Source organism: Sphingomonas sp. PP-CE-3A-406, from assembly GCF_003688625.1.
GTDB lineage: Bacteria > Pseudomonadota > Alphaproteobacteria > Sphingomonadales > Sphingomonadaceae > Sphingomonas.
In genome coordinates, this window is record NZ_RCWY01000001.1 from 1,381,194 (window position 1) to 1,435,630 (window position 54,437).

The 54,437-nt window shown below is 66.1% G+C and carries 61 protein-coding genes and 1 pseudogene (2 of these 62 cut by a window edge); 24 read left to right on the top strand and 38 right to left on the bottom strand.

Features of this window, described 5'->3' with window-relative positions:
- Both miaB and C8J44_RS06075 read left to right on the top strand, forming a co-directional pair.
- Positions 1-568: the final stretch of a tRNA (N6-isopentenyl adenosine(37)-C2)-methylthiotransferase MiaB gene (gene miaB, locus C8J44_RS06070; RefSeq protein ID WP_121903668.1), read on the top strand. Its footprint begins 749 nt before the window's first position; only the last 568 of its 1,317 coding nucleotides appear in the window; the start codon falls outside the window, past its left edge; the stop codon is at positions 566-568.
- Between the two features lie 403 nt (positions 569-971).
- The gene (locus C8J44_RS06075; RefSeq protein ID WP_121886138.1) at positions 972-1,982 is read left to right on the top strand and encodes a PhoH family protein; all 1,011 of its coding nucleotides are present in this window, start codon (positions 972-974) and stop codon (positions 1,980-1,982) included.
- Positions 1,983-2,131: 149 nt separating this feature from the next.
- On the opposite strand, the gene wrbA is transcribed toward C8J44_RS06075, so the two are convergent.
- Both wrbA and C8J44_RS06085 read right to left on the bottom strand, forming a co-directional pair.
- Positions 2,132-2,734 (bottom strand): NAD(P)H:quinone oxidoreductase, encoded by a 603-nt coding sequence (wrbA, locus tag C8J44_RS06080; RefSeq protein WP_121903669.1) that lies wholly within the window; start codon positions 2,732-2,734, stop codon positions 2,132-2,134.
- A gap of 117 nt (positions 2,735-2,851) precedes the next feature.
- On the bottom strand, positions 2,852-3,571 hold the full coding sequence (locus tag C8J44_RS06085; protein WP_121903670.1) for a pirin family protein: 720 nt from the start codon (positions 3,569-3,571) through the stop codon (positions 2,852-2,854).
- A 238-nt stretch (positions 3,572-3,809) separates the two neighbouring features.
- Between C8J44_RS06085 and C8J44_RS06090 the strand changes: the two genes are divergently transcribed.
- The 4 genes from C8J44_RS06090 to C8J44_RS06105 all read left to right on the top strand — a co-directional run bounded on the left by C8J44_RS06090 (position 3,810) and on the right by C8J44_RS06105 (position 7,626).
- A complete protein-coding gene (locus C8J44_RS06090; RefSeq protein WP_121903671.1) occupies positions 3,810-4,700 on the top strand; it encodes a LysR family transcriptional regulator in 891 nt (296 codons plus the stop codon).
- A 72-nt stretch (positions 4,701-4,772) separates the two neighbouring features.
- Positions 4,773-5,291: an rRNA maturation RNase YbeY gene (ybeY, locus tag C8J44_RS06095; protein ID WP_121903882.1), complete on the top strand. Its 519-nt coding sequence runs from the start codon at positions 4,773-4,775 to the stop codon at positions 5,289-5,291.
- Positions 5,292-5,318: 27 nt separating this feature from the next.
- Positions 5,319-6,218: a hemolysin family protein gene (locus C8J44_RS06100; protein ID WP_120299875.1), complete on the top strand. Its 900-nt coding sequence runs from the start codon at positions 5,319-5,321 to the stop codon at positions 6,216-6,218.
- Between the two features lie 79 nt (positions 6,219-6,297).
- A complete protein-coding gene (locus C8J44_RS06105; protein ID WP_121903672.1) occupies positions 6,298-7,626 on the top strand; it encodes a sorbosone dehydrogenase family protein in 1,329 nt (442 codons plus the stop codon).
- Positions 7,627-7,843: 217 nt separating this feature from the next.
- Here C8J44_RS06105 and C8J44_RS06110 read toward each other — a convergent pair whose 3' ends face one another.
- Together C8J44_RS06110 and C8J44_RS06115 are read right to left on the bottom strand one after the other, a co-directional pair.
- A complete protein-coding gene (locus C8J44_RS06110) occupies positions 7,844-8,041 on the bottom strand; it encodes a DUF2007 domain-containing protein (RefSeq protein ID WP_121903673.1) in 198 nt (65 codons plus the stop codon).
- Positions 8,038-8,598: a pyridoxamine 5'-phosphate oxidase family protein gene (locus C8J44_RS06115; RefSeq protein WP_121903674.1), complete on the bottom strand. Its 561-nt coding sequence runs from the start codon at positions 8,596-8,598 to the stop codon at positions 8,038-8,040. The genes C8J44_RS06110 and C8J44_RS06115 overlap by 4 nt, the downstream gene beginning before the upstream one ends.
- Before the next feature lie 49 nt (positions 8,599-8,647).
- Between C8J44_RS06115 and C8J44_RS06120 the strand changes: the two genes are divergently transcribed.
- Together C8J44_RS06120 and C8J44_RS06125 are read left to right on the top strand one after the other, a co-directional pair.
- A complete protein-coding gene (locus C8J44_RS06120; protein ID WP_121903675.1) occupies positions 8,648-8,893 on the top strand; it encodes a type II toxin-antitoxin system CcdA family antitoxin in 246 nt (81 codons plus the stop codon).
- Positions 8,893-9,189: a CcdB family protein gene (locus C8J44_RS06125; RefSeq protein ID WP_183128707.1), complete on the top strand. Its 297-nt coding sequence runs from the start codon at positions 8,893-8,895 to the stop codon at positions 9,187-9,189. Before C8J44_RS06120 ends, C8J44_RS06125 begins: the two co-directional genes overlap by 1 nt.
- A gap of 6 nt (positions 9,190-9,195) precedes the next feature.
- Here C8J44_RS06125 and tldD read toward each other — a convergent pair whose 3' ends face one another.
- Positions 9,196-10,623 carry a metalloprotease TldD gene (tldD, locus tag C8J44_RS06130; RefSeq protein WP_121903677.1) on the bottom strand — a complete coding sequence of 476 codons (1,428 nt, stop codon included), beginning with the start codon at positions 10,621-10,623 and terminating at the stop codon, positions 9,196-9,198.
- 18 nt (positions 10,624-10,641) lie between these two features.
- Positions 10,642-10,875, bottom strand: coding sequence for a zinc-finger domain-containing protein (locus C8J44_RS06135; RefSeq protein ID WP_121903678.1), 234 nt, complete (start codon positions 10,873-10,875; stop codon positions 10,642-10,644).
- A 281-nt stretch (positions 10,876-11,156) separates the two neighbouring features.
- Here C8J44_RS06135 and C8J44_RS06140 point away from each other — a divergent pair, with 281 nt between their 5' ends.
- Positions 11,157-12,095: an ABC transporter ATP-binding protein gene (locus C8J44_RS06140; RefSeq protein WP_121903679.1), complete on the top strand. Its 939-nt coding sequence runs from the start codon at positions 11,157-11,159 to the stop codon at positions 12,093-12,095.
- A 1-nt stretch (position 12,096) separates the two neighbouring features.
- On the opposite strand, the gene C8J44_RS06145 is transcribed toward C8J44_RS06140, so the two are convergent.
- From C8J44_RS06145 to C8J44_RS06185, 9 genes are all read right to left on the bottom strand, one after another.
- On the bottom strand, positions 12,097-13,287 hold the full coding sequence (locus C8J44_RS06145; protein WP_121903883.1) for a UxaA family hydrolase: 1,191 nt from the start codon (positions 13,285-13,287) through the stop codon (positions 12,097-12,099).
- A gap of 68 nt (positions 13,288-13,355) precedes the next feature.
- Positions 13,356-13,655, bottom strand: a complete 300-nt coding sequence (locus C8J44_RS06150) for a UxaA family hydrolase (RefSeq protein WP_121903680.1) — start codon at positions 13,653-13,655, stop codon at positions 13,356-13,358.
- Entirely contained in the window at positions 13,652-14,686 is a 1,035-nt protein-coding gene (locus C8J44_RS06155; protein ID WP_121903681.1) for an aldo/keto reductase, read from the bottom strand. The genes C8J44_RS06150 and C8J44_RS06155 overlap by 4 nt, the downstream gene beginning before the upstream one ends.
- Entirely contained in the window at positions 14,683-15,561 is an 879-nt protein-coding gene (locus C8J44_RS06160; RefSeq protein ID WP_121903682.1) for an amidohydrolase, read from the bottom strand. Before C8J44_RS06160 ends, C8J44_RS06155 begins: the two co-directional genes overlap by 4 nt.
- Before the next feature lies 1 nt (position 15,562).
- Positions 15,563-16,417 (bottom strand): fumarylacetoacetate hydrolase family protein, encoded by an 855-nt coding sequence (locus C8J44_RS06165; RefSeq protein WP_121903683.1) that lies wholly within the window; start codon positions 16,415-16,417, stop codon positions 15,563-15,565.
- Complete coding sequence (gene lldD, locus C8J44_RS06170; protein ID WP_121903884.1) at positions 16,414-17,562, bottom strand: FMN-dependent L-lactate dehydrogenase LldD; 1,149 nt, start codon at positions 17,560-17,562, stop codon at positions 16,414-16,416. The genes C8J44_RS06165 and lldD overlap by 4 nt, the downstream gene beginning before the upstream one ends.
- A 7-nt stretch (positions 17,563-17,569) precedes the next feature.
- Complete coding sequence (locus C8J44_RS06175; protein WP_121903684.1) at positions 17,570-18,301, bottom strand: SDR family oxidoreductase; 732 nt, start codon at positions 18,299-18,301, stop codon at positions 17,570-17,572.
- A 13-nt stretch (positions 18,302-18,314) separates the two neighbouring features.
- Entirely contained in the window at positions 18,315-19,616 is a 1,302-nt protein-coding gene (gene fucP / locus C8J44_RS06180) for an L-fucose:H+ symporter permease (protein ID WP_121903885.1), read from the bottom strand.
- A 204-nt stretch (positions 19,617-19,820) separates the two neighbouring features.
- Positions 19,821-20,165, bottom strand: a complete 345-nt coding sequence (locus tag C8J44_RS06185) for an L-rhamnose mutarotase (RefSeq protein WP_121903685.1) — start codon at positions 20,163-20,165, stop codon at positions 19,821-19,823.
- Positions 20,166-20,329: 164 nt separating this feature from the next.
- Between C8J44_RS06185 and C8J44_RS06190 the strand changes: the two genes are divergently transcribed.
- Both C8J44_RS06190 and C8J44_RS06195 read left to right on the top strand, forming a co-directional pair.
- Positions 20,330-21,343: a zinc-binding alcohol dehydrogenase family protein gene (locus C8J44_RS06190; RefSeq protein WP_121903686.1), complete on the top strand. Its 1,014-nt coding sequence runs from the start codon at positions 20,330-20,332 to the stop codon at positions 21,341-21,343.
- 104 nt (positions 21,344-21,447) lie between these two features.
- Positions 21,448-22,254 (top strand): IclR family transcriptional regulator, encoded by an 807-nt coding sequence (locus tag C8J44_RS06195; protein WP_121903687.1) that lies wholly within the window; start codon positions 21,448-21,450, stop codon positions 22,252-22,254.
- Between the two features lie 46 nt (positions 22,255-22,300).
- Here the strand turns inward: C8J44_RS06195 and C8J44_RS06200 are convergent, their stop codons facing one another.
- The 6 genes from C8J44_RS06200 to C8J44_RS06225 form a co-directional block, all read right to left on the bottom strand.
- A complete protein-coding gene (locus C8J44_RS06200) occupies positions 22,301-23,692 on the bottom strand; it encodes an alpha-L-fucosidase (protein ID WP_220683083.1) in 1,392 nt (463 codons plus the stop codon).
- A 197-nt stretch (positions 23,693-23,889) separates the two neighbouring features.
- Positions 23,890-24,969: a PepSY domain-containing protein gene (locus C8J44_RS06205; RefSeq protein WP_121903688.1), complete on the bottom strand. Its 1,080-nt coding sequence runs from the start codon at positions 24,967-24,969 to the stop codon at positions 23,890-23,892.
- Between the two features lies 1 nt (position 24,970).
- Complete coding sequence (locus C8J44_RS06210; RefSeq protein WP_121903689.1) at positions 24,971-27,127, bottom strand: TonB-dependent receptor; 2,157 nt, start codon at positions 27,125-27,127, stop codon at positions 24,971-24,973.
- A gap of 290 nt (positions 27,128-27,417) precedes the next feature.
- Positions 27,418-28,077 carry a UPF0149 family protein gene (locus C8J44_RS06215; RefSeq protein WP_121903690.1) on the bottom strand — a complete coding sequence of 220 codons (660 nt, stop codon included), beginning with the start codon at positions 28,075-28,077 and terminating at the stop codon, positions 27,418-27,420.
- A complete protein-coding gene (locus C8J44_RS06220; RefSeq protein ID WP_121903691.1) occupies positions 28,074-28,271 on the bottom strand; it encodes a hypothetical protein in 198 nt (65 codons plus the stop codon). Before C8J44_RS06220 ends, C8J44_RS06215 begins: the two co-directional genes overlap by 4 nt.
- A 184-nt stretch (positions 28,272-28,455) precedes the next feature.
- Positions 28,456-28,821, bottom strand: a complete 366-nt coding sequence (locus C8J44_RS06225; protein ID WP_183128709.1) for a MerC domain-containing protein — start codon at positions 28,819-28,821, stop codon at positions 28,456-28,458.
- A gap of 86 nt (positions 28,822-28,907) precedes the next feature.
- On the opposite strand from C8J44_RS06225, the gene C8J44_RS06230 reads away from it, so the two are divergent.
- The 4 genes from C8J44_RS06230 (at position 28,908) to C8J44_RS06245 (ending at position 33,209) form a co-directional block, all read left to right on the top strand.
- Positions 28,908-30,125 carry a GTP-binding protein gene (locus C8J44_RS06230; RefSeq protein WP_183128710.1) on the top strand — a complete coding sequence of 406 codons (1,218 nt, stop codon included), beginning with the start codon at positions 28,908-28,910 and terminating at the stop codon, positions 30,123-30,125.
- Positions 30,125-30,763, top strand: a complete 639-nt coding sequence (locus C8J44_RS06235) for a DUF1826 domain-containing protein (protein ID WP_121903693.1) — start codon at positions 30,125-30,127, stop codon at positions 30,761-30,763. The genes C8J44_RS06230 and C8J44_RS06235 overlap by 1 nt, the downstream gene beginning before the upstream one ends.
- A 75-nt stretch (positions 30,764-30,838) precedes the next feature.
- Positions 30,839-31,627 carry a phosphatase PAP2 family protein gene (locus C8J44_RS06240; RefSeq protein ID WP_121903694.1) on the top strand — a complete coding sequence of 263 codons (789 nt, stop codon included), beginning with the start codon at positions 30,839-30,841 and terminating at the stop codon, positions 31,625-31,627.
- Between the two features lie 10 nt (positions 31,628-31,637).
- Positions 31,638-33,209, top strand: a complete 1,572-nt coding sequence (locus tag C8J44_RS06245) for an alkaline phosphatase (protein WP_121903695.1) — start codon at positions 31,638-31,640, stop codon at positions 33,207-33,209.
- Between the two features lie 394 nt (positions 33,210-33,603).
- Here C8J44_RS06245 and C8J44_RS06255 read toward each other — a convergent pair whose 3' ends face one another.
- On the bottom strand, positions 33,604-34,254 hold the full coding sequence (locus tag C8J44_RS06255) for a BON domain-containing protein (protein ID WP_121903696.1): 651 nt from the start codon (positions 34,252-34,254) through the stop codon (positions 33,604-33,606).
- Positions 34,255-34,442: 188 nt separating this feature from the next.
- On the opposite strand from C8J44_RS06255, the gene C8J44_RS06260 reads away from it, so the two are divergent.
- From C8J44_RS06260 to C8J44_RS06275, 4 genes are all read left to right on the top strand, one after another.
- A complete protein-coding gene (locus tag C8J44_RS06260; RefSeq protein ID WP_183128711.1) occupies positions 34,443-35,243 on the top strand; it encodes a universal stress protein in 801 nt (266 codons plus the stop codon).
- A gap of 226 nt (positions 35,244-35,469) precedes the next feature.
- Positions 35,470-37,068 (top strand): PAS domain S-box protein, encoded by a 1,599-nt coding sequence (locus tag C8J44_RS06265; protein WP_259466727.1) that lies wholly within the window; start codon positions 35,470-35,472, stop codon positions 37,066-37,068.
- Positions 37,061-37,693 (top strand): response regulator transcription factor, encoded by a 633-nt coding sequence (locus C8J44_RS06270; RefSeq protein WP_121903697.1) that lies wholly within the window; start codon positions 37,061-37,063, stop codon positions 37,691-37,693. Before C8J44_RS06265 ends, C8J44_RS06270 begins: the two co-directional genes overlap by 8 nt.
- A 67-nt stretch (positions 37,694-37,760) precedes the next feature.
- Positions 37,761-38,177, top strand: a complete 417-nt coding sequence (locus C8J44_RS06275) for a hypothetical protein (protein ID WP_183128712.1) — start codon at positions 37,761-37,763, stop codon at positions 38,175-38,177.
- 468 nt (positions 38,178-38,645) lie between these two features.
- On the opposite strand, the gene C8J44_RS06280 is transcribed toward C8J44_RS06275, so the two are convergent.
- The 5 genes from C8J44_RS06280 to C8J44_RS06300 all read right to left on the bottom strand — a co-directional run bounded on the left by C8J44_RS06280 (position 38,646) and on the right by C8J44_RS06300 (position 44,200).
- Positions 38,646-38,915 carry a hypothetical protein gene (locus C8J44_RS06280; RefSeq protein WP_121903699.1) on the bottom strand — a complete coding sequence of 90 codons (270 nt, stop codon included), beginning with the start codon at positions 38,913-38,915 and terminating at the stop codon, positions 38,646-38,648.
- 128 nt (positions 38,916-39,043) lie between these two features.
- Positions 39,044-40,084, bottom strand: coding sequence for an acetate/propionate family kinase (locus C8J44_RS06285; RefSeq protein WP_121903700.1), 1,041 nt, complete (start codon positions 40,082-40,084; stop codon positions 39,044-39,046).
- The gene (locus C8J44_RS06290) at positions 40,072-42,456 is read right to left on the bottom strand and encodes a phosphoketolase (protein WP_121903701.1); all 2,385 of its coding nucleotides are present in this window, start codon (positions 42,454-42,456) and stop codon (positions 40,072-40,074) included. The genes C8J44_RS06285 and C8J44_RS06290 overlap by 13 nt, the downstream gene beginning before the upstream one ends.
- Positions 42,457-42,458: 2 nt before the next feature.
- A complete protein-coding gene (gene adhP, locus C8J44_RS06295) occupies positions 42,459-43,490 on the bottom strand; it encodes an alcohol dehydrogenase AdhP (RefSeq protein WP_121903702.1) in 1,032 nt (343 codons plus the stop codon).
- A gap of 26 nt (positions 43,491-43,516) precedes the next feature.
- Positions 43,517-44,200 (bottom strand): NAD(P)H-dependent oxidoreductase, encoded by a 684-nt coding sequence (locus C8J44_RS06300; RefSeq protein ID WP_121903703.1) that lies wholly within the window; start codon positions 44,198-44,200, stop codon positions 43,517-43,519.
- A gap of 208 nt (positions 44,201-44,408) precedes the next feature.
- On the opposite strand from C8J44_RS06300, the gene C8J44_RS06305 reads away from it, so the two are divergent.
- Positions 44,409-44,723, top strand: coding sequence for a hypothetical protein (locus C8J44_RS06305; RefSeq protein ID WP_147453140.1), 315 nt, complete (start codon positions 44,409-44,411; stop codon positions 44,721-44,723).
- Here the strand turns inward: C8J44_RS06305 and C8J44_RS06310 are convergent, their stop codons facing one another.
- Positions 44,724-45,662 carry a LysR family transcriptional regulator gene (locus tag C8J44_RS06310; RefSeq protein ID WP_121903705.1) on the bottom strand — a complete coding sequence of 313 codons (939 nt, stop codon included), beginning with the start codon at positions 45,660-45,662 and terminating at the stop codon, positions 44,724-44,726.
- Between the two features lie 88 nt (positions 45,663-45,750).
- Between C8J44_RS06310 and C8J44_RS06315 the strand changes: the two genes are divergently transcribed.
- Positions 45,751-46,737 (top strand): alpha/beta fold hydrolase, encoded by a 987-nt coding sequence (locus tag C8J44_RS06315; protein ID WP_121903706.1) that lies wholly within the window; start codon positions 45,751-45,753, stop codon positions 46,735-46,737.
- Between the two features lie 131 nt (positions 46,738-46,868).
- Here the strand turns inward: C8J44_RS06315 and C8J44_RS06320 are convergent, their stop codons facing one another.
- The 6 genes from C8J44_RS06320 to C8J44_RS06345 all read right to left on the bottom strand — a co-directional run bounded on the left by C8J44_RS06320 (position 46,869) and on the right by C8J44_RS06345 (position 50,030).
- Positions 46,869-47,387, bottom strand: coding sequence for a general stress protein (locus C8J44_RS06320; RefSeq protein WP_121903707.1), 519 nt, complete (start codon positions 47,385-47,387; stop codon positions 46,869-46,871).
- Positions 47,388-47,499: 112 nt separating this feature from the next.
- Positions 47,500-48,003 carry a TIGR02594 family protein gene (locus C8J44_RS06325; protein ID WP_183128713.1) on the bottom strand — a complete coding sequence of 168 codons (504 nt, stop codon included), beginning with the start codon at positions 48,001-48,003 and terminating at the stop codon, positions 47,500-47,502.
- Positions 48,004-48,066: 63 nt separating this feature from the next.
- On the bottom strand, positions 48,067-48,627 hold the full coding sequence (locus C8J44_RS06330; protein WP_121903709.1) for a GDSL-type esterase/lipase family protein: 561 nt from the start codon (positions 48,625-48,627) through the stop codon (positions 48,067-48,069).
- A gap of 144 nt (positions 48,628-48,771) precedes the next feature.
- Positions 48,772-48,957, bottom strand: coding sequence for a hypothetical protein (locus tag C8J44_RS18610; protein ID WP_060523727.1), 186 nt, complete (start codon positions 48,955-48,957; stop codon positions 48,772-48,774).
- A complete protein-coding gene (locus C8J44_RS06340) occupies positions 48,954-49,190 on the bottom strand; it encodes a YozE family protein (protein ID WP_121903710.1) in 237 nt (78 codons plus the stop codon). Before C8J44_RS06340 ends, C8J44_RS18610 begins: the two co-directional genes overlap by 4 nt.
- A 291-nt stretch (positions 49,191-49,481) precedes the next feature.
- A complete protein-coding gene (locus C8J44_RS06345) occupies positions 49,482-50,030 on the bottom strand; it encodes a TetR/AcrR family transcriptional regulator (protein WP_121903890.1) in 549 nt (182 codons plus the stop codon).
- A gap of 203 nt (positions 50,031-50,233) precedes the next feature.
- On the opposite strand from C8J44_RS06345, the gene C8J44_RS06350 reads away from it, so the two are divergent.
- Positions 50,234-50,791 carry a DUF1349 domain-containing protein gene (locus tag C8J44_RS06350; protein WP_220683085.1) on the top strand — a complete coding sequence of 186 codons (558 nt, stop codon included), beginning with the start codon at positions 50,234-50,236 and terminating at the stop codon, positions 50,789-50,791.
- 2 nt (positions 50,792-50,793) lie between these two features.
- Positions 50,794-51,366, top strand: coding sequence for a sugar O-acetyltransferase (locus tag C8J44_RS06355; protein WP_121903711.1), 573 nt, complete (start codon positions 50,794-50,796; stop codon positions 51,364-51,366).
- Between the two features lie 10 nt (positions 51,367-51,376).
- Here the strand turns inward: C8J44_RS06355 and C8J44_RS06360 are convergent, their stop codons facing one another.
- Positions 51,377-52,240: an SDR family oxidoreductase gene (locus tag C8J44_RS06360; protein WP_121903892.1), complete on the bottom strand. Its 864-nt coding sequence runs from the start codon at positions 52,238-52,240 to the stop codon at positions 51,377-51,379.
- An 89-nt stretch (positions 52,241-52,329) separates the two neighbouring features.
- On the opposite strand from C8J44_RS06360, the gene C8J44_RS06365 reads away from it, so the two are divergent.
- Entirely contained in the window at positions 52,330-52,701 is a 372-nt protein-coding gene (locus C8J44_RS06365) for a helix-turn-helix domain-containing protein (protein WP_121903712.1), read from the top strand.
- Between the two features lie 50 nt (positions 52,702-52,751).
- On the opposite strand, the gene C8J44_RS18405 is transcribed toward C8J44_RS06365, so the two are convergent.
- The 3 genes and pseudogenes from C8J44_RS18405 to C8J44_RS18715 all read right to left on the bottom strand — a co-directional run.
- Positions 52,752-53,126: a hypothetical protein gene (locus C8J44_RS18405; RefSeq protein WP_183128714.1), complete on the bottom strand. Its 375-nt coding sequence runs from the start codon at positions 53,124-53,126 to the stop codon at positions 52,752-52,754.
- 59 nt (positions 53,127-53,185) lie between these two features.
- Positions 53,186-54,307 carry an FAD-binding domain-containing protein gene (locus C8J44_RS18860; protein WP_310886157.1) on the bottom strand — a complete coding sequence of 374 codons (1,122 nt, stop codon included), beginning with the start codon at positions 54,305-54,307 and terminating at the stop codon, positions 53,186-53,188.
- Between the two features lie 33 nt (positions 54,308-54,340).
- A pseudogene (locus C8J44_RS18715) lies at positions 54,341-54,437 on the bottom strand (ATP-binding cassette domain-containing protein) (its annotated part continues 119 nt past the right edge of the window); the annotation flags it as partial.

Consider the following 54,437-nt stretch of genomic DNA (forward strand, 5'->3'; position numbering starts at 1 on the left):
CGAGAGCCTGATGCCGTTCCTCCATCTGCCCGTCCAATCCGGCAGCGACCGCGTGCTGAAGGCGATGAACCGTTCGCACACGCGCGACTCGTACCTGCGCCTGCTCGACCGGGTCCGCGAAGTCCGCCCCGATATCGCGCTGTCGGGCGACTTCATCGTCGGTTTCCCCGGCGAGACCGACGCCGAATTCACGGACACGCTGAGCCTGGTCGACGCGGTCGGCTATGCGCAGGCGTACAGCTTCAAATATAGCCCCCGCCCCGGCACGCCTGCGGCGTCGATCGTCGAACAGGTCCCGGAAGCAGTCATGGACGAACGCCTCCAGCGCCTCCAGGCCGCGCTCAACCGCGACCAGCACGCCTTCAACGCCGCCACCGTCGGGCGGACTTGCTCGGTCCTGCTCGAGCGTGCGGGGAAGCTTCCCGGGCAACTGATCGGTAAGTCCCCCTGGCTGCAATCGGTCCACTTGATCGGCGACCACGCGATCGGCGACTTGGTGGCGGTGACGCTGGCCGCTGCCGGACCCAATTCGCTGACTGGCGTGGAGCGCGTGCGCGAGGCGGCGTAACGACGGGACGGTTGGTGATCGTCCACGCGCCCCTTTCCACCCTCCGCCATCCTGACGACAGTCAGGATCCAGGGTAACCGAGGGCGCTCCGCGCGGCTCTGGATCCTGACTTTCGTCAGGATGACGGGAACGATTGTCTGCTGATATCCGACTTTTGATCGGGGCCTGTCGGGCCCAGTGAAGATCGTATCGAACCTCCACACGAACCCCCGCGATTTTGCTGTCCTACATCCGGATCGCCTGTCACACTCGCCCCCGATGCAGCTTCGCCCACGCGACTCGAATCATCTCTCGGCCAGCGCTCCGGCGCGGCTTGAACGCGTCGCTTGGCGTGCTCATCTTCCTTTCAAAGGTTACGGTTCGACGCTTCCAGGCGTAACCTTTGACACCCTGAAAGGACCGTATGAGCCGTAAACCCGTTCCCGCCCAGTCCGGTGACCGCGCCCGAGTCGAGCTGTTGTTCGACAAGCCCCAATTGCTCGTCCGGCTGTTCGGCCAGTACGACCAGAACCTGGTAGCGCTCGAAAATCGCCTCGGCGTCTACATCACCGCACGAGGGAACAAGATCGGCCTGGAGGGCACCGCCGAACAGGTCGCCAAGGCGCGCGACGTGCTCCACGATCTCTATGCCCGGATCCAGCGCGGCGAGGACGTCGACACCGGTCTCGTCGACGCGTCGATCGCGATGGCGGACGAGCCCGTGCTCGAGGGCATCATTCGCGCCGATGCGGGCGGCGGTGGCGCGCCGCCGATCATGATCCGGACGCGGAAGAAGACGATCGTGCCGCGCACGCCAGCGCAGGCACACTACATGCGCGAACTCGCCAACAACGACATGATCTTCGCGCTCGGGCCGGCAGGGACGGGCAAGACCTATGTCGCTGTCGCGCAGGCGGTGCAGCAGCTCATCACCGGCAGCGTCCAGCGGCTGATCTTGTCGCGCCCCGCGGTCGAGGCGGGTGAGCGGCTTGGGTTCCTGCCCGGCGACATGAAGGAGAAGGTCGATCCGTACCTGCGCCCGCTGTACGATGCGCTGTACGATTGCCTCCCCGCGGAGCAGGTCGAGCGCCGGATCGCGAGCGGCGAGATCGAGGTCGCACCGATCGCGTTCATGCGTGGGCGGACGCTGGCGGATGCGTTCGTGATCCTCGACGAGGCGCAGAACACCACGCCCGCGCAGATGAAGATGTTCCTGACGCGTTTCGGCCAGAACAGCCGGATGGTGATCTGCGGTGATCCAAAGCAGGTGGATATCCCGGGCGGTGTCGCGGCCTCGGGGCTTGGCGATGCGGTCCGGCGACTGGAGGGACTCGAGAGCATCTCGATGTGCCGCTTCACCGTCGGCGACGTCGTCCGCCATCCGATCGTCGGGCGCGTCGTCGAGGCTTACGAGGGCAAGGACGACCAAATCTAACGCGGCCATATCCAAATCACCCCGTCACCCCGGACTTGTTCCGGGGTCCACGGTTCCGCAGATCAGCTCTCTCGATCGTGCGGAACCGTGGATGCCGGAACAAGCCCGGCATGACGCAGGATTAGGACCGTGGGTATTCCCTACGCGGTTCAGCCCTTCAACTTGGCCGCGGTCTCCGCGATGCGCTTGCCCTGGTAGCGGGCGCCGTCGAGTTCCGCGGTGCTCGGCATGCGGCTGCCGTCGCCGTCCGAGATCGTCGTCGCGCCGTAGGGCGAGCCGCCGTTGACCGCGTCGACGCCCATCTGCGCCTGGAAGCCATAGTCGAGCCCGACGATCGTCATGCCGTGATGCAGCAGGTTGGTGATGATCGAGAACAAGGTCGTCTCTTGCCCGCCATGCTGGCTCGCGGTCGAGGTGAACGCACCGCCGACCTTGCCGACCAAGGCGCCCGAGAACCACTGGCCACCGGTCGTGTCCCAGAACTGCGCCATCTGCGCAGGCATCCGGCCGAAGCGGGTCGGCGCGCCGACGATGATCGCGTCATACTGTTCGAGCGCGGCGGGACCTTCGATCTCGGCGTGCGCGGTGTCGGTCTTGAAGTGCGCGGCCTCGATGACGGCCTGCGGTGCGGTCTCTGCGACCCGGCGGATATCGACGTCGGCACCCCCGGCCCGCGCGCCCTCGGCGACGGCGTCGGCCATCTGCTCGATGTGGCCGTAGGACGAGTAATACAGCACGAGAACCTTGGTCATATGTGTTTCCTTCGAGTTCCCCTCCCGCTTGCGGGAGGGGTTAGGGGAGGGAAGTTCCGGGCGGGGTCGAGGTAGGAAGCCCCTCCCCCAACCCCTCCCGCAAGCGGGAGGGGAGTATTATTCCGAGTCTACGAGAACGATCTCGGCGTCGTCCTGTGCCGTGATCGTCACCGTCTGGCCGCCCGAGAGCGCCGCTCCGTCGCGTGCGGCAAAGGCGTCGTCGCCGATCGTGATCGCACCGGTCGCGGGCACCAGATAGACGTGGCGACCTTCGCCGATCGCATAGTCGACGCTGTCGCCGGCCTTCAGCGTCGCGGCCAGCACGCGGGCATTCGCGCGGATCGGCAACGCGTCGCCATCACCCTCGAACCCGCTCGCCAGCGTCACGAACTGGCCCGAGCGCTCGCCCTTGGGGAACGGCTTGGCGCCCCAGCTCGGCGCGCCGCCCTTGCGCGAAGGCTCGATCCAGATCTGGAAGATCGTCGTCGTCTCTGGTTCGAGATTATACTCGGCGTGGCGGACGCCGGTGCCGGCGCTCATCACCTGAACGTCGCCCGCCTCGGTACGGCCCTTGTTGCCGAGCGAATCCTGATGCGTGATCGCGCCGCTGCGGACGTAGGTGATGATCTCCATGTCCTGATGTGGGTGCGGCGGGAAGCCCGAATTGGCAGCGATCTGGTCGTCGTTCCACACCCGGATCGCGCCCCAGCCCATCCGCGCGGGATCGTAATAGCTGGCGAACGAGAAATGATGCCGCGCGTTGAGCCAGCCGTGGTCGGCATGGCCGAGGCTGTCGAAGGCGCGGCGGTCTACTTTGCTGAGCGTCGTGGTCGTCATGAGATGTCTCCACTGGTTGATCCCAAGATAGGCGCGGGGATCGCCGCGTAAATAGAAACGGTGGAAACCGATCGTTTCGGTGCTAGCGTGATGGCGAGCTGATCCACCACCCCGGCGAAGGCCGGGGCCCAATTGGCAAGGTCAACATAACGAAGGACTGCGCTTCGTTATCGATGCCTCCCAATTGGGCCCCGGCCTTCGCCGGGGTGGTATATTTCTGATGTTTGCGGAGCCCCCCATGCGCCTGCCCGATCTCGAAGCCTGGGCAATCTTCGCCAGTGTGGTGGAGCATCGCTCGTTCAGCGCGGCCGCCGATGCGGTGGGCTTGAGCAAGGCGACGGTGTCGAAGGCGATCACGCGGCTCGAAGCGCATCTCGGCCAGTCGCTGTTCCACCGCACCTCGCGCAGGCTCGCGCTGACCGAGGCCGGCAAGCCGCTCGCCGAGCATGCCGCGCGTATCCTCGCCGAAGCGCGGGCCGCCGAAGAGTCTGCGCACGACGCCGCCAGCGCGCATACCGGTCGCGTCCGCCTCGCCGCGCCGATGAGCTTCGGCATCACCAACGTCGCGCCGTTGCTCGCCGAGTTTCTCGCCGCGCATCCCGGCATCGAGGTCGACCTGCATCTGTCCGACGCGCGCGTCGATATCGTCGCGGAGGGGTTCGACGTCGCGTTGCGGATCGCCGAGCTGCCCGACAGTTCGCTCCGCGCGCGCCGCCTGTGCACGATCCAGGCGCATCTCGTCGCAGCGCCGCGTTATCTGGCGGCGCACGGAACGCCGACGCATCCGGCGCAACTCGGCGAGCATAAACTGTTCGGCTATTCCAATGTGGTCGGGCCCTGGCGCTTTCACGGCCCCGCCGGCGCGGACGTCTCGGTACGCACGCAGGGCCAGCTTACCGCGAACAGCGGCGAAGCGCTCGTCCCCTCGCTGATCGCCGGCCTCGGCATCGCGCGGCTGCCCGACTTCATCGTCAATGCGCATCTCGCGAGCGGCGCGCTGGTGACGATCCTCGACGATTGGGCGCCCGCGCCGATCGGGCTTCATCTGCTGACTCCACCCAGCCCGTTGCGGCCGGCCAGGGTCGAGGCACTGATCGAATTCCTTGGGCGCCGCCTGCGCGACCGATAGAAATGCGCTGGCGTGGAACTTCCGTTCGCGGGTAATGCTTTCGTCCTGACGCTTTCGCCCCGAAAGGCCTGCATGCTCGAAATAGCACTTTCTTCCGACGCCCCCTGGCCGGGCCAGGGCCCTGGGTATGACTGGGAGGCGCTCGCCTTGCGTGCGGCGACGGCGGCGATCGAGCGGACTCCGCACGGCGAACTGCTGACCAGCGCGGCGACGGTCGAGATCTCGATCCGGCTCGCGTCGGACGACGAGGTCCATACCCTCAACAAGCAGTACCGCCAGAAGGACAAGCCGACCAACGTCCTGTCCTTCCCGATGGTCCAGCCGGACTTGCTGGAGACGATCACCCAGAATTCGGACGACGGCGAGGTCTTGCTCGGCGACATCATCCTCGCGCACGGCGTCTGCGTCGCGGAAGCGGCCGAGCGCGGTATCTCGGTCGAGGATCATGCGATGCATCTGATGGTGCACGGCACGCTGCATCTGCTAGGCTATGACCATATCGACGACGACGAGGCCGAGGGCATGGAGCAGATCGAGCGCGATGCGCTCGCGGCGCTCGGACTCCACGATCCTTACTTGATAACACCCTGATTCCACCACAAAGGACTGACGACCACGATGGCCGATGGCCCCAATGCCGGTAACGGCGATAGTAGCGACAGTATCTGGCGCGGGCTCAAGGGCCTGATCTTCGGTGCTCAAGACGAATCCCTTCGCGACCAGCTCGAGGATGCGATCGACCGGCACGAGGGCGATCCCGCCCCCGATGCAAAGGGCGATCTCACCCCGCTCGAGCGCCAGATGGTCCGCAACCTGCTCCACTTCAGCGAGCGCGACGCGGGCGACGTCGGCGTGCCGCGCGCGGACATCATCGCGGTCGAGGAGGACACGCCGTTCGCCGATCTCGTCAAGCTGTTCGCCGAAGCGGGCCATAGCCGCCTGCCGGTGTACCGCGACAACCTCGATACGATCATCGGCATGGTCCACATCAAGGACGTCTTCAACATCCTCGCGACCGGAGCCGAGCATCCGACGTCGATCGCCGGGCTGATCCGCGAGCCGCTTTATGCGCCGATGTCGCGCGGTGCGCTCGATCTGCTCGCGGACATGCGGCAGAAGCACGTCCATTTGACGATCGTGCTCGACGAATATTCGGGCACCGAAGGGCTCGTGACGTTCGAGGACCTGATCGAGGAGATCGTCGGCGAGGTCGAGGACGAGCATGACGAGGCGCCGCAGGTGCTGATGACGCCGATCGAAGGTGGCGCCTGGGATGCGGATGCGCGCGCCGAGTTGGAGGATGCCGCCGAACTGATCGATCCGCGTCTGGCGGAGGTCGATGGCGATATCGACACGCTGGGCGGGCTGGCGGCCTTGCTGGCGGGGCATGTCCCGCAGATCGGCGAATGCGTCGATCATCCGAGTGGCTGGAAGCTGGAGATCATCGACGCCGACGAACGCCGTATTAATCGCCTGCGCCTGCATCCGCCGGTGGTGCCGGTCGAGGACGACGACTGATACTGCCTCTGCAATGGATCGGCGGGCCTTTTACCCATGATCCATTGCCCCGGCCCTGCCTCCGTTCTAACTTCCCTTCATGCGCAAACACATCCTCATCGTCCTTGGGTTGATCCTGCTCGTGATCGCCGCGGGCGTCACCTATCTCGCCTGGCCCGACACGGCGGAATTGTCGGTCGACCAGGTCGCCGGCAAGCTGCCCAAGATCACCGATCCCCGCATCCAGACGATCCCGACGGTCAAGGTCGCCAAGGTCGTCGGCTGGCAGAACGGCGCGATGCCGACGCCTGCCGCCGGCCTCAAGGTCCAGCCGTTCGCGACCGGACTCGATCACCCGCGCTGGATGTACCGCCTCCCCAATGGCGACGTGCTGGTCGCCGAGACGAACTCGCCCCCGCGCGAGGGCGGCGGGATCACCGGCTGGGTGATGAAGATCCTGATGGGTCGCGCCGGCGCCGGCGTGCCGTCGGCGAACCGCATAACGCTGCTTCGCGACGCGAACGGCGACGGCGTGGCGGAGACGAAATCGGTGTTCATGACCGGCCTCAACTCGCCGTTCGGCATGACGCTGCTCGACGGCCAGCTCTATATCGGCAACACCGACGCGCTCATCCGCGTGCCGTACACCGACGGCGCGACCAAGATCACCGCCAAGCCCGAGCTCGTCATCAAGCTCAACCCCGGCGGCAATCACTGGGCACGCAACGTCATCACCGCTGCCGACGGCAAGACGCTGTACGTCGGCGTCGGCTCGTCGTCGAACATCGCCGAGAATGGCATGGACGCCGAGAAATACCGCGCCAACATCCTGCAGGTCTGGCCGAAGGACAAGAACTGGCGGATCTACGCCGCCGGTCTGCGCAACCCCAACGGCATGGCGATCAACCCCAAGTCGGGCGGGCTGTGGACCGTCGTCAACGAGCGCGACATGCTCGGCTCCGACCTCGCGCCGGATTACCTGACGCAGGTCGAGTTCGGCGATAACTTCGGCTGGCCCTGGTATTATTGGGGCGGCTATCCCGACACCCGCGTCGAGCCGAAAAACCCTGCGCTCCAGCAATATGCCAAGCGTCCCGACTATGCACTCGGACCGCACGTTGCCGCGCTCGGCCTGACCTTCTCCGCGGATGCTAAGCTCGGCGCGAAATTCGCCAACGGCGCGTTCGTCGGCGAGCACGGCTCGTGGAACCGCAAGCCGGTCTCGGGCTACAAGGTCGTCTACGTGCCCTTCGGCGACACTGGCTTCCCGGCGGCGAACGCGAAGCCAGTCGACGTACTCGGCGGGTTCTTGAACAAGGATGGCGACGCGCAAGGTCGTCCGGTCGGCGTCATCACCGACAAGACCGGTGGGCTGCTGGTCGCGGACGACGTCGGCAACGCGATCTGGCGGGTAAGCGCTGGGGGGTGATTTCGGTGGAGGGCGAACCACGACTCCGCCCTCCAACATTATCGTAATGCAGCGCGCATAATCACTAACTCCCCGTCATCCCCGCGAACGCGGGGATCCAGAAGCTCAAGGGTTGTCGATTAACTCGCCAGCTTTGCCAGTATGGGTTCCCGCCTGCGCGGGAATGACGATCCGGGGGGTAGGTCGGCGGTTTCCTGCCAGCGCCTAACGCACCCCCTCACCCCGCTAAAATCCCCCTAGCCTCTTCTAGATCATCCTCGTCGACCATCACGCGGACCGGGATCAGCAACCAGCTGCCCTCCATGATCGACATCCCGCCATCGAACGCGATCGCGGGGATGCCCTCGCTCTCCAGCCGCCCGACGATGATATGCGCCTCGTTGCGCCCGTACCGCCCCAGCTCGACCAGGCTCATGCGCCGACGCGGTCCGGCAGGACGGTGCCGAGCCGCACCGGCAAGCCGTCGATGCTCGCAACTGGCCCCGCCAATTCCTCGGTCCGTTCGGCGTCGGACTGCCTGGCGTGATATTTCGACAGCGTCTGGCGTTCGCTGTCCAGCGTCATGAACGGCACGCCCCAGCCGCAACTCGTCTGCACTTCGTCGACCGCGATCACGAAGATCTGCCGCGTGCCCGGCAACGGCGTGAACTCCGCATATAGCTCGGCCCAGCCATCGTCCTGCGGCAACACCGCGCGGCCCTTGCCGTAGATGCGGAAGATCAGCGCGGGCTGGTCGAACGCGCAGAACATGATCGTAATGCGACCATCGGCGCCCAGATGCGCGTTCGTCTCGTTTCCGGAACCGCCGACGTCGAGATACGCGACCGTCTTTGGATCGAGCACACGAAAGCTGTCCATGCCCTTGGGACTGAGATTGATCCGCGCGCCTTCCGCGGCTGTCGCAACGAAGAATACCGGCTGCCGCATCACGAACGCGCGATGATCGTCGGTGAGCGCGGGGAAGAAGTCCATCGTTCGGCTCCGAATTGACGCGCGTCGTCAACGCGCATACTTTGTGCGCATGAAACATGATCCCATCGCCACCGGCAAGCGCAAATCGGTGAACCTGTCGCTCGATACCGGTATCGTCGCGGCTGCACGCGAGGCCGGAATCAACCTGTCACAAGTCAGCGAAATCGCGATCCGCGCGGCGGCAAAACGCGTGCAAGAAGAAAAATGGCGCGAGGAGCATCGCGACTGGATCACGGCAAACAACGCCTGGATCGAAGAAAATGGCCTGCCGCTCGATCGATATCGACTGGCCTGATGGCGCGATTCGACGTCTACCCCGCACCCGAAGGGGGGTATTGGCTCGACTGCCAGTCTAATTTGCTGTCGGACCTGAACAGTCGTTTCATCGTACCGCTCAGGCTGTATGCCGATATGCCGGGGGGCGATCGACGGCTAAACCCGGTCTTCGCAATCCACGGCACCGAATACGTCATGCAAACGCACCTCGCAGCCGCGATCTCAGTGAAACTGTTGTCCGAGCCAATCGTCTCGCTGGTCGAGAACGAATACCGCATTGGCAGCGCGATCGACATACTAACGGGCAGCTACTGAAGAACCTTAAGCCGCCGTCCCACCGACCGTAAGCCCATCGACCAGCAACGTCGGCTGGCCCACACCCGCCGGCACCGACTGGCCTCCCTTGCCGCAGATCCCGATACCCTCGTCGAGCGCGAAGTCGTTACCGATCCCGCCCACCTTGGTCAGCGAACTCGGACCGTCGCCGATCAGCGTCGCGCCCTTGATCGGCGCACCGAGCTTGCCGTCCTCAATCAGATACGCCTCGGTGCAGCTGAACACGAACTTGCCCGAGACGATATCGACCTGCCCGCCGCCGAAGGCTTTGGCGAAGATACCCTTCTTCACGCGCGACAGCAGCTCGGCCGGGTCGTCGTTGCCCGCTTTCATGAAGGTGTTGGTCATCCGCGGCATCGGTGCGTGCGCATAGCTTTCGCGCCGGCCGTTGCCGGTCGCCTCGACACCCATCAGCCGTGCGTTGAGGCGATCCTGCATATAGCCCTTGAGGATGCCGTCCTCGATCAGCACGGTCTCGCGCGTCGGCGTGCCCTCGTCGTCGATCGTCAGCGACCCGCGGCGATCCTGCAGCGATCCGTCGTCGACCACCGTCACGCCCTCGGCCGCGACGCGCTCGCCGATGCGGCCCGAGAAGGCCGACGTGCCCTTGCGATTGAAATCGCCCTCGAGCCCGTGACCGATCGCCTCGTGCAGCAGGATGCCGGGCCAGCCATTGCCGAGCAACACGGTCATCTCGCCGGCTGGTGCCGCGATCGAGTCGAGGTTGACCAGCGCCTGCGACAACGCCTCGTCGATCGCGCGATTGTACGTCGCCGGCTCGAACAGGTCGTTGTAGAGATAGCGGCCGCCGATCCCGTAGCTGCCCGTCTCGCGACGGCCATTCTGCTCGGCGACGATCGACACGTTGAGCCGGACCAACGGCCGCACATCGGTCGCGACGAAGCCATCTGCGCGGACGATCTCGACCACGGACCACGTCCCGGACAAGCTGACCGATACCTGCGCCACGCGAGGATCGCGCGCGCGGGCGGCGGCGTCGATCGTCTGGCACAAGTTCACCTTGTCGGCGAACGGCACGAGGTCGAGCGGATCGGCGGCGGTGTAGCGGCGCTGGTTGGTGCCCTGCGGCGGACCGGCCTTCGCGGCGACACCGGGTTCGATCAGCGCCATCGTCTCGGCGGCGCGACGGATCGCGGCGGGGGTCATCTCGTTCGAATGCGCGAACGCCGTCATCTCACCCGAGACGGCGCGCAGGCCAAAGCCCGAGCTTGTATCGTAGGAGGCGGTCTTCAGCCGGCCATCGTCGAACCCGAACGCCTCGGCCTTGCGATACTGGAGATACAGCTCGCCGTCATCGGCCTTGCCGAGCGCCTTGGCGGTCAGCGCCTGCGCCTGTTCGGGGTCCAGGGTATCGCGGTAGAGAAACGAACGGGGGTCTGCTGCTATCGTCATCCGATAGATATAAGAGGCTTAGCGCCCTGCGCCATCCCCGTGGTCGCGCAAAGTCGACTGGTCCGCGCCATCAGCGGCACCGCCGACGAGAATGAAGCGCCGGTCGCAATAGCCGCAATCGACGTATCCCGTCTCGTCGATCTGCAACCAGACGCGCGGATGGCCGAGCGCTGCACCGCCGGGAATGTCGGTGGCGCCGTCGCAGGCGACGCGGGCGTGGGTGACGCGGATGGTTTCGAGCGGCGGATGCATGCAGGGGCGATAGCAAGCGCGGGCGGGCCGGGCAATTGCTTCTTCTGCGTGGGCCGGCGGAATAGAAGTAAGAATGGGTTCGCGCAGAGGCGCAGAGAGTGCGGAGATGTTCCGCTTGTCGCGGAGCGACCTTTCATATCATCTACAGCCGAGCAGATAGTGGCGTCTCCCGACTGACAGGCTTGATACAACTCCTCCAGGCTCTCTGCGCCTTTGCGCGAACCGATCTTCTTTGATCGTCAGGGGATGACCCGCCTTGCGGCCGCCGCTATGCCGCTGGCATGACCGAAGCCGCCATCGCCATCAAGAACCTTTGCAAGACCTACGCGCCCGTAGGCACGGCGCCGCCCAAGCGTGCGCTCGACGACGTGACGTTCGACGTGCCCCGCGGCCAGATCTTCGGCCTGCTCGGCCCGAACGGTGCGGGGAAGTCGACGCTGATCAACATCCTTGCCGGGCTCGTCAACAAGACCGACGGCAGCGCGGCGATCTGGGGATTCGACATCGACGAACACCCGCGCAACGCCAAGGCGTCGATCGGGATCGTCAACCAGGAAATCCTGTTCGACCCGTTCTTCTCGCCGTTCGAGACGCTGGAAATCCAGGGCGGGCTCTACGGCGTCCCCAAGGCAAAGCGCCGCACCATGGAGTTGCTGCGCGCGGTGCATCTGGAGGACAAGGCGCACGCCTATGCGCGCACGCTGTCGGGCGGGATGAAGCGGCGGTTGATGGTGGCGAAAGCGATGGTCCACTCGCCGCCCGTCCTCGTCCTCGACGAGCCGACCGCGGGCGTCGACATCGAACTGCGCCAACAGCTCTGGACCTATGTCCGCAGCCTCAACCAGGCCGGCGTGACGGTGGTGCTCACCACGCATTATCTCGAGGAAGCCGAGGAACTCTGCGACCGGATCGCGATCATCAACAACGGTCGGCTGATCGCGAACGAACCGACGCGCGAACTGGTCGGCAAGGCGCAGGAGAAGATCGTCGCGGTCACCGTCGACCGCGACGTCACCGACATCCCGGCGAATGCCTGTTTCCAGAAGATCGCGCTGAAGGGCACGCGGACGCTGGAGATCACCTACAAGAAGGACCGCGTGAACGCAGGCGAAGTCCTGGCCGCGGTCCAGTCCGTCGGGTTCGGGATCGTCGACGTCTCGACCAAGGAACCCGATCTCGAGGACGTCTTCCTCAGCCTGACGCGCGCCGCCAACGCCTGACTCAGTGGCAGACCGCGGGGCGTGCGGGTCCCGACGCCTTGTACGTCAGGATGAATTCGGAATGGCCCAGCTCTTCGGACTTGGTCTGCGCGCCGTTCGCGATGCCGACGATCAGGTCGACGATCTCGGCGCCGACCTCGTCCAGCGTACCGCGCCCCTCGAGGATGCGGCCGGCGTCGACATCCATGTCGTCGGCCATCCGGCGATAGGTGTCGGGATTGGCGCAGATCTTCACCACCGGCGAGATCGCCGAGCCAACCACCGAGCCGCGGCCGGTGACGAACAGGTTGATATGCGCGCCGCTCGCCATCAGTTCGCCGATCTCGGCATTGTCGACGATGTTGGGAAAGCCGAACTTCGGATCGCCCGGCGGCACCACGTCGAGCAGATAGAGTCCCGGCCCCGGCACCAGTTCGGCGGGGTCGATCACGCCATCGATCGCGCGGCTGCCCGACTTGGCATAAGCGCCGGCGGATTTCTCCTCCTGGCTCGACAACCCACCCTCGGCATTGCCGGGTGCAAAGCTGCCATAGCCCATCGCGCGGTAATAGAGCTCGGCCTTGTGGACCGACGCAATCAGCGCGTCCGCCACCGCGGGTGTCGCGGCGCGGCTCGCCATATGGCCTTCGCAGCCGATCATCTCGCCGGTTTCTTCGAAGATGCACGCCGCACCCGCGTCGATCAGCGTATCGAAGGCGCGGCCGACCGCCGGGTTGCCGGTGATCCCGCTGGTCCCGTCGGACCCGCCGCAGATCGTGCCGATCACCAGCTCGGACATTGCCATCGGCACACGGCGCGCGCGCGCGTCGGCTTCGGCACGGACGCGTTCGACCGCCGCCATGCCCGCCGCGATCGCCGGGCCGGTGCCGCCGACCTGCTGGATCACCACGGTCTCGACCGGACGACCCTGCTCCCGCGCGTTCGCGCCGAGCAGTTCGCGGTTGAAGCTTTCGCAGCCGAGCGACAGCAACACGACGCCACCGACATTGGGGTGCGTGGTCAGCGCCTTCATCATCGCCAGCGCGTAGTCGTTGGGATAGCAGCCCGGAAAGCCGATCAGCTGGACGCGCGGATCGTCGATCTTGTCGACGATCCGGCGCGCGACGTGATGCGCGCATTCGACCAGGTACACGACCACGATGGCATTGCGGATGCCCTTGCGACCATCGGCGCGCAGCCAGCCGGTCATCATCCCGTCGTTCTGGGCCACATAGTTCTGGGCCCCAGTGGTCTGGACCCCAAAGGCCTGCACCGCGTCGTTCATGAATGATCTCCTGCCGCGTCACGCAGGTGCGCGGGGATATAGTCGCTTTGCATATTATGCATGTGCACCCAGCCGCCCGCGGGCACGTCCGCCGTGGCCGACCCGATCGGCATGCCATATTTGACGATCTTGTCGCGCGTTTTCAAGGACGAGACTGCGATCTTATGACCGAGATCGACCTTTTCGGTGATCGCCAGCGTGGTGCCCTCGACCACGATCGTCTCGCCGGAGATCAGGTTGCGGCAGGCTACCGCGACATTGTCGCTGGGCGACAGGCGGATCGCGGCGGCAGTCATGCCGTCAACTCCGGCACCGGCGCATCGCCGCGCAGCAGCCCTTCGGTGCGCAAGTCATCCCAGAACGCCGGCGGGATCGCCGCGTGATACAGGTCGACCGTCTGCGCCACGCGCGCCGCGCTGCCGATGCCCGGAATGACGCTGGCGACGAGCGGATGCGCGAGCACGAACGCGAGCGCGGCGGCGGGCAGAGCGACGGCGTGGCGGTCCGCAATCGCCTCGATTCCGCGCACGCGTGCCAGCACGTGGTCGGGCGCGGGACCGTAATCATAGTGGATCGTGCCGCCGCGCCGCGTGCCAGTCGCGAGGATGCCGCTGTTGTATGGGCCACCGATCACGATCGACGTCCCCGCCGCCTCGCACGCCGGGAACAGTGCATCGAGCGCATCCTGTTCGAGCAATGTATAGCGCCCGGCGAGCAGGATCGCGTCGAGCCGTGCCTCCGCCATCACGTCGAGGCAGACCTGGATTTCGTTGACGCCGATGCCGAAGCCCGTGATCGTGCCTTCGTCGCGCAGCCGCTCGAGTGCTTTCAACCCGCCACCGGCGGTCAGTTGCTGCCAATAGCCGTCCGCGGCGTCGCCATGCGTGTACCGCCCGATGTCGTGGACATAGAGCAGGTCGATCTTCGCTACGCCCAGCCGCTGCAGGCTGTGCTCGTGGCTGCGCAGGATGCCGTCATGCGTGTAGTCGTAGCGCATGCGGAACGGCATCGGCGATCGGAAGCCGTCGCGTTCGCGGTCGTCGGTGATCGAGGCATCGGGATCCATCAACCGGCCGACCTTGGTCGAGACGACGGTATCCGGCTGCAACCGCAGCGCATCGCCGACGCGCCGTTCGGACAGCCCGCGGCCATAATGCGGCGCGGTGTCGACATAGCGCAGCCCCGCGGCGAGCGCGGCATCGACCGCGGCGCGCGCATCGGAGTCGGCGACCGGCGCGTAGAGATTGCCGAGCGAGGCGGCACCGAAGCCGAGTTCGGGCACCGACAGCGCGGTGCGGCCGATCGTCCGGTGGGGAATATGCGTCAAAGGTCCAGGTCCAGTCGATAGATGCGGTTGGCGTTGCGGCCCCACAGATCGGCGCGCTCGTCGTCGCTGCGGTCGGCGAGCAGGGCCTCATAGGCGCCGAGCGTCTCGTCCAGCGTCGCGAACAGGCGGTCGGTGGGGAAATTGGTGGCGACCATCACGCGCCGGGTGCCGAACAGCTCGATCACCTCCGCGACGATGTCGGCAAAGGCGGCGGGGTCGAACGGCGCGTGGATGAAGCCGGCGCCCGACAGCTTGATCGACACCTGCGGCATCGCCGCCAGCGCGGTAATCCCGGCGCGCCATTGCTCGAGCCCGTCGCCGGGGATCGGCAGCCCGAGATGATTGACGACGACGGGAACGCTCGGGTGGAGCGCGGCGATCTCGACCAGCCCGGCAAGCTGCGCGGGAAAGCCGTGGAAATCGTAGCTGAGCGCGTGATCGGCGAGCAGGCCAAAGCCGCGTCGCCAGGCCGGATCGATCGTCAGGTCGCGCGGATAGGCTTGCCGCACGGCGTCGGGGTGCCAGTTGACGAGATGGCGGATGCCGCGGACGCGCGGTCGCGCCGCCTGCCGGGCCAGCAGCGCCTCGACGTCGGGATCGTCGAGTTCGACGCGTGCGATGATCGCATCGGGCAGACCCTGCGTGTCGGCGACCGCGTTGAGCCAGTCGGTCTCGCGCTCGCCGTCGTCGCGGTGCGCGCCGGCGTCGATGTGCACCGCGCCGACCAGGTTCCACGCCGCCGCCGCCGCGCGGTGGTGCGCGACCGTATAGGTGGCGGCGATCGGCGCGGTGTCGGGCTCGTCGAGCCAGGGATAGCGCAGGCCATCCCTGTCCCAGAGGTGCAGATGCGCATCGACGAACGGCGGTCGGGTCATCCTAGTTGCGCGGCTGCCAGGCGACGAAATCCTGGCGCTGCTCGCCGAGTTTCTCGATGCCGAGCGTGACGACGTCGCCCGCCCTGAGATACCGGGGCTCGGGCTTCTGGCCCATGCCGACGCCCGGCGGCGTGCCGGTGGTGATGATGTCGCCGGGCTCCAGCGTCATGAACTGCGAGCAATAGGCGACGATCTCGGCGACCGAGAAGATCATCGTCTTCGTGCTGCCGTCCTGCATCCGCTTGCCGTTGACGTCGAGCCACATCGACAGGTTCTGCGGATCGCCCACTTCGTCGGCGGTGACGAGCCACGGGCCGACCGGGCCGAAGGTGGGGAAGCCCTTGCCCTTGTCCCAGGTCGCGCCGCGCTCGATCTGCCAATGCCGCTCGGAGACGTCGTTGACCACGAGGTAGCCGGCGACATGCGCGAGTGCGTCGGCGGTTTCGACGTATTCGGCGCGGGTGCCGATGACGATGCCGAGTTCGACTTCCCAGTCGGTCTTCTTCGAATCGCGCGGGATGACGACGGGATCGTTCGCGCCCTGCAGACAGCTGACCCATTTGTTGAAGACGACTGGCTCCGCCGGGATCGGCAGGTTCGATTCGGCGGCGTGATCGGCGTAGTTCAGCCCGATCGCGATGAATTTGCGCGTGCCCGATACCGGCACGCCGTAGCGCTGCTCGCCCTCGACCAGCGGCAGCGTGGCGGGGTCGATCGCGGCGAGCTTTGCCAGCGATTCGGGCGAAAGCGTCTCAGCGGCGATGTCGGCGTGACCGGTCAGCGCGCGCAGGCGGCCGTCGGCATCGATCAGGCCCGGCTGTTCGTTTCCGGGCGTGCCATAGCGACAGAGTTTCATAGATTATCCTTTGCAGAAACCAGAATGGAGCGATCGATCTTGGCGATCGTGTTGACGCCGGTGAGCGTCATCGCGACGCGCATTTCCTTTTCGATCAGGTCGAGCAGTTGGGTCACGCCCGCCTCGCCGCGCGCGGCCAGCGCATAGAGCCACGCGCGCCCGAGCAGGACACCGTGTGCGCCCAGCGCGAGCATCCGCACGACGTCGAGACCCGAGCGCACGCCCGAATCCGCCAGCACGGTCAGCCGGTCGCCGACCGCATCGGCGATAGCCGGCAGCGCGCGTGCGGTCGACAGCACGCCGTCGAGCTGGCGGCCACCGTGGTTCGAGACGACGATCCCGTCCGCGCCGACATCGGCGGCGGCGCGCGCGTCGTCGGGGTCGAGAATGCCCTTGATGATCAGCGGACCGTCCCACGCTGCGCGGATCCAGTCGAGATCGCGCCACTGGATCGACGGATCAAAATTGGCGCCGAGCCAGCCCATGTAATCGTTCATGCCGCTAGCGTTGCCGAGCACCGGCTCCAGATTGCCGAGCCGGTGCGGACGACCACGCAGGCCGACGTCCCACGCCCAGCCCGGCCGTCCGATCGCCTGCAGCATTCGGCGCAGTGGCGCACGTGGCCCGGACATGCCCGAATGCGCGTCGCGGTAGCGGGCGCCCGGTACCGGCATGTCGACCGTGAACACCAGCGCCTCCGCGCCTGCCGCCTTGGCGTTCGCGATCAGTTCGCGCATGAAACCACGGTCGCGCAGGACGTAGAGTTGGAACCACAACGGTCCGTCGGTGGCGCGCCGGACCTCGTCGATCCCGCACAGCCCGACGGTCGAGAGCGTGAACGGCAGGCCGCGCGCGTTGGCGGCGCGCGCCGCCTGAGTCTCGCCGCGACGGCGATACATGCCGCCGATCCCGATCGGTGCGAGCGCCACCGGCAGCGGCATCTGCCGGCCGAACAAGGTGGTCGACAGATCGATCGTCGCGACGTCCTGCAACACCCGCTGGCGCAGCGCGATGTCGGCGAGATCCGCGGTGTTACGCCGCAGCGTCTGCTCGGCATACGCGCCGCCGTCCGCATAATCGAACAGGAAGCGCGGCAGCCGTGCCTTCGCCGCACGCTGGAAATCGAGGGTCGAGGCGATCGTCACCATCGCATCAGGCCATGCACCAGCCGCCGTCGATCACGTGCAACTGCCCGGTGGTGTAGGCGCTCTCGTCCGATGCGAGATACAGCGCGAGCGCCGCGACCTCGTCGGCCTTGCCGAGCCGGCCCATCGGCTGACGTGCAATGAACGCGGCGCGCGCCGCCGCCTCGTCGCCGGTCGCCGCGAGCCGCTCGTCGAGCGACGGCGACTGCACCGTGCCCGGGCAGATCGCGTTGCAGCGGATACCCTTGGCGACATAGTCGAGCGCGACCGAGCGGGTGATCCCGGCCACCGCGGCCTTAGAGGCGCAATAGGCGTAGCGGTTGCCGACGCCGATCACCGCGCCGGCGACCGAGGACATGTTGACGATCGAGCCACCGCCGCGCGCGATCATCGCCGGCAGCAACGCGGTCAGCATGTGGGTGATCGCGTGGACGTTGAGGTCGAACGACAGGTCGTAGCCCGCGTCGGCGGTCTCCAGCAGCACGCCTGCATCGACATAGCCGGCGCAGTTGAACAGCACGTCGACCCCGCCGGCGCTCTCGGCGAATGCTCTGATGGCCCCGCGATCGGTCAGGTCGATGACATGCGTGGTGCATCCGGCGAGATCGGCGAGCGTTGCCGCGTTGCGATCGAGCGCGAGCACCTCGGCGCCCTCCGCGGCGAACAGTTCCGCCGCGGCGCGCCCGATACCCTGGCCGGCACCGGTTACGATCGCGCGCTTGCCCTTCAGTCTATCCACGTCGTCTTTCCTTTCAGATCGATGCCCGCGCGGTCGCGCCGCGGGCGTACAGTGCAAAGGCGAATACGCCTGCGAAACACGCGGCCGGCACCAGCATCGCATGCGTGATTCCGGCGCGATCCGAGACCCAGCCCATCAGCGCGGTCAGCGCCGCCCCGCCGATGATCGCCATGATGATCAACGACGAACCCGCCTTGCGCAGCGGCCCCAGACCCTCGACGCCGAGCGCGAAGATCGTCGGGAACTGGATCGACATGAACAGGCTGGCCGCGACCATCGCGTACAGGCCGATCGTGCCGCCGACGACGCCTGCGAACACCGCCAGCAGCAGCGAGATCGCCGAGAAAATCGCCAGCAAGACGACCGGCGCAAGCCGCGCCATCAGCGCGGTGCCGACGAAGCGGCCCGCCGCAAACAGCACCAGCGACACGAACAGCGCATCGGCCCCGGCGCGTTCGCCCATGCCAGCGTTCGCCTGCGCATAGCGGATCGTATAGCTCCACAGCCCAACCTGCGCGCCGACGTAGAAGAACTGCGCGACGACCGCCGCGATCAGCTGCGGGCGGCGGAACACATCGGTGAATCGACCCGTCGGGCCCTGATCATGCTCGACGCTGCCGCGCGGGAACGGGACCAGCGCGGCGGCGACCGCGAACAGCAGCACGACCCCGGCGATCGCGACATAGGGCATCACCACCGCCTGCACTTCGGCGCGGTAGAACGCGTCGCGCGCCGCATCGCTCATCGCGGCCAGGCTGCGCTCGTTATGCTCGATCCCCGACAGGATGAAATTGCGCCCGACCAGGATTCCGGTGATCGCACCGAGCGGGTTGGCCGCCTGCGCCCAGTTGAGCCGCCGCGTCGCGGTGCGCGGATCGCCCAGTTCGGTCATCAACGGGTTGGCCGATGTCTCGAGAAAGGCGAGACCGCAGGCGATCACGAACAGTGCAAGCAGGAACAGCTGGTACATGCCGGCGACAGCGGCGGGATAGAACAGCAATGCGCCGCACCCGTACAGCGTCAGCCCGGTGACGATCGCGGTCTTGTAACCGAAGCGCCGCATCACCGACGAGGCCGGGATCGCGACGACGAAATAGCCGAAATAGAAGACCTGCTGGACGAAGCTGGTGCCGAAGTCCGAGAGCGCGAACGCCTTGCGGAATTGCGCGATCAGGATGTCGTTCAGGTTGTTCGCCATCCCCCACAGGAAGAACAGCGCGACGGTAATGACGAGCGCCGCGACATAGCGTCCGCCGTCCGCGCCGCCCGTCGAACGCGGGGCGTGGTGAGGATCGGCCGGGTGAGAATCGATCATCGGCGGCAAGGCCATCCTGTCTCTCCAGTCTCGATCGTTGCGACGCCGCGGAGGCCATCGATAAACGTGTGGCAGCGAAACACCGCCTCCACACATGCGAGATCATATTTTCACAAGCGAGAGCTAACCGAGCACTTCGCCTTTGGCAACCTCTTCCCTGGAAACCACGCCCACAGGACGCGCGGATCCCGTCGATGGCAGCCTCTAACCGGCTTGGTCGCCGAGCGAATATATGCGGCGCATTGGGACCCATTTTTCCCCATCACCGGCGCACGACAGCGGGCGTTGGAAATGGTCCATCGCCGCCTCCCAGCGCGTATCGACCGCCCTCCCCTCCGCGTCGAGGTCGCGTGGCCAGTAGTCGGCGACCTGTGCGATCATCACCAGGCGATCGGCGACACGCCAGATTTCCATGTCGGTGAAGCCCTTGTCACGGATACCCCGCGTCACCTCGGGCCAGACCGCGCCCGGCGCATGCGCCCGCTCATAGTCGGCGATCAGATCCGCATCATCGACAAGATCGAGCGCAAAACACACGCGACGAGACATTTTTCTCTCCTCAATTCCGGCGACGGCGATAACCGGAAATTCGAATTTTGATTGCACATATGATAGGCTGGTCTCATTCTGCGTCAATCAGCCGGTCGTTGTGGAGCAGGCGCCCTGCCCTCGGCGCGCGACCAGCGACGCAGAATGACATAGTGGAGGAAGCAATGAAGGCATTGGTCTGCACGGCGCCCAACGCGGCGCGGATAGAAGACCGGCCGACGCCCCAGCGCGGCGATGGCCAGGTCCTGCTGCGGATGCGGCGGGTCGGGATCTGCGGCACCGACTATCATATCTTCGACGGCAGCCAGCCGTTCTTCACCTATCCCCGCCTGATCGGCCACGAGCTCGCCGGCGAGGTGATCGACGCGCCCGCGGACAGCGGGCTGACACCCGGCCAGATCGTGACGGTCAATCCCTACATCGCGTGCGGCACCTGCGTCGCGTGCCGGCGGGGTCGACCCAATTGCTGCGCGCGGATCAGCGTGCTCGGCGTGCATGCCGATGGCGGCATGACCGAAGTGCTCGCGGTGCCGGTCGGTTCGATCGTGACGACCGAGGGCCTCACCGTCGATCAGGCGGCGATGGTCGAATTCCTCGCGATTGGCGCGCACGCGGTCCGCCGCGCCGCGATCGAACCGGGCACGCGCGTGCTGGTTACCGGGGCGGGACCGATCGGGATCGGCTGCGCGCTGTTCGCGCGGATCGCCGGCGCCGGTTCCGTCACGCTGCTGGATCGCAGCGCAAAGCGTCTCGCGACGGCGGCGGATCGGTTCGGTTTCGATGACGGCGTCGTCGCCGGCCCGGATGCGACCGCCGCGCTGGCGGATCGAACGGACGGCGAGATGTTCGACTATGTGTTCGACGCGACGGGCAGCAGCCAGGCGATGAAGGCGGGGCTGTTCACCGTCGCCAACGCCGGCACCTATGTGCTGGTCGGCCTGTGCCTCGACGATCTGGTCTTCCCCGACCCCGAATTCCACAAGCGCGAGACGACCCTGCTCGCCAGCCGCAACGCGCTCGCGGCGGATTTCGATCATGTCATCGCGTCGATCCGCAACGGCTCTGTGCCGGCCGACCGGTTCCTGACCGACCGGGTCGATCTCGACGATGCGCCTCTCGCGATCCCGGCGCTGATCGCCCGACAGGAGGATGTGTTGAAGGCGATCGTCACCATCTGAGTTCCCGAATGGATTGAGAGCCGGAGACCGCGCCCTGCCCGCGCGCTTCCTTGGCGGGGCGGTTGCGGCTAGACATCAACGCCAGAACGGGGGGTGAGGAAACGATGGCGAAGCAGGAGGGGGACGCGGCGCAGCGCAAGGGCAATTACAATGCGCCCGCGCTCGACAAGGCGTTCCTGATCATCGAACTTCTCGCCAACAACCCGCAGGGGCTGCTGGCGAGCGAGATGGCGACCGCGCTGCAACGCTCGCTCGGCGAGTTGTTCCGCATCGTCGTGGTCATGGAAGAGGCAGGCTATCTGCAGAAATCCAAGGTCACCGACCGCTATACCGTGACCTACAAGTTCCTCGACGTCGCCTATCGCGCCACCCCCGCGCGCAAGCTGGTCGTCACCGCGCAGCCCGAGATGCAGATGCTCGCCGCCGCGATCGGCCAGTCCTGCCATCTCGTCGTGGTGCAACGCGCCGAAGGGCTCGTCATCGCGCGCGAGGAAAATCCCGGCGTGCGCGGCTTCGCGTTGCGCGTCGGGGCGTCGATCGATCTGGTGCGCAGCTGTTCGGGCAGCGTCATCCTGGCCTTCACGCCCGAGGATGCGGCGGAACGGCTGCTGGCGCGCGCCTCCGCGCTGCGCAAGGAGCCGGTCGGGCACGCCGCGCTGGCCAAGACGCTCCGGCAGGTTCGCGCGCAGGGCCACGGTCTGCGCGAAAGCCCGGTGACGCGCGGCGTGACCGATATCAGCTGCCCGATCTTCGGCTTCGACGGCGAACTGCTCGCGGCGCTGACGGTGCCGTTTCTGGAGTTGCTCGACGGCTCGCAACTCGTTTCGATCGAGGACGCGTGTGCCGAACTCAAGCAGACCGGGCAGCGCATCTCGGTCGCATTGGGGTGGCAGCCGCCCCGCGACGCCTGAGGCGACGCGCCGGCAGTAGCAAAACCGGGTCGGCGCGCATCACGGGTTAGCGCAATTCCAGCGCGACGATCTGGTCCCACGCCTTGCCCAGCGGCGGCAGACCCGACAGTTCGATCCGGCGCTTGCCCGCCGTGACCTTTACCGGTTCCCCGCCGTCGAACAGCCGTGCGGACGCGACCCTGCCCCGCATCGGCGCATCGATCGGCAGCGTGACCCGCCCGTCGTGCGCGCGCATCAGATGGACATACACCGTCTTGCCACGCTGCGTGGTGACGCCCCAGTCCCCCGGCGCGATCGGCCCGCCGCGCGTGCCGTAGATGGCCTTGCCGTGCGCGGTCATCCATTCGCCGATCGTACGGAAGGTCGCCAGGTTTTCAGGCTGGATCTCGCCGTTCGGCATCGGTCCGGTGTTGAGCAGGAAATTGGCGTTGCGCCCTGCCGCCCCAACCAGCGTGCGCACCAGCGTTTCGGGCGACTTGTACTTGTCGTCGACGAGATTGAATCCCCAACTGCCGTTCATCGTCTCCGACATCTCGAGCGGCAGTGAGCCGACCGCCGACGGGTCGCTGTAGCCCATCGTGTTCTGCCCGGGCAGGTCGCGCTCGAAGGTCTGGTAATCCTCGCCCGGGAAAGGCGCGTGATGGTGGTTGTTGACGATCAGCGCGGCGGGTTGCAGCGCGTGGATCAGGCGATAGGTCCGGTCGAGCCGCCAGCGATCGCGCAGTGACGTCTTCTCCTGGTCCCACCAGCCATCGAACCAGATGCCACCGATTGGGCCGTATTGCGTCAGCAGCTCGCGGAGCTGCGCATCCTGATAGTCGAGATATTTCTCCCAATCGCCCGATTCCGGGCGGCCGGTGGTGTGCCCGGTCTGGCCACGCGGAAAATAGTCGGGGTTATGCCAGTCGAGCTGCGAGTAATAGAAGAACAGCTTCACGCCCTGCCGTCGGCATGCGGCCGCCAGTTCGGCGATCGGATCCCGCGCGAACGGCGTTGCCTTGACCACGTTGTACGGCGAGACCGTGCTGCCGAACATCGCGAAGCCGTCGTGATGCTTGCTGGTGACGACGATGTAGCGCGCGCCCGCAGCCTTGAACGATCCGACCCAGGCATCGGCATCGAACTTCGCCGGGTTGAAGAACTTGGCCAGCCGCGCGTATTTGTCGGCCGGAATCTTGTTCTCCTGCATGATCCACTCGGCCAGCCCGGGCGAACCACCGCCGCCGAGCTCGCTGTACAGCCCCCAGTGCAGGAACACGCCGAACTTCGCATCCTGGAACCACCGGCGCGCCTCGAGATTGACGGCGGTCGGTGAATACGTCGGTGTCGCCGGAGGGCTCGCAATAGCTTTAGGCGGGGACGGCGGGGTGGCTGCCGATTGCGCGAAAACGCTACCGGACAGGCCGATCGCGGACAGCATCACCAGGGCGCGCCGCATGGACTTTTTCGAGCAGTTCACCGCGGTCTCCCTCACGAGTTTCTCGATAGTATCGCGGCGTTCCAGCATGCCGCAACGCTTCATCCAATCCGACCACGGACGCCTCGGCTGCGGAAAGTTGCGCCCTATTGGCGGCATCGACGCCTTGCTGACCAGACAGTCCCACCGAAAAACATTGGAAGAACCGCCTAACCCGCTTATCGGGCGCTGCCCTTGGCCCGCACCTTCGTCTGCGCAGGCCGTTTGAACCAGAAGCTCCAGACGCTCAACGTCCCGAGCAGGCCTAGAACGAGACCCGACAGCGTCATCACAAGGCGGTAGCCGAGCCCGCCGACCTTGGCGGCGTGGAGCGGATACAGGATATTGTACGCAGCCACGACGTTCGCCAGCGAGCCTGCATCACGCGCACCGATCAGACGACCGTCATCGGCCGCGAACCATAGCGTTGTCCGCCCGTTCGGCAGCCATTCCTGCGGCCGCTTCATGCGGATCGTGATGAGCCCGCTCTCCTTGCGCGGCAGCGACAGGCTGCGCAGTTCGGCGTCGGGAAAGCGCGCGCGCGCCGCGACGATCATGCCCCGCCAGTCGAGATGATCGGCGAGCGCGACCTTGGGCCCCTTCGGCGGCTTCAATGCCGCGTCGATCGTCGCCGGCGCGCTGGGGCCGAGGAACAGCGCGCTGATCGGCCGGAACACCAATGTCGCGCCGGTCAGCAGCGACAGGATCAGCAACGGTGCGGCAACGATCCCCAGATCGCGGTGGTGCCGGACGATCGCCGGACGACTGAGACGCTTTGGCAACGGGCGGAACGCGAACGTCTTGCGCGTCCGCCACCACAGGATCGTCCCCGTGATCACGAAAAACAGCCCCGCCACGCCCGCGATGCCGATGATCGTCTCGCCGGTGTCGCCCGAAAGCAGATGATGGTGCAGGTCGAACAGCCACAATTCAGGGCGCGCCCATTGGCTCTGCCACTGGCTGACGATCGTGCCCGCCTGATCTGTATAGGCGCCTGCCCCCTTGCCGAAATCGAGCCGGTCGAGCCCGAGATTGGCGTTGGCGAAGGTAATGCTCTGCGGGCGCGTCGTGGGATCGGCCATCAGTCGCTCGGTGGTCGCGGCGAGGATGCGCGTGCTCTGGATCTGCGCGTCGCCGGCATGCGGCAGCAAGATCCACGCATCGCGGTGGACCAGGATGGCGCCGGTCAGCCCGAGCAGCGCAAGGACCAGCCCTAGGAAACCGCCAGCCCAGCGGTGCAGCGTATCGAGCAGCGCCATCCTAGAACCACACGTCCCAGCCGAGCGTGAAATTGCGCCCGCGTCCGGAGAAGAAATGCGCGTTGTCGGTCGGCCGCACCGTGTCGCTGTAATAATCGATGTAGAAATGGTCGAAGATGTTCTGCGCGCTCAGCGTCAGCGCGCCGATCGGCAAGGCATATCGTATCGAGGCGTCGGTGATATTGTAGCCGCTGAAGTCGTTTGCGGCGGGCAACCCGGCATATTTGCGCGCGAGGTAGAATTGCTGCTGCACGCGCGCGGACACCTTGCCGCGGACATAGCTCGCCGCGAGGTTGAGGCGATCGGGCGAGATGTTCGCACCGTCCAGATCGATATCGACCTTGCCGTCGTCGTTCGAGTCGGTGCGGCCGACGAGATGCGCGAACCCGGTCGACAGAGTCAGGCCCGGCAGCGGCATCCTCGCCTCCAGATTGACCTCGATGCCCTGTATTTCGACGCGCTGGCGTTGCGCCTCGTACGCGCCGCCCGTGAACACCAGCACCTGTCCGCGCGTGCTGGTCGACCAGAAATAGGTCGCGCTCGCGTTCATCGGTCCGCGCTTCACCTCGACGCCCAACTCACGGTTGTTCGACACGATCGGCGCGATGTCGACATAGCTGTCGAGGTCGACCCCGTCGCGGTTGATCGCGCGCGAGATGCGGCCGACGTCGGGCACCGTAAAGCCCTGCGCGTAGCTGCCATAGGCGCGGATGCCGGGGATAGGCTCGACGATGACGCCGCCATTGAACAACGCCTTGCTGAAGCTAGGACTGCCGCCGGCGACCGCGTGGCTGCCGTACGAGGCGAGCGTGGTGTAGTCGTCGATGACGATCTTCACGTTCTCGTAGCGCGCACCGCCGGCGATCCGGACGACCTTGTCGAACAGCGCGAGGTTGACCTGGCCGAACGGCGCGAGGCTGCGGAAGTCGGCGGGTGGGACCCAGACGCGGTCGGTCGCGATCAGGCGTTGCTCGGTGCGATCGTACAGCGCGTCGAAGCCGAGCGTGGCGGTCAGCGCCTCGAAGCCGGGAACGCCGCGTTCGTAGCTGAACTTGCCGCCATATTTGCGCGAGCGGTTCTGCGACTGGTCGAACAGCGTGCCGACCGGTGCGAGCCGCACGTCCTGGAACGTCGCGATCGGCGCGACCTCCCCGCCGAACGTATCGCGCGACCGGTTGAAGAAGACCTGGGTGACGAGGTTGCCGCCCCACAGATCAGGATCGGTCAGCGACAGCGCGATGCTCTCGGTGCGGTTCTCGGCAGGGTCGCCCGGCGGCGTGCCGCGTACCGACGTGGTCGGCAGGTTCGTGCGGAAATTTCCGTTGCTGGCGATGTAGTTGCCGCCGCCCTTCAGCTCGAACCGGTTGGCGATCAGATCGATCCGTGCGGTATCGGTCAGCGCGTAGCCGGCGCGTGCGAACACCGACCAGCTGCGGGAGTCCTGCGTTTCGCCTTGGGTCAGGTCGGTGCCAACGCGGTTGCCGTGGCCGTCGTAGAACGCACCGCGCTTGTCGTACGCGCCGCCCGCCATCACGTCGAAGCGCCCCGATTTCCACGCGAGCAGTCCGGCGACCTTGCCACCGTTGCCGTCGCCGCTGAAGCCGGTATCGGTCGTCCCCTGCACCAGCGCGCGGCCCGACAGACCTTCGGTGCGCGGCGGCTGCACGGTCACCTGGTTGACGATCCCGCCGGTGCCGCCTATCCCCTGCAACGCGTTCGAGCCGTAGATCAGTTCGACCCGGTCGATGAAGAACGGATCGATCGTGAAGCCGTCGCGCGATCCATCGCGTAGCGGCGTCGACTGCGGGATGCCGTTGATCGCATAGAGCGGCGAGCGCCCGCGCAACGTCTCGCCCGCGCCCGACAGCTTCTGCCGCGTCGGCGAGAAGGACGGCGTCAGGTTCGACACCGCATCGACCACCGACCCGCCGATCGCGACCTGCTGGTCGAGCGCGGCGCGGTCGATCACGTCGATCGTCAGCGGCAGCGCGTTGGGCGGCAGGATGCTGCGGGTCGCACTGACGATGATATCCGCGGGGACATCCGCAGGCCGAGCGTCGGTATCGTCCCCCGCCGGCGTGAGGATCGCCTGCGCGCAAACCGGCGAGGTCGTACCGACGATCGGCAAAGCCAGTAGAGTGAAAAGCCCAAACCGCATGATGTCCCCCGAATGGGGACGCCCCTACGCGACAGGATACGCTAATGCAAATCGTTCGCATATGTCGTTGTTTTGGCTGGCGTCATTAATGTATATCAAGCCCCCCCCCCGCACTGGCATTCGGGGCGTGCAGTCCAAAGCACAAAGCGGACACCCGTTCATGTCGCTCGGCGGGCGGTGCATCGTGTCAACGTCCAGACGGGAATCGGGTACGGTTCGTCCGCAGGATGGCTCGACAAGGGGGCGGAATCGCCATAAATCAGGCCGAAATATCCTTGCCTACGACCTGATCAACCACAGCAGCGCTTGTGCTTTTTCCCCGACCCGCAAGGGCACGGATCGTTGCGCCCGACTTTCGATGCCGTCGTCGTCAGCGCATCGAGCGACGTCGTGCCGGCGAGGCGCGTACGCACCACGTACAGTAGCTGGACGGCTTCTGTGAGCGCCGACGCGGCACCATCCTGCAGCGCGTTGATCTCCACGCTGTCGAGGTCGCTCTCGTCGCGCGCGACCGCGATCAGCGTCGTCAATTCCGACCACGGCGCTGCGCTTTCAGCGTCGCCGGCCATCGCCTCCCAGGCGTTCGGACGTAGTGCGATCGCCTCGGCGAAGCCGTCGATCCAATATTCCCAAAGAACCTCGCCATCGCGCTCGTCGACGTCGAAGATCGGCTGAAGCTTGCCGCGGACGAGATCGCGCGCGATCTCTTCGCGTCGCGCCGCCACCGCGTCGGCGAACCATTGCACGTCCAGCGGGTCCTCGAACGGCGCGACGCCGTCGACGTCCGTTCCCCACACGATGGTCATCCACTCGCCTGGGGGGATCGCCTCCGGGCAAATCAGCAGCCCGGTGAGGAAGCCGTCGAGCTCGGTAAGCAGCATCGGCTCCTCGACGGCGAGATCGGCGAGTGCACCATCGAGGCGCCGGAAGCGCGACGGGAATCGTTTCACAGGCGGATGTCGCGTCGGCGCATCTCGGCCCCCGCCATCTCGCGCAGCGGCGTCGGATCGCCTGCGGCAAAGATGTCGGCGAGGTCGAGCAGATCCTCGTCGCCAAGCGCTTTCACCGACGCCTCTACCGCCGCAAGGCGCTCGAGCGCCCGCCCCGTCTCCGTCGCGCGCCGCTTGGTTCGTATCTTGAGCATGGACGTCCGCTAGCAGGATAAACCGGAAGTTACACTGTCCGACCCCGCGTAAGATTAGCCGAACGCCGGTTTGCGGACATCCCGCCGCATGTGCGCTTCCGCTACTCGAGCGAAGGCAGAGCCTCCTTTAGTCCGTGATCGAGCAAGTTGGGCGAGATCTTCAACGCGAAGTGTCGGACTGTCGTCAGGTAAGGCAGGTATGCCGCAGCCGCAGGTTCATAATGTGCGCGATCGCCACCAGGATGCCGCCAGTCACCGTGACGGCGACCTCGGCGCTGCCTTCCGGCAGGACGAACGCCCCTATCGTCATCAGACCCAGTCCGGCGGCACCAAGGCACAGCGGCCATGATGTGGCGTGACGGGTACGCCCACCGATCAGCGCGATCGCCGCTATCGGGACAGCCACCAGCAGCACCCAACGGTGGAAGCTTTCGGGGATGACGATGATCGCGGACACCATCGGCACCGCCGCCAGGAGGAGCGGTAGCGCAAGGCAATGCACCATGCACGCCGCCGACCCCGCCATCGCCGCCCGATCGAGCCAGTCCATTCCGCACGTCCGTATCGTTCTCATCTTGCCACGCCCGCCGTCAATATCGTAATGATACATCATATCATTTTGCATGAGGTAAGTCGATGGTCCATGATGTGAAGCCGCTGTTGCCCGTGACGGTCCTGTCCGGATTCCTGGGCGCGGGTAAGACGACGCTTCTCAATCACATCCTCGCCAACCGGGAGGGCCGGCGGGTGGCGGTGATCGTCAACGACATGTCCGAGGTGAACATCGATGCGGATCTGGTGCGGAGCGGCGATACCGCCCTGTCGCGCCGTGAAGACACGCTGGTCGAGATGACCAATGGCTGCATCTGCTGTACGCTGCGCGAGGATCTGCTCGTCGAGGTGCGGGCGCTGGCCGATGCGGGACGGTTCGACTGCCTGGTCATCGAAAGTACCGGTATCTCCGAACCGTTGCCGGTGGCCGCGACCTTCTCGTTCGAGGACGAAACAGGCGAAAGCCTGTCGGACGTCGCGCGGCTCGACACGATGGTGACGGTGGTCGACGCCGCCAACCTGCTCCGCGACTATGCGAGCACCGACTTTCTCGCCGATCGCGGCGAGGTGCTCGGCGACGACGATCGTCGCAGCCTGGTCGGGTTGCTTGTCGAGCAGATCGAGTTCGCGGACGTGATCGTCATCACCAAGGGCGATCTGGTCGACGCCGCGCAACGCGCGACCGTGCGAAAACTGGTCGCGTCGCTCAACGCCGATGCCCGCATCGTCGAGGCCGATCACGGACGCGTGCCGCTCGATTCCGTTATCGAAACCGGGCTGTTCGACGAGGAGAAGGCAGAATTGCATTCGCTGTGGGCGAAGGAACTCTACGGTCATGCCGATCACCGTCCCGAAAGCGAGGAATACGGCGTGGAAAGCTTCGTCTACCGGGCTCGCGCGCCGTTCGACCCGGTGAAGTTCCACGCCTTCGCGCGCGGCGGCTGGCCGGGTGTGGTCCGGGCGAAGGGGCATTTCTGGCTCGCGACGCGCCCTGACTGGTGTGGCGAGCTGGTACAGGCCGGCGCGCAGTCGGCGACGGAGGCGCTGGGCCGCTGGTGGGCCTGCGTGCCGGAGCCGAAGCGACCGAGCGGTGAAGCGTGGGAGCGGATGGTCGCCGCGAAATGGTCGCCGATCTGGGGCGATCGACGGCAGGAACTGGTCTTCATCGGCATCGACATGGACGAGGCCGAGATCCGGCGTCGTCTCGATGCCTGCCTGGTGCCCGCCGCCGCTTTCACCCCCCGGTTGTGGGAGGGGCTGCCCGATCCGTTCCCCGCCTGGGGCGTGCGGGAGATGGCGTGATGACCGACGCGTCGATACTCGCACCAGTCCGCTCGCACGTTCATCGGGCGCGGACCGTCGATGCGCTCGCTGCGATCCTCGACCCCGACGTCAATCTCGCGATCTGGGAGCGACCATCGGTGCCGGTCGGGGCACTAGGCGGTTTCGGCACCATCCAGATGACGACGACGGTCGATCGCGCGCATGAGGAACTGACCGGTGCGTTCGCGCAGCTGCCCGCCGCCGCCTGGCATGCGGATATCGCCGCGGACATCGCCGCGCTCACAACGTCCTTCGCGGCGATCATGGCGCTGTCGCACGTCGTGATCCGGCTGGAGCGGGTGGTCGGCGACGCCTGCAAACGCTGGCACGCCGATTACGTCTCGGTTCGCCTGATCTGCACCTATCGCGGATCGGGAACGCAGTGGATCGCGCGGTCGGTCGAAAGCCCGGACGTACCGGTCGTCGAGACACCGCAATCGCTCGACACCGGTGCGGTCGGTCTGTTCAAGGGCCGCGTTCTGGCCGGCGAGCAGGCGATCATCCACCGTTCGCCGCCGATCGCGGGCACCGGCGAGGAGCGACTTCTGCTCGTGCTCGACTGTCCGCCACCAACGGAAACCGCGGCGCTGTGGGCGAGCGCGATGCAACGTGGCTGACACATTACCGGTCCATTGCCGCTACCAAACCGGCGCACGGCGTCTCATGATACAAGCCATCAGGATACTCACCCCATGACGCGTTTGCCGCTTCTCCTCGCCGTGACGCTCGCGAGCCTGGGTGCCGTTGCCGGCGCGCAGCAGGCGCTCGGGCCAACGGGATATCTCAAGCCCGGCGCGTTCGACGTGTTGGCCATCCTGCCGCCTGCCCCCAAATCCACCGACCCTCGCGGGATCGCCGACCGCGCGATCTTCAAGGCGACGCGCGCGTTGCAGGGCAGTCCGCGCTGGGCGCTGGCCACCAACGACGTGAAGTCCGCGCCCGCCGACCTGTTCCGCGACTTCAGTTGCGCGATGGGGATCGCACTCACGCCCGAGAACGCCCCGCGGACCGCCGCTTTGCTTCGGCGCGCCATGGTTGACACATCCCGTCAAACCAACGGCGCCAAGACATTCTACAAGCGGCAGCGACCGTTCCTGATCGATCGCGGACCGATCTGCCAGCCCGCCGCCGAGGTCGCGGACAGCTATGATTACCCGTCGGGCCATACGACCGCGGGCTGGACGATGGCGACGTTGCTGGCGCAGATCGCGCCCGATCGCGCGACCGCCCTGCTCGCACGCGGCCGGGCGTATGGCGAAAGCCGGATCGTGTGCGGCGTCCACAATGCCAGCGCCGTCGAAGCGGGGCGGCTGTCCGCGTCGTCGACGCTGACTGCGATGCAGGGCGACCCGGCCTTCACCGCCGATCTCGCCGCAGCCAGGCGGGAGATCGCGGCGCTTCGACACGACGGCGGAACGGCGAAACCCGACGCTGCGCTCTGCACAGGCGAAGCGGCCCTCGTCGCCCAGCCCCTTTACTGACGAGACCATCATGACCGACACCACCGGCTCGCGCCTGCTTCTCAACCGCCGTACCATGATCGGCGCCGCCGCGGCGCTGGTCGGCGCACCGGCGATCCTGCGCGCGCAACAACTGTTCGCCGCCTACCCGTTTCGCCTCGGTATAGCGGCGGGCGATCCGGCCGCGGACGGCTTCGTCATCTGGACCCGGCTCGCGCCCGATCCGCTCGCCGAGCATGGCGGCATGCCGATGCAGCCGGTCGAGGTCGAGTGGCAGGTCGCGACCGACCCGCGCTTTGCGACGCTAGTCGCCGGTGGCAAAGCGCTGGCGCGTCCCGAACTCGCCCACTCCGTCCATGTCGAGGTGGCGGGCCTGCTACCCAATCGGCCGTATTGGTACCGGTTCACGGTCGGCAGCGAGCGCTCGACTACGGGATGCGCACGGACACTGCCGCTCGCCGGCGCGTCGCTCGACCGGCTGCGGTTCGCGGTTGCCGGCTGCCAGAACTACGAGGACGGCCTCTACACCGCCTATCGTCATCTCGCGGCGGACGATCCCGCCTTCGTCTTCCATTACGGCGACTATATCTACGAAGGGCGAAGCGCGCCGATGCCGGTCGGCTATGACGGCAAGCCCCGCCGCTTCGTCCGCGAACATGCCGGGCAGAAGCTGTTCGACCTCGCCGATTATCGCCGCCGCTACGCCCAGTACAAGACCGACCCGGACCTGCAGGCCGCCCACGCCGCCGCGGCGTGGTTCGTCACGTTCGACGATCACGAGGTCGAGAACAACTGGGTCGGCGAGATCGACCAGGAGAACGATCCGCCCGAGGTGTTCGCACTGCGCCGGGCTGCGGCATTCCAGGCCTATTACGAGCATATGCCGCTGCGTCGTTCGGCGTTTCCGGGACCTGCCGGCATGCAGATCTATCGCCGCGCGACGATCGGCAATCTGCTCGACCTGCATTTGCTCGACACCCGGCAATTCCGCACCGACCAGCCCTGCGACGACGGATTCAAGACGCGCTGCAAGGGCTGGGCGGATCCCGCGGCGCAGGTCATGGGACGCGCGCAGGAGGCGTGGCTCGCAACGGCATTGAAGCAGAAGAAGGCGCGGTGGAACGCGCTGGCGCAGCAGGTGATGATGATGCCGCTCGACCGGCGCACCGGCGACGAGCCTGCGCCGATCCGCAACATGGACAGCTGGGGCGGCTATGACGCGCCGCGCGAACGCGTGTTGAAGATGGTCGAGGGGCTCGGCAATGCCGTCGTCCTGACCGGCGACGAGCATCAGAACTATGCCGGCGTCCTGCGTACCGAGGGTGGCCAGGGCGATGCCGTCGCCGTCGAGTTCGTCGGCACGTCGATCAGCTCGGGCGGCGACGGTGCGGATCGCCGGGTCGGCGAAGACCGCATCCGCGCCCGCAACCCGTTCCTCGCCTGGACCAACGACCGTCGCGGTTACCTGCTGTGCGACGTGGGTACGGACCAGTGGAAAACGGAATTCCGGACGGTCGATACCGTCGCGCGCCCCGACGGCGCTGTCAAAACGGCCGGCACGGCGATCATCGAGCACGGCCGTGCCGCCGTAACGATGACCTGAATTCCGCTTCGCGCGAGGGTCGGAACGCTTCGGCATTCCTCCGGTCGTCCCGGTGCACCAAGACCCGGTTCTCGAGTGACACGAGCCCAGCGCGCGCAGGCTAGGTCCGGAAGTCTGGCTCAGTCTGCAGTGCTTCGCGTTCGGAGGGCGCGTCGTCCCCAGAACCAATTCTCGCGACGGTATCGCTCATCCGCGCCATGAACAGCAGGGCCGCGAATGTCACGCCGATGACGATCGCGGCGACCTGACCACAGGCGGCGGCGACGCCGATGATCAGGCTGCCAGTCGAGGCGATCTCGTCATTGGCCCGTCATTGGCGCCGAACGCCACCGCGCGCAGCCAGCCGATCCGGTCGGCGACGTGGCGTTCGCGGTGCGACGATACCGCGCCCATGTCAGACAATTTCGAGCAGGTTCTCCACCTTTACCGCACCCGGTGCCGCCCAGGCGGTGCGTTCGGCGACCATCCGGTCGTGCGGTGAATCGACCGAGCCGGTGAGCCGCACCGTGCCGCCGTCGACCGACACCTTGATCATGTCGCCATCGAAGAACCACGAGCGGTGCAGCGCGGTGCGGATGTCGTTGCTGACGTCGGTCACGTCGACGCGCGGTTTGAGCGTGACGTGGTTGATCACGCCGACCACGCCTGCGAGCGGCCTTACCGCCGCCTCGGCTGCGTCTTTCTGGAAATGCCAGCGCACTTCGCCGCGCAGGCTGACCCAGCCGTCCTCGACCTGCGCCTTGATACTGTCGTGCGGGACGGTGGTATCCCAAGACAGCCGCTCGACGATCGCACTCGCTATCGCCTCGTCGCCGCGCTTGAAGCGGTCCTCCAGCTGCACCTCGATCGCCTCGGCGACTGCCTTCACCCCATCGACGCGCGCGGCGGCACGTTCGGCGGCGTATTTCGCGGCGTAGCTGCCGGCGTGACCGCTCAGCGTCACGACGCCGTTGTTCGCCGTCACGCCGATGTGCCCGGCGGGGACACTCGGATCCCAGTTGAGTTCGGCGAGCACGGCTTTCTGCAATCTAGCGTCGTGGGACATGACACGCTCCTGGAAACAGCGCAGAGAGGTCCGAGCCGATGACCGCACCCTACCGCCGCGACCTATCTCGGCCAGCGTCGGGAACTACGCAGCCCGCGCTTATGCGTAGTTCCCGATGCTTTCCCGCGCCCGCCCTCACGCCGACAGCTCGGCGAAAGAGGGAGATCGCGCGTGACTATTCGACCCTGATGGTACATCTCGACGGCGGCCGGCCTAACGCCGTCCTGCTCGACGTCGCGGCCACGCTCGCCGATCAGCATGACGCCGCGGTGATCGGCATCGCCGCGTGCCAGCCGGTGCCGATCGGCACGTGCGACGGCTATCTCGGCGGCGACTATGCGGTGATCGAGCGCGATATCGTCGCGGACGAACTCACCCGTGCCAAGACCGAGTTCCACGCGCACGAGCGGCTCGCGAAGCACGTCCTCGAATGGCGATCGGTCCCGACGATCGTCAACATCGCGCACGTCGTCGCGGAGAATGCGCGATCCGCCGATCTGGTCATCACCAGCGCAGGTCCCGGGTTTGCCGACCGCGCGACGCACGCCGACACCGGCGACCTGATCCTGCGCGCGGGCCGTCCGGTGCTGGTCGTTCCCGACGGCGCCGCCACCGCCACCTTCTCGACGATCATGATCGCGTGGACCGATACGCGCGAATGCCGCCGCGCGATCAGCGATGCGCTGCCGATGGTCCACGCCGCCGACCGTGTGGTGATCGTCGAGGCCGCGATCGACGCGATCGATGCGCGCAAGCCGATCGACGACGTCACCGCCTGGCTCGCACGCCACGGCGTCGATGCGGACAAGGTCGTCGCGCGGATGAAGGGCACCAGCATCGACACGCTCGCCGCAATCGCGAACGACGTCGAGGCCGACCTCGTCGTCGCGGGCGCCTATGGCCACAGCAGGATCCGCGAATGGGCGTTCGGCGGCGTCACCCGCGATCTGCTGCTGCGCGACCGGCGCTGCACGTTGCTGTCGCACTGAGTCACGATGGGTGCCGTGATCCGTAAGTATCTCGGCTCGGTTGCCAAGGCGAACCGAAGACTAGTCGTCGGCGTCACGACCTTGTCGGCAATCGCGATCATCGAAGGACTATTAGCATATAGCGGGTCTTTGGCTTAACATGCGTCATGGTCCGAACGAGGGTGTACTATTCTTGTCTCCTGCCGGATCGGATCCGTGTATCGAACAAGGTCCGCATCTCAATGACTTGCCTCTGCGCGCCCCGAGCCACCGCACCGCCCGCATGATCGCGTCGCAGTCCTCGCCCGATACCGACCCGCAGGCGGTGGCGCGTGGCGATGCGATGCTGGCGGAGGAACTGGGGCTGCTGATCGACGGCGCGACGACCTATGCGATCTACATGCTCGATCCCCGCGGCCGCGTGACGATCTGGAACCGCGGGGCCGAGCGGATCAAGGGCTGGGCCGAGGCGGAGATCATCGGCCGTGATTTCGCGATCTTCTATCCCGCCGACGATATCGCGGAGGGTAAACCCGCAGCCGATCTCGCCCGCGCACACTGCGACGGCCGGATCGAGGAAGAAAGCTGGCGAGTCCGCAAGGACGGCTCAGAATTCCTCGCGCATGTCACGATCACCGCGCTCCACGACGATGCCGGCGCGCTGCGCGGGTTCGGCAAGGTGATCCGCGACATCACGCACGAAAAGGCCGCCGAGGCCGCGATCGTGCGCCGCGAACACCACCTCCGCTCGATCCTCAACACCGTCCCCGACGCGATGATCGTGATGAACGAGAACGGCATCGTCGCCTCGTTCAGCGCCGCCGCCGAACTCGTCTTCGGCTATGCGGCACGCGAGGTGATCGGCCAGAACGTCGCGATGCTGATGCCGCAGGTGGAAGCACGCGACCACGACGCGCACCTGCGCAAATACCGCCACACCGGCGAGCGCCACGTGATCGGCAACGTCAGGCTTGAACGCGCAATGCGTAAAGGCGGCGAGACGTTTCCGATCGAACTGGCGGTCGGCGAGGCGTCGATCGCGGGTGAACGCATCTTCACCGGCTTCATCCGCGACCTCACCAACCGCCACGCGACCGAACGCCGCGTGCAGGAACTCCAGTCCGAACTCGTCCACGTCTCGCGCGTCAGCGCGATGGGCACGATGGCCTCGACCTTGGCGCACGAGATCAACCAGCCGCTGACCGCGATCGCCAATTACCTCGAGGCGACGCGCGCGATGATCGACGGCAGCGCAGACCCGCTGCTGGCAGACATCGCCGAGGCGCTCGACCTCGCAGCGGCGCAATCGCTGAGGGCGGGCACGATCGTCCGCCGATTGCGTGCGTTCGTCGATGGCGGCGATACGGGCTTTCGCGACGAAGCGCTCGACCTGCTCGTCGAGGAAGCGACCAGCCTGGGCCTGCTTGGCGCGCACCAGGCGGGAATCACCGTCGTCAACTCAGCCTCGCCAAGCCCGGTCATGGTTCGCGTCGATCGCATCCAGATCCAGCAGGTGCTGGTCAACCTCATCCGCAACGCGATCCATGCGATGGCCACGTCGTCCGTCCGGACGCTGTCGATCGCCACCGCCTCCGAGCGCGAAGGCTGGATGCAGATCACCGTCGCGGACACGGGCTCCGGCATAGACAGCGACGTCCGCGCGCGCCTGTTCGAGGCGTTCGCGACCACCAAGGAGGACGGCATGGGCCTAGGCCTGTCGATTTGCCGGACGATCGTCGAGGCGCATGGCGGGCGGATCTGGGCGGACGGCGTCGCGAGCGGCGGCACCGCGTTCCACTTCACCGTGCCGCTTGCCGCGCTCCAGGAAGGCGACACCGATGACTGACGTACTCCGCACGGTGCATATCGTCGACGACGACGAGGCGATCCGCCAGTCGGTCGGCTTCCTGTTGCGCAAGGCGGGGTATGCGGTCGAAACCTATCCGGCGGGCACGCATTTCCTGAAGTCCGTGACTCGAGAGACACGCGGCTGCGTATTGCTCGACGTTCGCATGCCGGATCTCGACGGGCTGGAGGTACAGGCTCGCCTCGCGCAGACCGGCATCGCGCTGCCGGTGATCATGCTGACCGGCCACGGCGACGTCACACTAGCCGTTCGCGCGATCAAGGCGGGCGCGATCGAGTTTCTCGAAAAGCCGTTCGAGCGCAGCGCCCTGCTCGCGGCAATCGAAACCGCGCTCGCGCATGCCGCCCGGTCCGACCGCGAGCACCTTGCCGCCGCGGATGCGCTCGTACGCCTCGCAGCCCTCACACCGCGCGAACGCGACGTGCTCGACGGCATGGTACTCGGCCGCCCCAACAAGCTGATCGCCTACGACCTCGACATCGCCACCCGCACCGTCGAAGTCCACCGCGCCAATCTGATGGAAAAGCTTGCTGCACGCAGCCTGTCCGACGTCCTGCGCATCGCGTTCTCTGCAGGCCTCGGCGAGGCGGTCGAGCCGGCCTGACACCTCGCTTTCTACGTACAGACGCGGCGGCGTCCGCATGTCATCAAAGGACCGACAAGGATGCCCGATGACCGACCACGCTCCCCAATCGCATGACGGCATCGGCATTTCGCTGGTCGACGGCGACCCCGCGATCCGCCGCGCGCGCCAGATCATGCTGCTCTCGGAGCATTACGACGTCCGCTCCTATGCGACCGGCGCGGCGCTGCTCGCCGACCCCAGATCGCGCGACGTCCCCTGCATCGTCGTCGATGTCGAAGGCACGGAGGGCACCGGCATGGCCACGCTCCAGGCGATGCGCGCGTCGGGCTGGCGCGGCAAGGCGATCCTGCTCGACGGCACCGCCCCGCCCCCCGCGCTGATCCACGCCGCCGAACGCCACGGCGACCGCATCCTCGACCGCACCGCCGGGGACGCCCCGCTGCTCACCGCGATCGCCGCCTCGATCGACCGCGGCTGGTCCGGCTGGAACGCGGAGGGGTGACTGCGGCGTGAGGATAGCCTGTTTTCCCGCGAGGCGGGGTCCAGACTGGCTACCGCCTTCGCGGGAGGCCAAAAGCGTGTTCGATCCGCGAGCGCCATTCGAGCGCCCGTCCCACGTCCGCACCGATCGCTAGCGCGCGCTAGACTAGTTCCCGATTCTGGTGCCGCCACATCCCGATCCTACGGTTTGGCAACGCCCAATTACCGAGGATCACGCCATGAATTCAGCCATTCGATCGTCGCCGGCTTCGACGACCACAACTGACCGGCGAACTGCCGATCATCGAGCCGATCGCCTGACGCAGGCGCAGGCGCACGGGGCTCCACGGCAATCCTGTCGAGCGATGACCCCGTGGTGGTCCAAAGCCGCCTCCCCAGCCTCAAGCCATGCTTCCCGGCGTTCGCCTGCGCTGCGGCTACCGTTCGCTGATCCATACTGCGCTGCGCACCATGGCAGCGGGAATGCGGACTAGCAGGCGAGCTTAAGCGTCAGGCGCGGGCGATACGCGATCACCCGGAGGCGCGGCGCGGCGCCGATACTCCGCACCGCCAACGTCAGCACAGGTTCGGCGATCAGGCCGACGGCCTGGACGGACAGCGCTTCCAGCGTCTCGCCATAGAGTTGCGCAAGCAGTTCGTGAGCCCGGCGCGCGCACGGCCCTGCGGCGGCATCGGCCATCGCCCGCGTGGCGTCGAGGCGGCGCTGGAAATAGAGTATCTCGGTGTGGATAGCGTTCATCACGAACTCCCCGCCGGTCCGCCCCGCTGCCGCACGATGCGGGTGTCGATGAGCCGATCCGTATCTAGACGGTAGCGGGCGTGGACGGCGGCGTCGGGACTCGGAAAGCACGTACCTCGCCAAGGTCGTCAGGCGAGTGCGGTGGCATGCAGCGCGATCTGCGCGTCCTCCTGCGAGGGTAGTATCCGGATTTCGAGGCCTGGAACCCACGCGAGACCCGCGCGGATCGCTCGCGCGGTCGGCGCGTCGTTCTCGCCGATCCCGCCGGTCAGCACGAGCATGTCCGCGCCGCCGAGCGAGGCTATCATCGTTGCGATCTGCTTGCACACCGATCGCTCGAACATCCGGACGGCGAGGTCGGCGTCTTCGGTCGCCGCAGCGCGCAGGACGCGCATGTCGCCGGACAGCCCCGAGATACCCGTCATTCCGGAAGCATGATCGACCATCGTCGCCAGCGCCTTGGCGTCCAGCTCGGCTTCTCGCAGCAGGTACAGCAACACGCCCGGGTCGATATCCCCGGTCCGCGTCGCCATGATCACGCCGCCCGACGGGGTCAGCCCCATGCTGGTGTCGATCGATCGCCCATCGCGCACGGCGGTCACGCTCGCGCCGTTGCCGAGGTGCGCGATCACTAGTCGGCCCGGTCTGTCTTGGCCGAGTTGCCGTACGATCGACTCGCAGGACAGGCCGTGGAAACCGTAGCGCCGCACGCCGGTCGCGTGGTATTCGCGCGGGATCGGCAGCGTCCTGGCGATGTCGGGCATGCCCGCATGGAACGCGGTATCGAAGCACGCGATCTGCGGCACGCCCGGATAGCGTACTTCCGCGGCCCGGATCAGCGCCAGCGACGCCGGCCCGTGCAGCGGCGCGAACGCACACGCCGCCTCCAGATCCGCCAACACCGCATCGTCGATCCGGCAATGCGCGTCGCGGTGCGGGCCACCGTGGACGATCCTGTGACCGATCACCGCCGGCGTCGGCCACCCCGTCAACGCGGTCTCGATCGTATCGAAGAAACGCGCATGATCGTCGCCATCATCGTCGGGCGTCTCGATCGTCCCGCCGACGAGCAGGACGGGCTCCGGATCGACCGCGCACAGCCCATATTTCAGCGACGACGAACCGCTGTTGAGCGCGAGAACTACCGCGCCCCCCTCTACCGTGCCCATTGCCAGTCACGCACCTCCGGCAGATCGTCGCCCTGCTCGGCGATGTAGAGCTTGTGCCGCTCCATCGTCGTCCAATACCGCGCCGTCTCGCGCGGCACGCAATCGCGCAGTCGAGGCACGCGCTCGATCGCGTCCAGCGCCAGCCGGTACCGGTCGAGATCGTTCAGCACGACCATGTCGAACGGCGTCGTCGTCGTCCCCATCTCCTTATATCCGCGGACGTGGATATTGGCGTGGTTCGCGCGCCGATAGGTCAGCTTGTGGATCATCGCCGGATAGCCGTGGAACGCGAAGATCACCGGCTTGTCGCGCGTGAACATCGCGTCGAACTCGCGCTCGTCGAGCCCGTGCGAATGTTCGGAGCGTGGTTGCAGCACCATCAGGTCGACCACGTTGACCACCCGGATGCGGATATCGGGCACGTAGGCGCGCAGCATCGTCACCGCCGCCAGCGTCTCCAGCGTCGGCACATCGCCCGCACACGCCATCACCACGTCGGGGTCGGCATCGTCGCCCGCCCACGCCCAGATCCCCGCACCCGCGGTGCAGTGCCGCACCGCTGCGTCGATCCCGAGCCATTGCCATTCGGGCTGCTTCCCCGCGACGATCACGTTCACATAGCCGCGACTGCGCAGGCAATGATCGCCGACCGACAACAGGCAGTTCGTATCGGGCGGGAGGTAAATCCGCGCGACGTCCGCGGTCTTGTTCGCAACGTGATCGATGAACCCCGGATCCTGGTGCGACAGCCCGTTATGATCCTGCCGCCAGACATGCGAGGTCAGCAGATAATTGAGCGACGCGATCGGCCGCCGCCACGGGATCGTCCTGGTCGTCTTGAGCCACTTGGCATGCTGGTTGACCATCGAATCGACGATGTGGACGAACGCTTCGTAACACGAGAACAGCCCGTGCCGCCCGGTCAGCAGATACCCCTCGAGCCAGCCTTGGCAGAGATGTTCGCTCAGCACTTCCATGACGCGTCCGTCGGGCCCGAGGTGCTCGTCGACCGCCTCGACATCCGCCATCCACGCCTTGCCCGACACGTCGTACACGTCTGCAAGCCGGTTCGACGCGGTCTCGTCGGGGCCGAACAACCGGAAGTTCACCGTCGCCAGGTTGAGCTTCATCACATCGCGCAGATACCGGCCGAGCACCCGCGTCGCCTCGGCCTTCACCTTGCCCGGCGTTTCCACCGGCACCGCGAAGCTCCGAAAATCGGGCAGCGACAACGGCACCATCAGCTCGCCACCATTGGCGTGCGGATTCGATCCCATCCGCCGATGCCCGGTCGGCGCGAGCGACGCATACTCCTCCAGGAACTTGCCCGTCTCGTCGAACAGCTCTTCAGGCCGGTAACTCCGCATCCACGCCTCGAGCTGGCGCAGATGCTCCGGATCCTTGAAGTCCGCAATCGGCACCTGATGCGCGCGCCACGTCCCCTCGACCGGCTTGCCATCGACGAACTTCGGCCCGGTCCAGCCTTTCGGCGTACGGAACACGATCATCGGCCAGCGCGGTCGCTCGGGCGTCACACCCTCGACACGCGCCGCCGCCTGGATCGCCTGGATCCGCGCCAGCGCCTTGTCGAGCGCCGCGGCAAGCTGTTGGTGGACCGCCGCCGGATCGCTGCCGCCGACATAATAGGGCTCATGCCCATAGCCGCGCAGCAACGCATCGAGCTCGTGCCCGTCGATCCGCGCGAGGATCGTCGGGTTGGCGATCTTGAAGCCGTTGAGGTGCAGGATCGGCAGCACCGCGCCGTCGCGCGCGGGGTTGAGGAACTTGTTCGAATGCCAGCTCGCCGCCAGCGCGCCGGTCTCCGCCTCGCCGTCCCCGACCACGCACGCGACGATCAGGTCGGGATTGTCGAACGCCGCGCCGTAAGCATGCGCGAGCGAGTACCCGAGCTCGCCGCCTTCGTGCATCGATCCCGGCGTCTCGGGTGCGACATGGCTCGGGATGCCGCCCGGCCAGGAGAATTGCCGGAACAGCCGGTGCATGCCCGACCGGCTCCGCTCGATCGCGGGATAGCGTTCGGTGTACGAGCCCTCCAGATAGGTGTTGGCCACCAGCCCGGGCCCGCCATGCCCCGGCCCGATGATGTTGATCGTGTCGAGGTCATGCTCGACGATCAGGCGGTTGAGATGGACGTACAGGAAGTTCAGCCCCGGTGTCGTCCCCCAATGCCCGAGCAATCGCGGCTTCACGTCGGCGATCGTCAGTGGCCGATCGAGCAACGCATTGTCCCGCAAGTAGATCTGCCCGACCGACAAATAATTCGCCGCCCGCCAATAGGCATCCATCCGGCGCAGCATGTCGTGGGACAGAGGGTGCGTCCTGGCAGGCGCCAGCGTTGCAGTATCGGCCATGTTCAGCTCCCGAAATCGAGGACGACGCGCGACGCGACCTGCCCGTGCTGGAGCCGGTCGAAGATGTCGTTGATTGCCGACAAAGGCTGCACTTCGATATCGGCCTTCACCTTGCCATCCGCGGCAAAGGCGAGCGCCTCGGCCATGTCCTTGCGCGTCCCGACGAACGAGCCGCGCACCGTGATGCACTGCGCCACCACGTCGAACAGCGGCATCGGAAAGTCACCCGGCGGCAGGCCGACGAGCACGCACGTCCCCTTGCGCCGCGTCATCGCTACGCCCTGATTGAATGCGGTCAACGACGGCGCGGTAATCAGAACGCCGTGCGCGCCGCCCCCCGTCCCATCCTTCAGCGCCGCGATCGCATCCGGCTTGCGCGCGTCGATCAACAGTTCCGCGCCGAGGGCCTTCGCGTGGGCCAATTTGCCTTCGTCGACATCGACGGCGGCAACGCGCAACCCCATCGCCTTGGCGTACTGCACCGCGAGATGCCCCAGCCCGCCGACACCCGAAATCGCGACCCACTCGCCCGGCTTAGCGCCGGTTTCCTTGATGCCCTTGTATGTCGTGATGCCCGCGCAGATGATCGGCGCCGCCTCGACCGCGGACAGCCCGGCGGGAATATGCGCGACGTAGTTCGGGTCGGCGAGGATATACTCCGCGAACCCGCCATTGCGCGTGTAGCCGCCGAACTCCGCCTCGGCGCACACCGTCTCCCAGGCGGACAGGCAATATTCGCAATGCCCGCACGCCGAGTAGAGCCAGGGCACACCGACCCGGTCGCCAAGCGTCACGATCGTCACCCCCGCGCCGACCTCGACGACGATGCCGATGCCCTCATGACCTGGAATGAACGGCGGCGTCGGCTTGACGGGCCAGTCGCCGTGCGCGGCGTGCAGATCGGTGTGACACACCCCGCATGCTTCGGTCTTGACGACGATCTGTCCGGGTCCTGCAACCGGTATCGGCCATTCGCGCAGGATAAGGGGTTTACCGAACGCCTCGACGACGGCGGCGTGCATCATACGGGTCATGGAATTTCCTTGAAGATGCGGATGGATCAGCGTGCCATCCGGGCGACGAGCGCGGGATCGGCCAGCAGCGCCTCGTCGCCGAACGCGATCTGCGCACAGGTCCGCTGCGCCTGCGCCGCGACCTCGCGCAGATACTGGTCGGCGAACCGCGCACTGAGGCCCGGCACGATATGCGCGTATCGCCGATGCTCCTGTGACCGCATCCCGAACGCATGCACCAGATACTGGTCGAAGACGCTGTTGAGGCCCTGTCCCTGCCCTTGTTCGTCGAGCCAGACCTTGCTCGCCGCGGAGGTCGAGAAGCTGACCAGCCGCTTGCCGCCGAGCAGGTCGGTCCGCACCCGTCCCTGCAACGCCTCGGGCTGGACGCCTGCGCCGAACACGCGTTCGACATACCCCTTCAGCATCGCCGGCGGCGTCCCGAACCAGATCGGATAGACGAGAACGAAGACGTCGCAGCCGGCGATCGCATCGACTTCGGCCAGTACGTCCGCTTCATATACGGCGCCCACGTTGGTCGGCCGCTCCGCCGCCTTGAGGACCGGATCGAACCCCATCGCGTACAAATCCCGCAACACGACACCCTGCCCCGCCCCGCGCACCGCGTCGCAATAGGCGCCCGCGATCGCATGGTTGAAGCTCGACGGATCTGGATGACACAGGATCACGGCATGCCGTCCGCCTGTCGTGCCGCGCTCGCCACCTGCCATCGTTGCGTCCTCGCCAAAGTGTCGCGATCCCCGCCGGCCGCAGCAAAGCGCGGCGCGATCCTGCGGGGTATCTGGTCTGGCCGTTTTATCCGTCGACAGCCGCCGAAGTGACCCTCGGAAAGTACGCAGGTCGCAATGCTGCTGCGGCGTTCCGATACGTATCCACGCCCTTTTACGAATTGCCCCGATAAGTCGGGATAATGTGACGGTGGCAGCCGAACCCGCGGTCGTCGTTCCGCTCGGCGACGCCGTGCTGCACCGCGACTACCTGCACATCGTATGGCGCGGTACGTCGCGGTTGCTGTCGCCGGTCACGATCCACCGCGCGCTGCTGATCACGCGAGACAAAACGACCGGCGGCGGCCCTTCGGTCGAGGGCTCGGCACCACCGTCGACCGACGCTCATACTATCGAGTTCGGTGTTCCGTTCGCGGCGGCGATCTCCGCGATCACGATCGTTCCCACCGGCCGCGACGATCGCAAGCAGCCGTGGCTTGCCCTGGGCGAAAGCGTACGTCGGTAATTACGATATAGTCGGCACCACGCGCATGGAGGCCTCGACGTCCGCCAGATTGCGGCGCAACGCTGGGCCAAGATGGTCGATCAGCGCCCGCACGCTTCCATGAGACGCGCGCCCGGCGGGGAATACCAAATGCACAGGTACGGGCGGCTCCTCCCATTCCGGCAGCAGGCGTATCAGGCGGCCGTCGGCGACCGCATCGACGATTTGATAAGAGCGAGCCTGAATTACGCCGTGGCCGCGCATGGCGGCATCGATGGCGGCGGCTGCGTTGCTGATGCTGAGCCGGGGCTGGACCCGGACCGATCGCCGCTTGCGCGCGGGGGTCGTAGGGCTCGCGAACGTCCAGCGCTCCCCCTCGGCCGCGACGTCTAAGCCGATGCACGCGTGGTGCTCGAGATCGGCTGGGGTCGCCAAAGATGCTGCCTTGTCCAGGTACTCCGGGGATGCGCACAGCAACGTACGTACCGCGCCGATCCGGATCGCGCGCAGCGAAGAATCCCCCAGCGGCGCCAGCCGCACGGCGAGATCGACCCCTTCCCCGATAAGGTTGACCAAGCGATTGATCAGAAGAACGCGTGCCGACACCAGCGGATGATCTTCGAGAAAGCTTTCGAGGAGCGGCAGGACGGCGACGCGGCCAAACAATTCGGGCGCCGTGAGCACGATATTTCCCTGGACCGGCGCGCCCGCGCCGATCAGCGCAAGGTGTTCGAGCTTCTCGAGCACGTCCCGCCATACCGCCACATGATGCTCACCGGATGCGGTCAGGCTCAGCTTGCGGGTGGAGCGCAGCAGAAGCGTCTCGCCGGCGTCCCGCTCCAGCAACGCGACCGCGCGCGTCACGCTGGCCGGCGATCGCCCGTAGCGTTTGGCCGCGGCGGCGAGCGACCCGCGATCCACCGCGGCAACGAACAGCGCCATCGCTTCCAATCGATCCATCGTTTCCGATCCTGCAATCAAGCCTGTCAGTATGCAAGGCTAACCGCCGCTTCCTGCAAGGCGTATATAAGGTCTGCAAGGAGGCCGCATGCGCCATCGACCAACTCTCTACCCCCGCCGGACGCTTCTCTCATGGCTCGCGACAGGGCCAGCGCTGGCGAGCATCCCAAGCCTTCTCACCGCTGCCCCGCCGCAACCAAAGGAACCGCCCGTGTCCAAAATTCACTATCGTCGAAAACAGGTCGGCGAGGTCGACGTCTTCTACCGCGAAGCCGGTCCCGCCGACGCGCCGGTGCTGTTGCTGCTGCATGGATTTCCCTCCGCAAGCCATATGTTCCGCGATCTGATCCCGTTGCTGGCGGACCGCTATCGCGTCATCGCGCCGGATCTGCCGGGATTCGGACAGACCAGGGCACCGGCGCGAGGGGCATTCCCCTATACCTTCGACACGCTCGCGCGGGTGCTCGGGGAGTTCGTCGATGCGCTCGGTATCGACCGCTACGCCCTGTACATCTTCGATTACGGGGCACCCGTCGGACTCAGGCTGGCAATGCAGCATCCCGAGCGAGTGACCGCGATCATCAGCCAGAACGGCAACGCCTATGAAGAAGGGTTCAGCGATCAGTGGGGTGCCTGGCAAGCGTATTGGCGCGAACCGAACGACGCCCACCGCGAGGCCTGCCGCGCATCCTTGACGCCGGACACGATCCGCGATTGGCAATATGGCACCGGCGCGGATCCCGCGCTGCTGTCACCGGACGGCTACGAACTCGACATCGCCTATATGGAACGTCCGAGCGCTGCGGACATCCAGCTCGACCTGATCCTGGATTACCGCAGCAACGTCGCTCTGTACCCCGCCTTCCACGCGTATTTCCGTAAGCATCAGCCCCCACTGCTCGCGGTGTGGGGCAGACACGATCCCGCTTTCATCCCCGCCGGAGCGCAAGCCTATCGGCAGGACCTGCCCAAGGCAGAGATACACTTGCTCGATGCCGGCCATTTCGCGCTCGAAACGCACCATGACGTGATCGCCAGCTATATCCGGGACTTCCTTGGCCGAACGTTGACCTGACTTAGCAGGGCGACCGGGGTGCATGCCGCCCGGGCGTGCGCCTCGGTCGCCGAGACTGCTGCGAATGCGGACGGGACAAGCTTGCCAGGCCAGCCCCGTCTGTGGACGCCCCTCCGGCCCCGGGCTTGTTCTTACGCTGTGGCCACTTTAGTGCGCGTGGAGGTATGACCGCCGGCGCGATACAACAGGTCGGCTGCATCGTCCGGGGTAATCCCGGCAGCGCTGGTATCGACAGACACGAACACGCCGCCCTCCTTGATGCGCCCCTCGTAGTAGCTCGCATCGACGCGGCTGACGCCGTGGTCGGTCATCACCTTCTCGAGCCCCCCGATGGCCCCACCGAGCGCCGCGCCAGTGATCGCGGCACCGGGAATTGCCGCCGATGCGATCGCACCCGCTGCGACCAAGGGACCGACCCCGGGAATGGCCAGCGCAGCAATGCCGAGCAGGGTCCCGATGCCCGCGCCGGCTGCAACCTTGCCGGCGAACTCCTGCGTGTCGCCGTTGCCGTCGGTCGTCGCGGTCTTGCCATCGTGCTGAGCGACAATGGAGATGGCGCGGTCCTCGACCCCGGCAGCACGAAGCTCCGAGACCGCGCGCTCGGCGTCGGCGTGATTATCGAATACGGCGGATATGAGGTTCGTGCTCATGGTGCTTCCTGTCGATGGCTCGGTTGCAGATGCTCCTAAAAGCGGTGTCGACAGACGATCGTTCCAGACATTGAAGGTTACCGCCCCGGTAACCGAGAATAGCATCGGGCGGTCAGGCTTCGTCGCTCGAGATCGGTTTGCGCGCGGCCATCTGCACCGGCTTGCCGATGACCGGACGGCCTAGTGGCCACCGCCGCGCAATGCACCGATCCTTGGCGACTCTCGCGACAGTGACGGCATCGCCCTGATTGCCGCCAAGGACATGATACGCAGCGGCATCCTCGCCAACATAGAATCCGACGTGACCACCGCCCGGACGCGCGAACACCAGCACCGCGCCGGGGGCAAGCCGTTCCGGACGAAGCGCCTGCCCCCATGTCGACCACGACGTCGCGCGAACCGCGATTGCCACCGGCTCGATCCCGTCTTCCTGAAGACAATAGGCGACGAACACGCCGCACCACGGGACGCTGTCGGCGTTGTAGACCATGCCGAGCACTTTCGTGCCGAGCCGCTTCGCCCAGCCGAGAATGGTGGCACTGTCCGCCGAACCGGCAGCCTCTTCGGTGCCCAACTTCGCTCTAGCTGCCTTCAACCACTTCGGCTCCGTCGCCATGACTTTAGTCCTCATATCCCGACACGATCCCAACAGCCTGCGGTTACGCTTGAACGCGCGGCGCTACACCATTCGCTCCACTACCGGCAGCATCGCGGCCACGACCGCAGCGATCGCCTTCGCGTTGGGATGCACCCTATCTGCCAGCACCATGTCGGAGTGCCCCAGCACACCCGGCGGGAAGAACGGCCAGACGGTCGCGCCGTGTTCGGCAGCCACCTCGGCATGAATGTGCAGATACGCCGCGGCGCGGTCGCGTATGAACGCCGGCGGCTCGACGGTCGTAAGGACCACGGGAATGCCGCAATCGCTCAGGCTCAGCAGGATGTTCGCGAGTTGCGCTCGGGTACGGGCTACGGGCACCTGCCGCAGGACGTCGTTCGGCCCTACCTGCACGATGGCCAGCGCCGGCCGCCGGTCGAGGCTGGACAGCAGCCGTGGCAGGCGGCGTAGAACGTCTGCGCTCGTATCGCCTGACACGCCGCCGTTCACCACGGACACACCGGGATATTGATACCGCAGCGACGACTGCAGTTGCGCCGGAAAGCTGTCCGCGACTGCCAGTCCGTATCCTGCAATGAGACTATCGCCGATCGCGAGGATGAGAGGTGGGAAGTTCGCCATAAGTCACCGCGACATAGGGCACAGGCGCAGCAATATAAGGTGACGCGGGCATCTCATCGGTATTCCCGATGCGATCGTGTTCGCGGTACCGTGCAGGAGAACGTCCTCGCTGCAGCGAGGGCGATCAGCGAACTATCTATCGGATCAATGCGTCGTCCGGCTGGCATCGGCGACGGCATTCAGGCAGTCAGCTAACACCTCCCACTGTCGGTATTGCTCCGGTCGCCCTGGCGGCGTCTTCTGCATACCAGATGCTACGACCGCGCAGGCACCCAGTTGCCCATGATCGGCCATCAGCGCAAATGCCTGCTCCCACGCGTCCTGCATCATGCCGACAACCAATCGGATTCGGCATCGTCGACCGCGGCGAACATGTCGCCCTCGGCCTGCATGGCGCTGAGATGCTTCCGCACCGTTTCCGGATCCCCGTTGCGCGGAAAACGGCGGTCGGCGACCGCTCCGATCGCAAGCTGCCCGACAAGGTCGTTGCGGTCCTTCTGCGTCACAAGCCACTGGCCGAACGCTGGCCTTGGCTCCTGCTGGTTGTCGTCGTGATCGGTCATTCTCACGTCCTTCGAATCGTCGATCCGGCAATCGCATCAAATCGGTGTTCTTGCAATGTTCTCGTGAATCAATCGAGATTGGGCCTAGGGATCGGCGGCATGATCTATGGCTGAGAACGGCTTACGCCAGAACGCGAGCATGGATCGGCCGTTTCGTTAGATGAGCCGAAACCAGGCGATGCCAGACGGCAGGCTTGCTAGTGCACCGCAGAAGCGGAGCGGAGCGGAGCGGAGCGGAGCGCACCGTAGCGATTCGTCAGCAAATGTACTCAGCTGCAAATCGTCTTCGAGTCATGCGACCCTGGTGATCCTGTCGACGATCATACGGATCGCATCCCGGTCGAGCGGCGCGGAGTCGATCGAATTGTGAATGCCGATCCCCTCGACGAGCGCATCCAGCGCCCGCGCCGTGACCGGATCGAAGAACCGCCCAAGCGCCGCGCGACTATTGTCCATCCATTGCTGCATGACCGTCGTCACCTCGGGATGGCGCGCCGCGTAGGCGTAGAGCTCGTAGCTCAGCAACAGCGTGCGCGGATCCGCCCAGATCGACCCGGCAATGATGTCGATGACACCCTCGATCGCCTCGCTGCGCGTGGCGGCTGCATCAAGCCTCGCCCCGAACGCGCCGGACGAGGTCGTCGCCAGTTGCAGGAACGCGGTCGTCAGCAGGTCCTCGAGCGATGCGAAATAATAGGTGACCGAGCCAAGCGGCACCGCGGCCGCCTCGGCGATCCGGCGATGCGTCGTCCCGGCCACGCCGTGGCGTTCGATGACGATCAGCGTCGCGTCGACGATCCGCTGTCTGCGCTCCGGATCATTCCGCCGACGAGGTTCCACGGTCAATTTTTGACTTTCCAGCAATTATGTACATCTGTACACATTCGGCAATGTAGCGAAAGGCAGCGCTTGTGAAGACCCCTGATATATCGCGACGTACGGTTCTCGGCGGAGCGGCAGCGTTGGCGATCCCCGCGGTTGTGGCAACGCCGATCGGAGCGGCGAGCGGTAAATCGATACTTGGAAGATTCGACGGGCGGTGGTTGAACGAACCGAAGAACTGGGCGGTCGATCCGAATGGTGACATGTCGATCGTCACCGACCAGGGAACCGATTTCTGGCGGGAGACGCATTACGGCTTCACGCGCGACAGCGGCCATTTCCTCGGTTTCACCGCGCCCGACGCGTTCACCGCACATGTCCGCATCCGTGGCCAGTACGAAAAGCTCTACGATCAGGCCGGGATCATGGTGCGGGTCGACGAGCGCCATTGGGTCAAGGCCGGGATCGAACTGTCCGACGGACGCGCGATGCTGAGCAGCGTGTTGACCGACGGCAAGTCCGATTGGGCGACCGGGCCTTACGAGCATCCGGCGCAGGATTTTTGGATGCGCGCGACCGTCGCCAAGGGCGTGCTGCGACTTCAGGTATCGGCGGACGGCAAGACCTGGCCGCTGGTGCGCCTCGCGCCGTTCCCGATCGCCTCGTCGTACCAGGTCGGCCCGATGGCCTGCACGCCCGAACGCAGCGGCCTGAAGATCCGGTTTTCCGATCTCCGTATCACCGCCCCGCTCGGCAAAGACCTGCACGATCTGACCTGAACATGGCGACCGAAAAGCAGAAGATGTTGCGCGGCGACCTGTACACCGCGGACGATCCCGAGCTTGTGGGCGACGCCGCGGCAGCCTCTGTCTGGCTCGCGCGCTACAACACCGCGTCCGCTGCGCCTGCGTCCGAGCGGCATGCGATGCTGGCCGAAGCACTGGGCCACGTCGGCAACGGCGCCATCGTGCGATCGCCGTTCAACTGCGATTATGGCTACAACATCCACCTCGAGGACGGTGTCTTTCTCAATTTCGGCTGCATCGTCCTGGATGTCGTATCGGTCCGGATCGGCGCGGGAACGCAGATCGGACCGGGTGTCCAGATCCTCACGGCGGATCACCCCCGCGATCCAGCGATCAGGGCAAAGATGCTGGAGTTCGGTCGCCCGGTCGAGATCGGCCGCAACGCGTGGATCGGCTCGGGCGCGTTGATCCTGCCCGGTGTGACGATCGGCGACGACGCGATCGTCGGTGCCGGCAGCGTCGTCACTCGGGATGTCGCGGCGGGAACGACGGTCATCGGCATTCCCGCACGCGTAGCGGCCGAGCGCGATCCCGACGCGCGCGCTTGAAGCGCCAGCGTCAGCCTTGCTTGCGCTTCAACGCGTCGGGGAGCGTCGTCCGCCAAGGCGTCGTCGGGCGACCGATCAGCGCGCTGAGCGCCCGGCCCTCGTCGAACAATGAGCCGTTCGCCGCCTTCGAATCGCTTTCCGCGAGCATGTCGGCGATCGCTGCCGGGAGGCCAGCGCCTTCGAGGATCCGGCGATAGTCGTCCTGCGGTAGATTCTGGTAGATGACCGGGCGCCCCGCGATCTCACCGATCGCAGCGGCGAACTCGGCAAGCGTGAACGCATCGTCCCCGGCGAGTTCGAAGACCCGGGTCTCGGCGGATTGATCGACCAGCACCGCCGCCGCCGCATCAGCATAGTCTTCCCGGCTCGCGCTGGAAATCCGGCCGTCGCCTGCACTACCGACCAGTGCACCATGCTTGATCGCGGACGCGGCAGACATAACGTAATTCTCGGTATACCAGCCGTTGCGAAGGATCGCGTACGGCAGGCCGCTGGCCTTGATCGCGGCCTCGGTAGCGCGGTGCTCGACCGCCAGGTTCATCGGATTGGCGTCGGCATGGAGGATGCTGGTGTACGCGATGTAGCCGACACCCGCCGTCTTGGCGGCGGAGATCACAGCGCCGTGCTGCGCCTCGCGCGAACCGACGTCGCTCGACGAGATCAGCAACAGGCGATCGACCCCGGCGAGTGCGGGCTCGAGCGTATCCGGCGCATCATAATCGAATGCCCGCACGACGACGCCGCGTGCGGCAAGGTCGCTCAGCTTGGCGGGATTGCGCACGAGCGCGACGATGTCGGATGGCCTGGCCGTCCGGAGAAGGGCGTCGATGACCAGGCGGCCAAGCTGGCCGGAAGCTCCCGTGACTGCGTACATGATGGTCTCCACTTTCACGCTGTTGATGAAGCCGAGGTAAGCGCCTAACTTACGAAAGAGAAGTACGTACAAAAAGGTTAGTTTTGAAAATGACCACCGCATCGTCCACGCGCCTCGCCGATCGCATGGAACGCGGCGACGTGTTCGCGCCCCGGTGCCCCTCGCGCGCAATCCTGCGGCACGTGACGAGCAGTTGGGGCACGCTGGCGTTGATCGCGCTGCTACCGGGGACGCTCCGGTTCAGCGACCTGCGCCGCAAGGTCGCCGGCGTCAGCGAACGCATGCTCTCACAGACATTGAAGCAGCTCGAAGGCGACGGGCTCGTCCGCCGCCAAAGCTTCCCGGTCGTACCGCCCCGCGTCGACTATGCGCTGACCGAGCAAGGCAAGCAGGCCGCGCTCCTCGTACAGGCGCTGGCCGACTGGATCGAAGACACTCTGCCCGAACTTACCCGAGGCTAGGTCAGAATCGGATAGCGTGGGCTCTTGCGCACCGCCTGCGCCGAGCAGTTTCAAAGGTCTGAAGGATACCATCGAGGAAATGTCAGCTGTGCAAATACCTGCCACCCCGCGCGGATTCCTCGCGACGATGACCGACGATAAAAGACATCGATGAGCAGCACGGCGCGTTGCTCGATGACCTGCTCGCCAAAGGGTAGACCCTGGCGCACGGCCCCGTGATCGATCCCGACGACAGCTATGCCGTTTCGCTGTGCCGACTTGAGGATGATCAGGACATCGAGGCCATCACTGCGCTGGATTCGATCGTGCAAAACGGGATCGGACGTCACGAGCATTTGGATGCCCCATCTGAAGGTGCGCAATTGAACGCCGATTTGTTCAACGTGGCGCGGCAAACCGAGGTAAAAGCTAACGGTTGTAGGCAAGCTAGCCTCTTGTCCCCGCAGATTTACCTATCGACTTCCGGACTTCAGCCACTCGTTCATCAGGTTGGACGGCAGGGACTGGGTAGATCAGCGTTACAGCAGTCATCGGAGAGAAGTGTGCGATAGCTGCCGTCGAGCTGCATTGCCGCCTTTCCCTGAAACGCTCGAGGTTCGGAACCGGTGGCAGCCGCAAATTCCCCATTCCCGGCCAGGATGCTGATCGTCACCATTTGAATTCGGCCGCTCTCAGGAAGGATCACTTCCGTGGGTGAAGAGCACATCCTCACGTGGCCGGAGACGTTGCGCCTGGTTCCCCCACCGAGCCCGAGCATCGCGGAAGGCGGCTTTGTGATCGACGATCGGGGTAGGGAGTGCATTGTCGACCAGAGCCACGGTTCGTGTCCGAAACCGACCGGCACCGGTTCCAGTTCGGGGATCCACCGCCTGACGTACGTCTCGAACGGATCGAGATCGCGGCCTTGCTTGACCGGATTGAGGATCCGTGGACCGCGATCCTGCGTGATCGTCCCATCGTTCAGGCCGACCTGTGGCCAGGTGATGCCAGGCTCATAGTCGTCGAACATCTCGGCAAGCGCGCCGCCGACCTCTGCCGCCGGGAGCTGAAGAAGCTGAACGCCGTAGGACGTGACCAGCTGCCGCAGCCGGAAATTGATCCACCCGGTGCCAGCCAGCTCCCGCATTGCGGCGTCGGGCATGGGGATGCCGGTGCGACCGTCTCGCCATGCCCGGACCCGCTCCATCTGCGCCGGGGGCGAGGCCAGCGGTGGCGTCGTGTCCTGGTAGCGGGAGAACGTCGTCAGAAACCCCGTCCTGATGCTGACCCTGCTCCGGAAGTGGCGAAACGACGCACCTTCCGGCGTCCGTGATTGCCCAGGATTGGCCGCGTTCCAGGCGCGTTCGGCCTTGATGGTTTCCCATGTCGCACGGTCACTCGACAGCGTTCCCGCGGCAAAATGGGTCGAGAGCTGGCTGGAACTCGTCCGGTCCCGACCTGGTATCCACATGTCGGCCAGATAATTGCGATCCGGCAGCGCAAGCAGGAACGCGCGCAGCAGCAGGATCGGGTGATCGTCAGGCAAGCGGTCGGATTCGACCTCCCGGTCATCCGACAGGAACGGACGGTCGGGTTTTGCACCGCCCGGACCCAGCCGCCGGATCATCTCCCCGTTGACCGTTAGGAAGGGAATGTTCGCAGCAGCCAACTCCCGCTCCAACTCCCAACGATACTTGCCCCCCGTCGGACGATCAACGGTGCCGAGCGTATTGAGCAGAGTCGACTTGCCACACCCC

What these genes read in the sequence shown, in the direction of transcription:
- C8J44_RS06135 (WP_121903678.1), bottom strand. Translation starts at nt 10,875, where the DNA reads ATGCATCCGCCGCTCGAAACCATCCGCGTCACCCACGCCCGCGTCGCC.
- C8J44_RS06235 (WP_121903693.1), top strand. Translation starts at nt 30,125, where the DNA reads ATGACCGACGCGTCGATACTCGCACCAGTCCGCTCGCACGTTCATCGG.
- C8J44_RS06340 (WP_121903710.1), bottom strand. Translation starts at nt 49,190, where the DNA reads ATGACCGATCACGACGACAACCAGCAGGAGCCAAGGCCAGCGTTCGGC.
- C8J44_RS18860 (WP_310886157.1), bottom strand. Translation starts at nt 54,307, where the DNA reads ATGATCCGGCGGCTGGGTCCGGGCGGTGCAAAACCCGACCGTCCGTTC.
- C8J44_RS06240 (WP_121903694.1), top strand. Translation starts at nt 30,839, where the DNA reads ATGACGCGTTTGCCGCTTCTCCTCGCCGTGACGCTCGCGAGCCTGGGT.
- C8J44_RS06190 (WP_121903686.1), top strand. Translation starts at nt 20,330, where the DNA reads ATGAAGGCATTGGTCTGCACGGCGCCCAACGCGGCGCGGATAGAAGAC.
- C8J44_RS06275 (WP_183128712.1), top strand. Translation starts at nt 37,761, where the DNA reads ATGACCGACCACGCTCCCCAATCGCATGACGGCATCGGCATTTCGCTG.
- tldD (WP_121903677.1), bottom strand. Translation starts at nt 10,623, where the DNA reads ATGACGATAGCAGCAGACCCCCGTTCGTTTCTCTACCGCGATACCCTG.
- C8J44_RS06075 (WP_121886138.1), top strand. Translation starts at nt 972, where the DNA reads ATGAGCCGTAAACCCGTTCCCGCCCAGTCCGGTGACCGCGCCCGAGTC.
- adhP (WP_121903702.1), bottom strand. Translation starts at nt 43,490, where the DNA reads ATGACCCGTATGATGCACGCCGCCGTCGTCGAGGCGTTCGGTAAACCC.
- C8J44_RS06220 (WP_121903691.1), bottom strand. Translation starts at nt 28,271, where the DNA reads ATGCTCAAGATACGAACCAAGCGGCGCGCGACGGAGACGGGGCGGGCG.
- C8J44_RS06260 (WP_183128711.1), top strand. Translation starts at nt 34,443, where the DNA reads ATGGTACATCTCGACGGCGGCCGGCCTAACGCCGTCCTGCTCGACGTC.
- C8J44_RS06090 (WP_121903671.1), top strand. Translation starts at nt 3,810, where the DNA reads ATGCGCCTGCCCGATCTCGAAGCCTGGGCAATCTTCGCCAGTGTGGTG.
- C8J44_RS06315 (WP_121903706.1), top strand. Translation starts at nt 45,751, where the DNA reads ATGCGCCATCGACCAACTCTCTACCCCCGCCGGACGCTTCTCTCATGG.
- C8J44_RS06360 (WP_121903892.1), bottom strand. Translation starts at nt 52,240, where the DNA reads ATGTACGCAGTCACGGGAGCTTCCGGCCAGCTTGGCCGCCTGGTCATC.
- C8J44_RS06285 (WP_121903700.1), bottom strand. Translation starts at nt 40,084, where the DNA reads ATGGGCACGGTAGAGGGGGGCGCGGTAGTTCTCGCGCTCAACAGCGGT.
- C8J44_RS06085 (WP_121903670.1), bottom strand. Translation starts at nt 3,571, where the DNA reads ATGACGACCACGACGCTCAGCAAAGTAGACCGCCGCGCCTTCGACAGC.
- C8J44_RS06125 (WP_183128707.1), top strand. Translation starts at nt 8,893, where the DNA reads ATGGCGCGATTCGACGTCTACCCCGCACCCGAAGGGGGGTATTGGCTC.
- C8J44_RS06160 (WP_121903682.1), bottom strand. Translation starts at nt 15,561, where the DNA reads ATGACCCGACCGCCGTTCGTCGATGCGCATCTGCACCTCTGGGACAGG.
- C8J44_RS06150 (WP_121903680.1), bottom strand. Translation starts at nt 13,655, where the DNA reads ATGACTGCCGCCGCGATCCGCCTGTCGCCCAGCGACAATGTCGCGGTA.
- C8J44_RS06255 (WP_121903696.1), bottom strand. Translation starts at nt 34,254, where the DNA reads ATGTCCCACGACGCTAGATTGCAGAAAGCCGTGCTCGCCGAACTCAAC.
- C8J44_RS06200 (WP_220683083.1), bottom strand. Translation starts at nt 23,692, where the DNA reads ATGCGGCGCGCCCTGGTGATGCTGTCCGCGATCGGCCTGTCCGGTAGC.
- C8J44_RS06205 (WP_121903688.1), bottom strand. Translation starts at nt 24,969, where the DNA reads ATGGCGCTGCTCGATACGCTGCACCGCTGGGCTGGCGGTTTCCTAGGG.
- fucP (WP_121903885.1), bottom strand. Translation starts at nt 19,616, where the DNA reads ATGATCGATTCTCACCCGGCCGATCCTCACCACGCCCCGCGTTCGACG.
- C8J44_RS06105 (WP_121903672.1), top strand. Translation starts at nt 6,298, where the DNA reads ATGCGCAAACACATCCTCATCGTCCTTGGGTTGATCCTGCTCGTGATC.
- C8J44_RS06140 (WP_121903679.1), top strand. Translation starts at nt 11,157, where the DNA reads ATGACCGAAGCCGCCATCGCCATCAAGAACCTTTGCAAGACCTACGCG.
- wrbA (WP_121903669.1), bottom strand. Translation starts at nt 2,734, where the DNA reads ATGACCAAGGTTCTCGTGCTGTATTACTCGTCCTACGGCCACATCGAG.
- C8J44_RS06355 (WP_121903711.1), top strand. Translation starts at nt 50,794, where the DNA reads ATGGCGACCGAAAAGCAGAAGATGTTGCGCGGCGACCTGTACACCGCG.
- C8J44_RS06325 (WP_183128713.1), bottom strand. Translation starts at nt 48,003, where the DNA reads ATGGCGACGGAGCCGAAGTGGTTGAAGGCAGCTAGAGCGAAGTTGGGC.
- C8J44_RS06100 (WP_120299875.1), top strand. Translation starts at nt 5,319, where the DNA reads ATGGCCGATGGCCCCAATGCCGGTAACGGCGATAGTAGCGACAGTATC.
- C8J44_RS06120 (WP_121903675.1), top strand. Translation starts at nt 8,648, where the DNA reads ATGAAACATGATCCCATCGCCACCGGCAAGCGCAAATCGGTGAACCTG.
- C8J44_RS06165 (WP_121903683.1), bottom strand. Translation starts at nt 16,417, where the DNA reads ATGAAACTCTGTCGCTATGGCACGCCCGGAAACGAACAGCCGGGCCTG.
- C8J44_RS06290 (WP_121903701.1), bottom strand. Translation starts at nt 42,456, where the DNA reads ATGGCCGATACTGCAACGCTGGCGCCTGCCAGGACGCACCCTCTGTCC.
- C8J44_RS06310 (WP_121903705.1), bottom strand. Translation starts at nt 45,662, where the DNA reads ATGGATCGATTGGAAGCGATGGCGCTGTTCGTTGCCGCGGTGGATCGC.
- C8J44_RS06320 (WP_121903707.1), bottom strand. Translation starts at nt 47,387, where the DNA reads ATGAGCACGAACCTCATATCCGCCGTATTCGATAATCACGCCGACGCC.
- C8J44_RS06365 (WP_121903712.1), top strand. Translation starts at nt 52,330, where the DNA reads ATGACCACCGCATCGTCCACGCGCCTCGCCGATCGCATGGAACGCGGC.
- C8J44_RS06195 (WP_121903687.1), top strand. Translation starts at nt 21,448, where the DNA reads ATGGCGAAGCAGGAGGGGGACGCGGCGCAGCGCAAGGGCAATTACAAT.
- C8J44_RS06185 (WP_121903685.1), bottom strand. Translation starts at nt 20,165, where the DNA reads ATGTCTCGTCGCGTGTGTTTTGCGCTCGATCTTGTCGATGATGCGGAT.
- C8J44_RS06225 (WP_183128709.1), bottom strand. Translation starts at nt 28,821, where the DNA reads ATGGACTGGCTCGATCGGGCGGCGATGGCGGGGTCGGCGGCGTGCATG.
- C8J44_RS06230 (WP_183128710.1), top strand. Translation starts at nt 28,908, where the DNA reads ATGGTCCATGATGTGAAGCCGCTGTTGCCCGTGACGGTCCTGTCCGGA.
- C8J44_RS06115 (WP_121903674.1), bottom strand. Translation starts at nt 8,598, where the DNA reads ATGGACTTCTTCCCCGCGCTCACCGACGATCATCGCGCGTTCGTGATG.
- C8J44_RS06210 (WP_121903689.1), bottom strand. Translation starts at nt 27,127, where the DNA reads ATGCGGTTTGGGCTTTTCACTCTACTGGCTTTGCCGATCGTCGGTACG.
- C8J44_RS18610 (WP_060523727.1), bottom strand. Translation starts at nt 48,957, where the DNA reads ATGATGCAGGACGCGTGGGAGCAGGCATTTGCGCTGATGGCCGATCAT.
- C8J44_RS06270 (WP_121903697.1), top strand. Translation starts at nt 37,061, where the DNA reads ATGACTGACGTACTCCGCACGGTGCATATCGTCGACGACGACGAGGCG.
- C8J44_RS06110 (WP_121903673.1), bottom strand. Translation starts at nt 8,041, where the DNA reads ATGAGCCTGGTCGAGCTGGGGCGGTACGGGCGCAACGAGGCGCATATC.
- C8J44_RS06245 (WP_121903695.1), top strand. Translation starts at nt 31,638, where the DNA reads ATGACCGACACCACCGGCTCGCGCCTGCTTCTCAACCGCCGTACCATG.
- ybeY (WP_121903882.1), top strand. Translation starts at nt 4,773, where the DNA reads ATGCTCGAAATAGCACTTTCTTCCGACGCCCCCTGGCCGGGCCAGGGC.
- C8J44_RS06145 (WP_121903883.1), bottom strand. Translation starts at nt 13,287, where the DNA reads ATGATGACCGGCTGGCTGCGCGCCGATGGTCGCAAGGGCATCCGCAAT.
- C8J44_RS06330 (WP_121903709.1), bottom strand. Translation starts at nt 48,627, where the DNA reads ATGGCGAACTTCCCACCTCTCATCCTCGCGATCGGCGATAGTCTCATT.
- C8J44_RS06300 (WP_121903703.1), bottom strand. Translation starts at nt 44,200, where the DNA reads ATGGCAGGTGGCGAGCGCGGCACGACAGGCGGACGGCATGCCGTGATC.
- C8J44_RS06280 (WP_121903699.1), bottom strand. Translation starts at nt 38,915, where the DNA reads ATGAACGCTATCCACACCGAGATACTCTATTTCCAGCGCCGCCTCGAC.